This is a genomic window from Micromonospora sp. NPDC023633 (genome assembly GCF_040640035.1).
In the GTDB taxonomy this organism is placed as follows: domain Bacteria; phylum Actinomycetota; class Actinomycetes; order Mycobacteriales; family Micromonosporaceae; genus Micromonospora.
The window spans coordinates 1-41798 of the sequence record NZ_JBFABB010000059.1; the positions used below are offsets into that span (position 1 = coordinate 1).

The window sequence follows — 41798 nt, forward strand, 5'->3', positions numbered from 1 at the left end:
CTGCACCGAGGCCATCGGCGAGGTCGGCGGCTTCTCCTACTCGGTCAACGACAGTCAGCGGCTCTACCTGATCGAGACCGCCGAGAAGGGCATCGCGAGCCGCACCTCCATCTCGTTCTGCCGCGCCTGCGGCACCATCGCGGCGAGCTGGTCGCGTTCCTCGGTGGAGGGTTCCGCGTCGACCGGGGTCTCCTCGGCCAGCCGCAGCCGCTCCTCCAGCTCGGCCAGGGTGAGCAGGTCCCGCTCCCGGGCCGCCTCCGCGCGGGCCCGGGACTCGCCGAGCCGGTCGGTCTCCGCCTTCGCCGAGCGGGCCGCCGCGCCCAGCTCGGCCAGCCGGCGGGCGGCGGCGTTGCGGTGGCTCTCCGCCTCCCGCTTGGCGGCGGCGGCGTGCTGCACCGTCTCCTTGGCGGCGGCCACCTCGGCGCGGGCGTCGACGAGCTGCTCGCGCAGCTCCGCGCCGGTGCGCTCGGCGGCGAGCCGGTTCGACCGGGCCTCCTCGACGGCGGCCTGCACCTCGATGAAGCTGGGCGCCTTGGCCGACCCGCCGGCCGCCGCGTACGCGCCGACCACGTCCCCGTCCGGGGTGACCGCGCGCAGCTCCGGGTTGCCGGCGACCACCTCGGCCGCCGCGGCGAGGTCGTCGACCAGCACCACGTCACGCAGCGCCCGGTGCACCGCCGGACGGATCTGCGGGGAGCACTCCACCAGGTCGGGCGCCCAGCGGGCGCCGTCGGGCAGCTTCGGCCGCAGCGCGTCGACCGGGGCGTCCATGCCCGGCCCGGCGGGGCTACCGACCAGCAGGCCGGCGCGGCCCGCGTCGGAGATCTTCAGCAGCCGCATGGCCTCGACCGCCTCGTCGACGCCGCTGACCGCGACCGCGTCGGCGAGCCCGCCGAGCGCGGCGGCGAGTGCGGCCTCCTGCCCGGGGGCGACGGTGAGCAGCCCGGCCAGGCTGCCCAGCAGGCCGGGGACCTCGTCGGCGCGGGCCAGCAGCGCGCCTGCGCCGTCCTTGCGGCGCAGGCCGAGGGCGAGCGCCTCCTCCCGGGCCTTCCAGGTGGCGGCGTCCTTCTCCGCCGCGCGTTCGGCGTCCGTCAGCGACCGCACGGTGGCCTGCGCCCGCTCCTGGGCGGCGACCGCCTCGGCGTGCCGGGCGTCGAGGTCGGCGTTGTCCCGGTCCGCCTCGGTGGACTGCTCGGCGACCGCGTCGAGCTCGGCCTGGGCCTGGTCGGCCCGGGCCAGCGCGTCGGCGTGCGCGGTGGCGAGCCGTTCGATCTCCTCGCCGGCGCTGGTGGTCCGGGCGCGGGCGGAGTTGACCTGGCCGGTCAGCCGGGCCAGCCCCTCCCGCCGGTCGGCGATCGCCTTGGCCGCGGCGACCAGCTCGCGTTCGGCGGCGGCGAGCTGCCGTTCCAGCTCCTGGCGGTGCTCGACGGCCTCGGCCAGCCGGATCTGGTCGTCGGTGAGCGCCCCGCGCAGCTCCTCCTCCTGCTCGCGGATCCGCTCGGCCTCGGCCTCCAGCTGGTCGGGGTCGCGACCGGGGCGCTCGTCATCCGGAGTGGCGCTGAGGTGCCGCAGCCGTTCCCGGGCGAGCTGCTCGATGGAGCGGAACCGCTCGGAGAGGGCGGAGAGCTTGTACCAGGTGTCCTGGGCGGCGGCCAGCAGCGGCGCGTCCTCGGCGAGGGCCGCCTCCAGCTCGCCCAGCCGCGCCTGCACCTCGGTGTGCTCGGCCTCGACCTGCTCGCGCCGCTCCCGCACCGCGGTCTCGTCGGCGATCTCCCGGTCGAGGGTGGCCCGCAGGGTGGCCAGGTCGTCGGCGAGCAGCCGCAGCCGGGCGTCGCGCAGGTTGGCCTGGATGGCGGCGGCGCGGCGGGCCACCTCCGCCTGCCGGCCCAGCGGCTTGAGCTGGCGGCGCAGCTCGGCGGTGAGGTCGGTCAGCCGGTTGAGGTTGGTCTGCATCGCGTCGAGCTTCCGCAGCGCCTTCTCCTTGCGCTTGCGGTGCTTGAGGACGCCGGCCGCCTCCTCGATGAACGACCGCCGGTCCTCCGGCTTGGCGTGCAGCATCCCGTCGAGCCGCCCCTGGCCGACGATGATGTGCATCTCCCGGCCGATGCCGGAGTCCGACAGCAGCTCCTGGATGTCGAGCAGCCGGCAGGAGTCGCCGTTGATCTCGTACTCGCTCTCGCCGGAGCGGAACATCCGGCGGGTGATCGACACCTCGGTGTACTCGATCGGCAGCGCGCCGTCGGTGTTGTCGATCGTGAGTGTCACCTCGGCCCGGCCCAGCGGGGCCCGGCCGGCGGTGCCGGCGAAGATGACGTCCTCCATCTTGCCGCCGCGCAGCGCCTTGGCGCCCTGCTCGCCGAGCACCCAGGCGATGGCGTCGACGACGTTGGACTTGCCGGAGCCGTTCGGGCCGACCACGCAGGTGATCCCCGGCTCCAGCTTCAGCGTCGTCGCGGAGGCGAAGGACTTGAAGCCCTTCACCGTCAGGCTCTTGAGATGCACCGTCTCGATCCTCGTCCGGTGGTCGCCGTACCGTCGCCGGCTGCGCGGACCTGGGTTGACCCGCAGACTAACCCGGGACCGGGAACCGCCGGACACGCGACCCGCCTGGCGACCGCCCGGGGTGGCACGGGCCGCCCCACCCGCCGGCCCACCCCCGGGCCCCTCCGTCGGGGGAGCCGCCCGATACGCGTTCCGGCGGGCCGCACAAGATCAGGAATTGGCGCCGGCGAAAAGGGCGCGGACAGAGCTGCGCGCCGGCACGGAAAGTGTCGGCGCGCTCTTTTTGCGTGGTGCGATTCAGTTTTCCGATCCGGAGATCAGGTCAGCGCGGGCTCGGCCAGACGGAGCAGGTCATCTGCTTCCGCCGCAGCCGCCGCGAGCCGATCGTTCTCGGCACGCAACCGCGTGATCTCGAACTCCAGAGCCCGAACCGTGGCACGCAGTCGGGTGACCTCGTCGAGCAGACGCCGATCGGGCGCCGCACCTACGTGGCCGTACAGGGCCTTAGCCATGTTGACTCCTTGATATGCGCTGCCGGAAGGGCCGGCCAACGCGCGCCCAAATGTGTACGCGGCTGTCATCCCAGACGATTCTGGGCATGACCGGGCGCGACTGGCGACACCTACATATTGAGCCGACACCCCCTCCTTAGTCAAGTTCTCGCAGGCCGTAGATCATTTCCACGTCGACCTGTCCACTTGCCGGGGGCTGCCACAAGGCGCGGACACACTCTGTCCGGACACCTTGACTCTACGCCCCGGATCCCGGGAAGTCGCCACCCTGCCGTCCGGCTTCCCCTTAACTCTTCCTTAGCCACGTTGCCGCAGTTCACGACCGCCACGTAGCGTCACCCCGGCCCCCGCAAGCGACCCCTTGGAGGCAGAGGCGTGTACGGCTGGACCGACCCGAACGACCCGGACGGCGCGCCCCGACGTCACGAGCAGCCGCCGGGCGAGGAGCCGCCGGCCTGGCTGACCGACCGTCCGGAGCCGAGGTCGGCCTACCTGTTCGGGGACGACCCGGAGCAGCCCGCCGACGAGTGGCACCGCGATCAGCCGACCGCGCGCTGGCAGCCCGAGCCCGCCGGGCCGACCGGGACCTGGCAGCCGCAGTCCACCGACCCGACCGCGACCTGGCGACCCGAGCCGGACGACCGCTGGCAGGCCGAGGCGGGCGACCGCTGGCAGGCCGGACCCGGTGACCGCTGGCAGGCCGAGGCGGGCGACCGCTGGGGCGCCGGGGCCGACAGCCCGACGGACGGGCCGTACCGGGCGGAGCCTGCCCCCGCCGGGGACCGGACCGCCGGTGCCTGGCCGGTCGACGACCCGACCGCCCCCGTCGACCTCGCCGCGCTCCGTGCCGCCCCGACCGGGGCGACGCCGGCCACCGCCGAGGGCCGCCACCGCCCCCGCCGCCGGTTCTCCCGCCCGGTGCTGATCGGTGGCGTCGCCGCGGCCGCCACGCTGGTCGTGAGCCTCGGTGTCGGCGCGGTCACGCTGACCGGCGCCGGCACGGCGACCGATCGGGCCGCCGTCGACGACACGATCGCCGCCGCACCGGCGCTGCCGGGCACCGAATCGGCACCCGGCGACGCGCTGGCCCCGCCCACCCCGAGCGCCACGCCGAGCGCCGCGCCGACCACCGCCAGGCCCACCCCGTCGGCCACGAAGACCACCAGGCCGACGCCGGCGCCGTCGCGTACCACCGCGGCCTCGCGGCGCAGCGCCGAGCGGAGCACGGCGCCGGCCGGCGGCACGAAGGCCCCGGTCGGCAGCGGGACCAGCAGCCAGACCCGCCAGGTCGTCGACCTGGTCAACGCCGAGCGCGCCAAGGCCGGCTGCGGCGCGCTGGGCATCGACGACAAGCTGACGACGGCGGCCCAGCGGCACAGCCAGGACCAGGCCGACCACCGGAACATGTCGCACACGGGCAGTGACGGCAGCGATGCCGGGGACCGGCTGGACCGGGTCGGCTACGCCTGGCGCACCTACGGCGAGAACGTCGCCTGGAACCAGCAGACGCCGGCCGCGGTCATGGACGCCTGGATGAACAGCCCCGGCCACCGGGCCAACATCCTGAACTGTGCCTTCACCGAGATCGGCGTCGGCGTCGCCAGCAGCAACGGGCCGTACTGGACGCAGATCTTCGCCGCGCCGCGCTGAACGCGAGTCGTGGCCGGGTCCGTGCTCGTTTGACCGGGTGAGGTACGCCGACGCGGCGTACCCGCACCGGGCGGTGTGCGGCCGCCCGCGACCCGGGAGCTGCCGATGCGGATCCGGCCGCGTACGCGCGCCGTGGGGCGGGGCCTGCGCGGGGTCCTGCCGGCCTGCGTCGCGCTCGCGCTGCTGAGCGCGGTCGCCGCCTGCCGGATGGACCTCTCCGCGCCGGGCGCCCCGACCACCTGGCCGGTGGCGTCGGCGGGCCGGTGGCAGTGGCAGTGGCAGCTCAGCGGCGTGCTCGACCCGGCCGTCGACGCCGACGTCTTCCTCCTCGACCCGGTCGCCACCACCGCCGCGCAGACCGCCGAGCTGCGCTCCCGGGACCGCCGGCTGGTCTGCCAGGTGCACGTCGGCTCCGTCCGGGCGACCGACCCGGACACGGACCGGTTCCCGGCCGCCGTGCGGGGCGCCGTGTCCCGGCGGCCGCAGAGCCGCTGGCTCGACGTGCGGCAGTGGGACGCGCTGCGTCCGGTGCTGGCCGACCGGTTCCGGCTCTGTCGGGGCAAGGGCTTCGGGGCGGTCGCGCTGGCCGACGCCGACGGGTACGCACACCGCTCCGGCTTCCCGCTCGGCTTCGACGACCAACTGCGGTTCAACCGCCGGCTGGCGGAGCTGGCCCGCTCGCTGAGCCTCTCCCCCGGCCTGATCAACGACCTGGGGCAGGTGGCGGCCCTGGCCCCGGACTTCGACTTCGCGGTCAACGAGGAGTGCGTGCGGCTGGACCAGTGCGCCCGGCTGCTGCCGTTCGTCGAGGCGGGCAAGCCGGTGTTCCACGTGGAGTACGCCGGCTCGACGACGGACTTCTGCGTCACCACGGTGGGCTACGGCCTCTCCTCGATCCGCAAGGAGCGCGAGCTCGACGCGTGGCGGCTCCCCTGCCCGGTGTCCTGACGCCACCACCGGCCCCTCCCCGCGGGCGCGGGCCGGACCATCGGCAACCTTTCTGCGGGCGGGGCCGGACCGGCGGCACCCTCGGCACCTGCATGCAGGCGGGGGGGCCGGACCGCGCGTGCGGCCCGGCCCCCGCCCCGGGCGGGTCGTCAGCGGGAGCCGACCAGCTCCGGGGTGGCCGCCGGCGGCTCGGTGGGCGCCGGGGCCGGCCGGGCGCGCAGGAACCGGGGCGCCCACCAGTTCGCGTCCCCGAGCATCGTCATCAGCGCCGGCAGCACCACCGCGCGGATGATCGTGGCGTCCAGCAGGATCGCCGCCGCCAGGCCGACGCCGAGCTGCTTCATGTCGATCGTGCTCAGGGTGGCGAAGATCGAGAAGACGCCGACCATCACGATCGCCGCGCTGGTCACCACGCCGGCCGACGAGGTGATGCCGTACGCCACCGCGTCCCGGTTGGACATGCCGGCCCGGACGCCCTCGCGGATCCGGCTGACCACGAAGACGTGGTAGTCCATCGACAGCCCGAAGAGCACCACGAAGAGGAAGAGCGGCAGCCAGGTGACGATCGCGCCCATCGAGGTGAAGCCGAGCAGCCCCTCGGCCCAGTCGCCCTGGAAGACCAGCACCAGCAACCCGTACGCGGCGCCGGCGGAGAGCAGGTTGAGCGCGATGGAGCTGAGCGCGATCACCACCGAGCGGAACGTCAGGACCATCACCAGGAACGTCAGCAGCAGCACGAAGCCCACGACGATCGGCAGCTTGTCGCGGATGTGCCGGGAGTAGTCCTCGCTGTCGGCGATGTCGCCGCCCACCGCGTACTCGACGCCGGGGATCCCGCCCAGCGCGGCCGGGACCAGGTCGTCGCGCAGCCGGTCCAGCGAGCGGACCGCCTCGTCGGTGCGGCTGGTGTGCGGGGTGGCGACCTCCAGCACCGACACCCGCCGGTCGGCGGACACCTCGATCCTCGGGCCGGTCGCCTCGGTCGGCGCGAAGAGCGGGTCGGCCGACGCGCGGCCGGCCAGCGCGGTCAGCGCCGCCTCGACCCGGTCCGCCTCGCCGGCCGGCGCCCGGACCGCGACGGTGTGGCTGGTGCCGTTGCTCGGGAACGCCGCCGTGAGCCGGTCGTACGCCTGCATGGCTGGCGTGCTGCGGGGCAGGTCCTCCATGCCGGGGAACTTCATCTTCATGCCCAGCGCGGGCGTGGCCAGGGCGAGCAGCAGCCCGACCGAGATCACCAGGGTGGCCACCGGCGCCCGCAGCGCGGGCCTCAGCACGGCCGGCCAGAACCGGGGCGACGCCTGCCCGCCGTGCCGCCCGGTACGCGGGGCGGTGAGCCGCCACAGCAGCGGCACCCGGGGCCGGTCGACCCAGCGGCCGAGCTTGGCCAGCAGGGCGGGCAGCACGGTCAGCGAGCCGATCACCGCGACCGCGACCACCAGGATCGAGCCCACCGCGAGGGAGGAGAAGACGGCGTCGTCGGCGAGCAGCAGCCCGCCCATCGAGATCATCACGGCGAGGCCGGAGACCACAACGGCGTGCCCGGAGGTCTCCGCGGCGATCTCCACCGCGTCCAGGCCGGAGCGGCCCTTCGCCCGTTCCTCCCGCTCGCGCCGCACGTAGAACAGCGAGTAGTCGACCCCGACCGCCATGCCGATCAGCAGGATCACGCTGGCGGTGGTGTCGGTCGCCGGCACCAGGTGCGAGGCGAGGGTGGACAGCCCCATGGCCGCGGCGACCGAGGAGAGCGCCAGCAGCACCGGCACGCCGGCGGCGATCAGCGCCCCGAACGCGATGATCAGGATGGCCAGGGTCACCGGGAGGCTGAGCAGCTCGGCCCGCTTGAAGTCGTCGCCGAGCGTGTCGTCCAGCGCCTGGTTGATCGACGGCCCGCCGACCTGCTCGACCCGCAGCCGCGGGTGCCCGTCCTGCACCTCGGCGGTGGCGTCCCGCAGCGGCTGCACCCGGTCGGAGGCGGTCTGCGGGTCACCCGACATCGTGATCGGCAGCAGCAGCGCGGAGCCGTCGCGGGCCGTCACCGGCTCGCCGACCGAGGCCACCCCGGTCACCGCCCGCAGCCGGGCCGCCGCGTCGTCGGCGGCGGCCCTCGCGGCGGCGGGATCGAGCGCGCCCCCGCGCGAGGTGATCAGGACGTTCTCGACCGCCGGGTCGTCGAAGTTGCCGGCCGCCACGATCAGCCCCGCCCGGCCCGACTCGCCGACGGCCTGGTCGGCGCCGGTCGCCTCCTTGAGGCCCGCGGCGCTTCCCCCGACGAAGCAGACCGCCACGAACACCACCCAGAGCGCGATGGCCCGCCACGGATGCTCCGCGCTCCACCGTGCCAACCGCACCGTCACCGGTCCTGCCCCCATCGCGGGTCCCCTCGTCACGTCATCCCCTGCCGACGGGGTCGACGCTATGGACGCAACGGGCCCGGGAGCATCAGGGAACGGCCCTGGCCGGGCCCGGAACCCGTACGCGGGCCGAAGGCGCGCCCCCGGCCGGGCGAGGCGGGCCGGAACGGGCGGTTCAGGGGGAACCTTCCCGGAGGGGCCGGGCCGACGCGCCGTCGGTGACCCGGAAACCGCTCGGGGTCATCCCCGAAGGGACCCCCGGGGGCGGGGCTGACAGCGTGGGCAGGAGTACGACGAACGGTTCATGAACGCCTCGCGACGGATGGGCGCGCCGCACCGGTGGCACGGCAGCCCCTCCCGGCCGTAGACGTTCAGCGCCCGGTCGAAGTAGCCGCTCTCCCCGTTGACGTTGACGTAGAGGGCGTCGAAGCTGGTGCCGCCGGCCTTGATCGCCTCGCCGAGGACGTCCCGGACGTGACCCAGCAGCCGCAGCGCGGCCGGGCCGGTCAACGCGTCGGTGGGGCGGGTGCCGTGCAGCCTCGCCCGCCACAGCGCCTCGTCGGCGTAGATGTTGCCCACGCCGGAGATCAGCGTCTGGTCCAGCAACGCCCGCTTGACCTCGGTACGCCGCCGGCGCAGCGCGGCGCCGAACGCCGCGTCGGAGAACTGCGGGTCCATCGGGTCCCGCGCGATGTGCGCGATCTCCGCCGGCAGCTCGGCGCCCCCGGCGGAGACCGACAGGCCGCCGAACGTGCGCTGGTCGACGAAACGCAGCTCGGGACCCTCGTCGGTGAACCGGAACCGGACCCGCAGGTGCGTCTCGTCGGGGGCGTCGGTCGGCTGCACCAGCAGCTGGCCCGACATGCCCAGGTGCCCGATCACGGCGTCGCCGCTGTCCAGCGGCAGCCACAGGTACTTGCCGCGCCGGCGCACGTCCAGCACCGCCCGGCCGGCCAGCACGTCGGCGAAGTGCCCGCCGCCGGGCGTGTGCCGGCGTACCGCGCGGGGGTGGCGCACCTCGACGGAGGAGATCCGCCGGCCGGTGACCCACCGGGCCAGCCCCTGCCGGACCGTCTCGACCTCGGGCAGTTCAGGCACGGCCCAGGCCCGCCTCGGCGGCCTCGGCCGTCTCGTCCTCGGCCATTGGGTCGCCCGCGCCGGCCGGCTCCCGCTCCGCCTGCTCGGTCAGCGTCCGCCAGGCCGCCTCGGCGGCCCGCTGCTCGGCCTCCTTCTTGCTCCGCCCGTCGGCCCCGCCGTAGCGGTTGCCGGCGACGACCACCCAGGCGGTGAACGTCTTGAGGTGGTCCGGCCCGGTGCCCTCGATGCGGTACTCGGGGACGCCGAGCCCGAGCGCCGCCGTCAGTTCCTGGAGGCTGGTCTTCCAGTCCAGGGCCGCGCCCCGGCCGGCCGACTCGGCCATCAGCGGGTCGAACAGCCGGTGGATGACGATGGCCGCGGTGTCCAGCCCGTACTGGAGGTAGATCGCGCCGAGCAGCGCCTCCAGGGTGTCGGCGAGGATGCTCGCCTTGTCCCGGCCGCCGGTGGTCTCCTCCCCCTTGCCGAGCAGCAGGTAGGCGCCGAGCCCGTCGGGGCCGAGGCCCCGGGCCACGTCGGCGAGGGCGCGCATGTTGACCACGCTGGCCCGCAGCTTGGCCAGCTGCCCCTCGGGCAGGTCGGGGTGGTTGTGGAAGAGCGCGGTGGTGATCACCACGCCGAGCACCGAGTCGCCCAGGAACTCCAACCGCTCGTTGGTGGGCAGACCGCCGTTCTCGTACGCGTACGAGCGGTGGGTCAGCGCGCGCTCCAGCAGCTCCGGATCCAGGCTTACGCCGAACGCGGCTTCCAGGTGACCGACGGACGCCCGCCGCCGCTTGTCGTTGCTCATGATGTGGGTACCTCGGTGTCGGTGGTGCGATCGGTGCTTTCCTCGCGGACGCTCACATCGGCGCCGTCGAGCAACGCGCGGACCTGGTCGGTGGCGCGACGCCGCCAGAGATGGGCGGCCAGCGCGATGCCCGCGGCGACGTCCTCGGCCCGGGCGGCGCCGTGGCAGACGACCACCGTCCCGGCAACCCCGAGCAGGGCTGCCGCCCGGGGTGCGCCGCCGCCGGACGGGGGCCCGCCGGCCATCGCGTACGCGCCCTCGATCGCCTTGAGCAGCACGTTACCGGTGAACCCGTCGGTGACCACCACATCGGCGCGCGCGCCGAGGGCGACGTCGTACCCCTCGACGAGGCCGACGTAGCGGCCGTCGCAGGGCAGCGACGCGGCGGCGAGGACGGGATCGGCGACCCGGCGGGCGCGGTCGCCCTTGCCCGCCTCGGTGCCCACCGACAGCAGCCCCACCCGGGGCGCGGCGACGGCGTGCGCCACCGCCGCGTAGGCGGCGCCGAGCACGGCGTGGCGGGCCAGGGTGGCCGGGCGCGGCTCCAGCGAGCCGCCGACGTCCAGCAGGACCACCGGACCGGCGACGGCCGGCAGGGTGGCGACCAGCGCGGGACGGCGCACGTCCGGCCAGCGGCCGAGGCCGAGCGCGACGGCGGTGACGGTGGCGCCGGTCGACCCGGCGGAGACGAGCGCGTCGGCGACGCCGTCGCGGACGGCGTGCACGGCGGCGCGGACGGTGCTGTCGGCGCGGGCGGCCACGGGGTGGTCGGCCATGCTGACGGCGGCGCGGACCGGCCGTACGGTGACCCGGGCGCGCTGCGCCGGGTCGAGGGCGCGGATCACCTCGCCGGCGGCCTCGGCGGGGCCGACGAGCAGCAGGTGCAGGTCCGGGTCGGCGCGCACGGCTCGCAGAGCGCCGTCAACCACGACGGCGGGAGCGTCGTCCCCGCCGAGGAGGTCAACGGCGATCCGCGCGGTGCCCGGCTCCACCGGAACGCCGGCCGGAACAGGCCGGCCGGCGTCGGAGGGAGCCGGGGCACCGGGCGAGTGCCAGGGTGCGCGCGCCGCCCGACCAGGTGTCGGGGGCGTCACTCGGCGTCCAGGTCAGACCTCGAGAACCTGGCGGCCGTTGTAGGTGCCGCAGACGGAGCAGGCGGCGTGGGGCAGCTTCGCCGACTTGCACTGGGGGCAGGCCACGGTCGCGACCACGGTCGCCTTCCAGTTCGCCCGGCGGGCGCGGGTGTTGCTGCGCGACATCTTGCGCTTGGGGACGGCCACGGTTCCTACTCCTCTTTACGGTTCAGTTGCGACAGGCCCGCCCAACGCGGGTCGATCTGCTCGTGACTGTGGTCGGCCGGCAGATCGTCCCAGTGCACCCCGCATTCGGGGCACAGTCCTGGGCAGTCCTCCCGGCAGAGCGGGTTGGTCGGCAGCGTGAGTACCACCGCGTCCCGCAGCGCCGGCTCCAGGTCGATCAGATCGCCCTGCATCCGGCCCACCTCGTCCTCGTCGGTCGTGGTGTCCGTGGTGCTGTTCTCGTACGCGTACAGCTCCTGGATCCGCACGGCCAGCGAGTCGTCGATCTCGCGTAGGCAGCGACCGCACTCGCCCCGGACGGTACCGCTGACGGTCCCCGAGACGAGCACGCCCTCGGACACCGACTCCAACCTCAGGTCGAGGTCGAGGTCCGCGCCCTCCGGCACGGCGATCATCTCGCCGCCGAGGTCCGCCGGTGCCGGCACCACCCGCTTGACCGTACGCAACGCACCAGGTCGGCGCGGCAGCTCCCTCGTGTCGAGGACCAGCGGCGACCTGGGGTCGAGTGTCGATGGCGTGTGTTTGGGCATAGTCAGACTCCGGCCGGTGAGAGGCCGACAAAAAAGGTTACCTGGGCGACCGCCGGACCGTCGAACCGGGGGCGACGCCCGCCCCGTCTGCCGGCTGGTGAGGTGCCGCTCAGAAGGGTAGCGGGCGTTCCGCCTCCTCCCCACCGAAGGTGCCGATCTCGCGCAGCGCGTGCATCTTGTCCCGGCCGCGCTCTATCGAGGCCAGCGCCCGGGTGAGGAACTGCTCGAAGTTGGCCAGGGCGGTGTCGACGTAGTCGTCGACCTCCTCGCGCAGGCGCTGCGCCTCGGCGCGGGCCTCCGCGATGATCCGCGCGCCCTCGTGCTCGGCGGAGACCGTGATCTCGTTCACCGAGACCAGCCGGGCGTGTTCCGCCTCACCCTCGCTGATGATCCGGTCGGCCTCGCGCTTGCCGGCCTCCATGATCTTGTCCCGCTCCTCCAGCAGCGCGGCGGCCCGGCGCAGGTCGGCGGGGAGTTCGGCGCGCAGCTCGTCGAGGACCGCGATGAACTCGCCCCGGTCGACCATGCAGTTGTTGCGCGACATCGGGACGGAGCGGGCCTGCTCCACCATGGCGATCAGTTCGTCGATGCGATCGAGCGGGTCCACCGGTACCTCACTCCTGTCGTTCGTCGGGCCGATCTACATGATGCGGGCTACGGCCGGTTTCCCGCTGCACACATCATGTCGCGCCCCGACCACGCCGCGCCGCTCCCCCCGCCCCGGCGCGTCGCGGCACGGCGCGGTCCCCGCCGGGCACGGGACCGGCGGGGTGGGTGGAGCGGGTGGTCGGGGCGGTCAGTCGCGCGGCGGCGGGGCGAGGCGGGCGCTCAGCTCCTCGCGGACCCGGTCGGGCACGTGGGCGGAGATGTCGCCGCCCCACTTCGCCACGTCCTTGACCAGGCTGGAGGAGAGGAACGAGTAGAGCGGGTTGGTCGGCATGAACAGGGTCTCGACGCCGGCCAGGCCGATGTTCATCTGCGCCATCTGCAACTCGTAGTCGAAGTCGCTGACCGCCCGCAGGCCCTTGATCAGCACGCTCGCCTGCTGGGCCCGGCAGAAGTCGACCAGCAGGCCGCGGAACGACTCCACCCGGACGTTGTCGTAGGAGGCGGTCACCTCGCGGAGCATGTCGATCCGCTCCTCGACGGTGAACAGGCCGCTCTTCGACTGGTTGACCAGCACGCCCACGATCACCTCGTCGAACAGCCGGCTCGCCCGGCCGACGATGTCGAGGTGCCCGTTGGTGACCGGATCGAACGAGCCGGGACACACCGCACGTCTCATGATCGGCGACCGTACCAAAGGGTCGTCTCGCCGTACCTGCGACTGCGCTCGCCGGTGACGCCCTCCACCCACCCGACCGGGCCGGTGCGACTGGACCGCTCCACCACCACCAGTGCGTCCGGGGCCAGCCAGCCGCCGTCGACCAGCGCGGCGACCATCGCGGTGATCTCCGCGTCCGGCACCGCGTAGGGCGGGTCGGCGAAGACCACGTCGTACGGGTCGCCGTCCGGGCCGGCCGCCAGCACCGTGGCGACCCTGCCGGTGACCAGCCGGGCGGCCGGGGCGGCGCGCAGCGTCGCCACGTTCTCCCTGATCACCCGGGCCGCCCGGGGGTCGGACTCCACCAGCAGCACGTGCGCGGCGCCCCGGGAGAGGGCCTCCAGGCCGACCGCGCCGGACCCGGCGTAGAGGTCGGCGAAGCGGGCGCCGGCCAGGTCCACCTCGGCCTGCACGGCGCTGAACAGCGCCTCGCGGACCCGGTCCGACGTGGGCCGGGTGCCCGCCCCGGGCGGCGCGGCGATCCGGCGCCCGCCGAGGGTCCCGGCCACGATCCGGGTCACCGTCTCCTCCTGCTCATGCGCACGACGCTACGCGACGCGGAGGTGGCCGGCGTCGACACGGTGCGTGCCTCCCATCGACCCGGGCGACCACCCACCGTATATCGATGATCTCGCCGGCGCGGTCGCCCTGGACGCGGTGCTGTTCGTCGTCGCCCGCCGGCGTCGGGTGCGCTTCACCGCCTGAGCCGGACCGAGCTGACCCGTGAGGGGCGCGCCGACCATGTCGTCGGCGCGCCCTCACCCGTTGCGGGGCCAGCGGGCCGACGCCCGGCCGGAGAGCCACCCGCTCACGACCCTTGTGGACCGCGGCCGGGCGTCGGCGCGGGCACCTCGGACGCCCGGCCGGCGTCAGCCCTTCTCCAGGTATTCCGCGCGTTCCTCGTCGACCAGGGCGGCCACCGAAGCGGCCAGCGCCGGATGCCGGGCCAGCTCCGGGTCCTCATCGACCAGGGCGATCGCCTCGGCCCGGGCGTCGCGGATCAGGTCGGCGTCGCGCAGCAGCGAGAGCAGCCGCAGGTGCGAACGGCGTCCCGACTGGGTGGCGCCCAGCACGTCGCCCTCCCGGCGCTGCTCCAGGTCCAGCTCGGCGAGCTTGAACCCGTCGGTCGTGGAGGCCACCGCGTCGAGCCGCTCCCGCGCGGGCGTCCCCTCCAGCGCCTCGGTCACCAGCAGGCAGAGCCCCGGGGCCGAACCCCGCCCGACCCGGCCACGCAGCTGGTGCAGCTGGGAGACGCCGAACCGGTCGGCGTCGAGCACGATCATCACCGTCGCGTTCGGCACGTTGACGCCGACCTCGACCACGGTCGTGGCGACCAGCACGTCGAGGTCGCCGGCGGCGAAGGACCGCATCACCGCGTCCTTCTCGTCGGCCGGCAGCCGGCCGTGCAGCACGCCGATGCGCAGGCCGTGCAGTGGCCCCTCGGCGAGCAGCGGCGCCACCTCGGTGACCGCCATCGGCGGGCGCCGCCCGTTGTCGTCCTCCGGCGGCGGCTCCTCCTCGCTCGCCGGGCCCTCGCCGATCCGTGGGCAGACGACGTACGCCTGGTGCCCGGCAGCCACCTCCTCGCGCACCCGGCGCCAGGCCCGGTCCAGGAAGGCCGGCTTCTCGGCGGCCGGGACCACGTGCGAGGCGATCGGCGATCGGCCCTGCGGCAGCTGGGAGAGGGTGGAGGTCTCCAGGTCGCCGTAGACGGTCATCGCCACCGTGCGCGGGATCGGGGTGGCCGTCATCACCAGCACGTGCGGCGGCTGCTCGGCCTTGGCACGCAGCGCGTCCCGCTGCTCGACGCCGAAGCGGTGCTGCTCGTCGACCACCACCAGGCCGAGGTCGGCGAAATCGACGCCCTCGTACAGCAGGGCGTGGGTGCCGAGCACGATGCCGGCGGCGCCGCTGGCGACCTCGGCCAGCGCGCGCCGGCGGGCCGCCGCGCCCAGCGAGCCGGTGACCAGCTCGACCCTGGTGGCGTCGTCGGCCGCGCCCAGCTCACCGGCCCGCCCGAGCGGACCGAGCAGGTCGAGGATGCCCCGGTGGTGCTGCGCGGCCAGCACCTCGGTCGGGGCCAGCAGCGCGGCCTGCCCGCCCGCGTCGACCACCTGGAGCATCGCGCGCAGCGCGACCACCGTCTTGCCGGAGCCGACCTCGCCCTGCAGCAGCCGGTGCATCGGGTGGGCCGTGGCGAGGTCCGCCGCGATCTCCACCCCCACGTCGCGCTGGCCGGGCGTCAGCTCGTAGGGCAGCCGGGCGTCGAAGGCGTCGAGCAGGCCGCCGGGCTTCGCCGGGCGGGGCCGGGCCGGCCACGCGGCGGCCCGGTGCTTGCGCTGCACCAGGGTGAGCTGCACGGCGAACGCCTCGTCCCACTTGAGCCGCCGTCGGGCCCGGTAGAGCGCCTCCTTGCTGGACGGCCGGTGGATCTCGCGCAGCGCCGTGCCGATGCCGCCCAGGTTGCGGCTCGCGCGCAGGGCGGCGGGCAGCGGGTCCTCCGGCGCGGTGAAGGTGTCCAGCACCACCCGGACGCAGCGGGCGATCACCCAGGTGGGCACCGCGGCGGCGGCCGGGTAGACCGGGATCAGCGCGCCCGCGAACTCCTCGATCTCCTCGCTGGCCGCCGCCTCGCCGTCGCCGCCCTCGCCGAGCAGGACGTACTCCGGGCCGTTGAGCTGCCGCTTGCCCCGGAACTCGGTGACCTTGCCGGCGAACAGGCCCCACCGGCCGGGGCGCAGCTCCCGCTCCCGCCAGGCCTGGTTGCCGAAGAAGGTCAGCGTCAGGGTGCCGCCCGAGCCGTCGCCGACGGTGACCTCCAGCAGGTTGCCCCGGCGCTGGCGCATCGGGCGCACGGCGGTGCGCTGCACCTGGGCCAGCACGGTGACCTGCTCGCCGACGTCGAGCGAGCGGATGTCGGTGTGCTCGCCGCGCTCGTCGTAGCGACGCGGGAAGTGGTAGATCAGATCGCCGGCCGTGTGCAGGTCGAGGTGACCGGCGAGGGCCTTCGCGGTCTTCTCACCGACCAGCTTCTTCAGCGGCGTGTCCAGCGTGGACGGCTCGGACGTCATTCGACCCCCACCAGGAGCGGATAGTGCGGCTGCCCGCCCGGGTACGCCTGCACCTCGACGAACGGCCAGCGCCGCCCGACGTGCGCACGGACCGCGTCGGTCAGCCCGTCGGGGGCGTCCGCCCCCGAGAGCAACGTCACCAGCTCGCCGCCGCCGCCGAGCATCCGGTCGACCACGGCGGCGCAGGTGTCGGTCAGGTCGGACCCGATCAGGTGCACCTCCCCCTCGACCAGCGCCAGCACGTCGCCCGGGCGGCAGGGGCCGGCGACGGTCAACGCGTCGCGGCGGGCGTAGCAGACCTCGGCGTAGCGGCAGGCGCCGGCCGCCTCGGCCATCGCGATCACGTCGTCCTCGAAGCGCCGGGCGGGGTCGCGCACCGCGAGGGCGGCCAGCGCCTGCACCGGCGAGCGGGTCGGCACCACGCTGACCTTGACGCCGAGCGCGTGCGCCTCCCGGGCGGCGGCGCTCGCCACCGCCTGCGTGTCGGGGTCGTTGGGCAGCACCACCACGCGGGCCGCCCCGGTGGCGCGGATCGCGTCCACCAGCTCGCCGATCGACGGGTTGCCCGGCACCACCGTCGCGCCCTCGCCGGCGAACAGCCCGGCGATGCCCGCGCCGGCGGCCACCACCACGGCGGCCCGCCCGTCGGCCGCCGCGGCGGGCGGCACCGGGGCGGCCTGGTCGGCGAAGCGGGTCACCGAGATGCGGTGCGGCCGGCCGGCCACCACGCCCGCCTCGATCGCCGCGCCCACGTCGTTGACGTGCACGTGCACGTTCCAGGTGCCCGTACCGGCACTGCCGTCGCCGACGACCACCAGCGAGTCGCCCAGGGCGGCCAGCTCGACCCGCAGCCGGGCCACCGCCTCCGGCCCGGCGTCGAGCAGGAACTGCACCTCGTACGCGTACTCCTCGGAACCGGTCTCGCGGACGGCGGTAGCCGGCGGGCGGACCGGGCGCGGCGCGGGCGCGGGCCGTTGCGGGCTCTCGCCGGTCACGACCTCGACCAGGGCGTCGAGCAGCAGGCACAGGCCCCGGCCGCCGGCGTCCACCACGCCGGCCCGCGCCAGCGCCGGGAGCTGCTCGGGGGTGCGCGCCAACGCGTGCGCCGCCCCGCCCGCCGCCGCCCGGGCCACCGCACGCAGGTCGTCGCTGTCGGCCCGCTCGGCGGCGTGCGCCGCCGCGGCGACGACGCTGAGCAGCGTGCCCTCGACCGGGCGGGCGACCGCGGCGTAGGCGGCGGCGGTGCCGTCGCGCAGGGCGGCGGCCAGCTCGCGCCCCCGCACGACGGGCACGGCGGCGACGGCGTCGGCGAAGCCGCGCAGGATCTGCGACAGGATCACCCCCGAGTTGCCCCGCGCGCCCAGCAGCGCGCCCCGGGCCATCAGCCGCAACGCGTGCGCGTGCGCGGTGGGCCCGTCCTCCGGGAGAGTGCCGAGGTCCATCGCGAGCGCCTGCTGGGCGGAGGTGAGGGTGAGCACCATGTTGGTGCCGGTGTCGCCGTCGGGCACCGGGTAGACGTTGAGGTCGTCGATCTCGCCCTGGTGGCGCTTCAGCGCGACCAGCCCACCCGCGCACCAGCGGCGGACCGCGGCGGCGTCGAGGGTGTCCAGCACGGCGAGAAGCCTACTGGCGCGCACCGACACGCGCCGGGGTCGACGGGACTCCCACGGCGTGTCCGGCACCCGCGCGCACCGACTATCCTCGTGGCGTGTCCCTCCGCGCGGCGACGACGCGGGGACGATGCGGACCGCGGGCGAGCGTGCCCGCGGCGCGCGGCGCCGGCCCCCACCCGGGCCGGCCTCCGGGGCCGGTTGGTCGGGTCCCCGGGTCATCGGGTAACCTGGCCAGGTTGCCCGGGCAGCGCCTGGCGGCGACCTCATGAACGTTTCAATCCCAGGAGTATCCCGTGGCTAGCGTGTGCGACGTCTGTGGCAAGGGACCGGGCTTCGGCCACAACGTGTCCCACTCGCACCGGCGGACCAACCGCCGCTGGAACCCGAACATCCAGTCGGTGCGTACCCCGGCCGGTGGCGGCAACACCAAGAAGATGCAGGTCTGCACCTCCTGCATCAAGGCTGGCAAGGTCACCCGCGCCTGACGCGGTAGGCCCCACCCCTCACACTCGCCATTGCCGGCGGGCCGACACGGTCCGCCGGCTCTGTCGTGTCCGGGCGACGCCGTCCGCGTCTCGCTCCCGTGGTCGGCGACCGGCCCGAGCACCGAGGTGAGCGGCCGTCGTCCCGGCGGTGGGCCGCCCGACGCCCGTCCGCACGCGGCGCGAGCGGGGTGGGCCGCGCCGGGAGCCCGGACGGGCCCCCGGCGCGGGACGGATCAGAGCGTGCGGCCGAAGGAGATGCAGCCCGGGGCGTCCCGGTAGTAGCCGAAGTTCGGGATCCGGTCGTAGCCGGCCGCCGTGTACAAGGCGATCGCCTCGGGCTGCTTGTCGCCGCACTCCAGGACGATCCGCTTGCGCCCGTGCTCCCGGGCCGAGCGCTCCACCGCCGCCAGCACCGCCCGGGCCACGCCCCGGCCCCGGGCCTCCGGCGCGGTGTACATCCGCTTCAGCTCGGCGGTGTCACCCGCGTCACCGTGGCTGCGCCAACCGCCGCAGCCCACCGGCTCGCCACCGAGGAGGGCGACGAGGAAGGCCCCGGCGGGCGGCTCGAACTCGCCCGGGTCGACCGGGGTCTCGTCGCCGCTGCCGCCGTACCGGGCGCCGAGGTCGGCCAGTGCGGCGCGGATCAGCCGCTGCGCCACCGGCGAGTCGAAACGCTCGGCCCGAATCTCGATCTCACTCACGGAGTAAAGGGTACGACGCTGATCGGCCCTTACCGGAAGTGGTCCCAGCCAGCGGGTCCGTCGTACGGCTGCCCGTCGACCGTGACGCCCGAGCCCTCCGTGACCCGCCCGATCGGCCGCCAGTCGGGTGGCAGCGCCACCGCCGACGGGAAGGTCGCGGCCAGCGCGTGGTCGTCGCCCCCGGCGAGGAGCCAGGAGTACGGGTCGACGCCGAGCGCCTGGGCGGCGTCCCGCATCTGCCGGGGCACCTCGAAGGCGTCCCGGCGCACGTCCACGGCGACCCCGCTGGCCTTCGCCACGTGCCCGAGGTCGGCGAGCAGCCCGTCCGACACGTCGATCATGGCGGTGGCGCCGAGCCGGGCGGCGTGCGGCCCCGCCGGATAGGGCACCTCGGGCCGCCGGTACGCCTCCACCAGCAGCCGGGGCGTGCGGAAGCCCCGGGAGAGCACGGTCAGTCCGGCCGCCGCGTACCCGGTGCGGCCGGCCAGGGCCAGCACGTCCCCGGGCCGCGCGCCGGAGCGCGTCACCGGCGGCCGGCCGCCGAGATCGCCGAGGGCGGTGACCGCGATCGTCAGCGTCGGGCTGGCCGACATGTCCCCGCCCACCACGCTCGCGCCTACCTTCGCCGCCTCGGCGGCCAGCCCGTCGGCGAGTTCCTCGGCCCACCCGGGCTCCAGCTCCGGCGGCATGCAGAGCGCGACCAGCAGTGCGGTCGGCTGCGCCCCCATCGCGGCGATGTCGGCCAGGTTCGCCGCCGCCGCCCGGTGGCCGACGTCACGCGCGCCGGACCAGTCCCGCCGGAAGTGCCGCCCCTCCACCAGCACGTCGGTCGAGGCCACGACCCGGGCGTCCGGGGCGGCCACCACCGCCGCGTCGTCCCCGGGACCGAGCAGAACGGTCGATCCGTACGACAACCGGGCGGTCACCCGATCGATCAGGCCGAACTCGCCGACCCCCGCGACACTCATGCCGGCCCTCCGCCGTGCTCGCTCACCGCTTCTCCTTGACCACCGATAGGGATCAGACCTGGTCCGTAAGGTACTTTCTCCCTTCGGGCCGCTCCGCAGGCGGCGACGGACGGAGGTCGAGTCGTGGTACAGGCGTACATCCTCATCCAGACCGAGGTCGGCCGGGCGCGTGACGTGGCCGGTCTCATCTCGGAGCTTGCCGGCGTGGTACGCGTCGACGCCGTCACCGGGCCGTACGACGTGGTCGTGCTCACCGAGGCGAACACCGTCGACGAGCTCGGCAAACTCATTGTCAGCAAGGTGCAGATGGTGCCCGGCATCACCCGCACCCTCACGTGTTCGGTGGTGCGCCTGTAAGTGGACAAGATCACTGACTCTCCCGTGACCGATTCCGCCCAGCCGGACGAGGCCGCCCCCGACCGGCCGGCCGCCGACCGGACGACCCGTGGCGCCGCGCTGATCGCGACGCTGGTCGCGCTGCCGGTCACCCTGCTGGTGGGCGGCCTCGCGTTCGCCCAACTCTCCCCCGACGAGCGGGCCGAGCCGGCCGCCACGCCGAGCGCGACCGCCACCACCGCCGGCCCGCAGTCCACCGCCCCGGTCGAGATGGCCGCGCCGGCGCTGGCCGAGCGGCCCGCCACGGTCTGCCGGGCCCTGCTCTCCCAGCTGCCGCCCACGGTCAACGACCTCCCGCAGCGCCCGGTCACGGCCGGCCCGGAGCAGAACGCCGCGTACGGCGACCCGGCGCTCACCGTCGCCTGCGGCGGCGCGGAGCCGGCCGTCGGCGAGACGGAGGACGTCTGGACGGTCAACCGGGTCTGCTGGTACGCCACCGAGCAGGCCGACGCCACCGTGCTCACCACGCTGGACCGGGAGACCGCCGTCACGGTCCGCGTGCCCCGCTCCTACGGGCAGGCGTTGCAGTGGGTCGCTCCCGTCTCGGACACCATCGTGGCCTCGGTGCCCTCCGGCGGCGACGCCCCCAGCGGCTGCCGGAACTGACCGACGCTCCCCCGGCCCCGCCGGGCGTGAGCGGCAGAAGGGCCCTTCCGCACGGCGGAGGGGCCCTTCCTCGACTCGTCAGTGCAGGCCGACGCCGCGGTGCAGGGCGGTGCGGATGAGGCGGTGGACCAGCTTCGGGTACTCCAGCCCGGAGGCCGCCCACATCCGCGGGAACATCGACGTCGGGGTGAAGCCCGGCATCGTGTTGATCTCGTTGAGGTAGACGTCCAGCTCCGGGGTGACGAAGAAGTCGACCCGGGCCAGCCCGGCGCAGTCGAGCGCGGTGAAGGCGCGGACGGCGTACTCCTGGACCTGGCGGGTCACCCGCTCCGGCAGGCCGGCGGGGATGTCGTACTCGCAGGCGGACTCGGAGTCGATGTACTTCGCCTCGAAGTCGTAGAAGTCGTAGTCCCCGACCACCCGGACCTCGGCGAGCACCGACGCCTCCGGCACGCCGCCGGCCTCGCCCTCCAGCACGCCACACTCGATCTCGCGGCCGACGATCGCGCCCTCGACGAGCACCTTCGGGTCGATCTGGCGGGCGGTGGCGACCGCCGCGTCCAGGGCCGCCCAGTCGTCGACCTTGCTGATGCCGAACGACGAACCGGCCCGGGACGGCTTCACGAACACCGGCAGGCCGAGGCGCTCCTTGTCCGCCTCGCTCAACGTCATCCCGTTGCGCAGCACCGCGTACGGGCCCACCGGGATGCCCTCGACGGCGCAGAGCTTCTTGGTGAACTCCTTGTCCATGGCGGCGGCGGAGGCGAAGACGTTCGCCCCGACGTACGGGATGCCGGCCATCTCCAGCATGCCCTGGATGGTGCCGTCCTCGCCGTAGGCGCCGTGCAGCACGGGGAAGACCACGTCGACGTCGGCGAGCGCCCGGGGACCCTCGGTGGGGTCGAGCACCATGAGCCCGTTGCCGGTCGGGTCGGCGCGCAGCACGATGTCGGTGCCGGACTCGGCGGTGATCTCCGGCAGCCGGCGCGCGTCGATCGCCAACCGGCCGGGGTCGCCGTCGGTCAGCACCCACTGGCCGGCCCGGGTGATGCCCACCGGCACCACCTCGAACTCGTCCGGGTCGAGGGCGCCGAGCACGCTGCCGGCGCTGACGCAGGAGATGCCGTGCTCCGGGCTGCGGCCGCCGAAGACGATCGCCACGCGGGTCCTGCCTGGGGTGGTCACTGCGTCACCTCTTCGTACGCGACTGCTCCGGTCGTGGCGCTCACGCGGTTGACCTTACTGTGCGTGGCGGGGGCGGGATGCCGATACCCGGGGAGAGCCGAGCGACGGCAGCAATCGGTCACAAAGGATATACGTTGCGTAACCACCCGTACGGCCGCGATGACCGTCGGTCGATGCGGTGACCGCCGCGCCGGGCCGGCCACCGCGGCCCGGCCGGCCCGATCCCGTGCGCAGCAGGAATCCGGGGCGGTGACGGCACCGGGCGCCCACTACGCTGCACGTCCTATGAGCGCTGATCCCCTCATCGAGTCCCTGTCGGCGGCCCTGGACGCCCGCCCCGACGACCTGCCGCTGCGGCTGCACCTCGCCGCGCTGCTGCTCGACGCCGGCCGGGCCGGGGAGGCGATCGCGCAGGTCGGGCAGGCGCTCGCCCGGGATCCGGGAAACGCCCAGGCGCAGGCGTTGATGCAGCGGGCGCTCGGTGGCTCCGTACCGCCGCCGCCCCCGGCGGGTCCGCGACCGCCGGCGCAGCGGCCCGCGCCGGCCGGGCCCGACGGTCCCGCCGCGACCGCCGACCAGGACCCCCTCGCGGCCTACGAGCGGGAACTGGCCGACGTCGTGCCGCCGCGGTTCGCCCGCGCCGACGACGAGCCGGAGCCGGTGGCCGGCCACTCCGACCGGGTGTACGACGTGGAGACCTCCGGCATCCGGCTGGCCGACGTGGGCGGCATGTCGGCGGTCAAGGAACGGTTGGAACTGGCCTTCCTCGGCCCGCTGCGCAACCCGGAACTGCGCAAGATGTACGGCAAGAGCCTGCGTGGCGGCCTGATGCTCTACGGCCCGCCCGGCTGCGGCAAGACGTTCCTGGCCCGGGCGGTCGCCGGGGAGATGGGCGCGAAGTTCATCTCGCTCTCCATCGTGGACGTGCTGGACATGTGGATGGGCAACTCGGAGCGGAACCTGCACGAGCTGTTCCAGGCGGCCCGCCGCAACGCGCCCTGCGTGCTCTTCCTCGACGAGGTCGACGCGCTGGGGCACAAGCGCTCGCAGGTCGGCTCCAGCTCGATGCGGACGCTGGGCAACCAGCTGCTGGCGGAGCTGGACGGGATGGAGGGCAGCAACGAGGGGGTCTTCGTGCTGGCCGCCACCAACACCCCGTGGGACGTCGACCCGGCGCTGCGCCGGCCCGGGCGGCTGGACCGGGTGGTGCTGGTGCTGCCGCCGGACGCCGAGGCGCGCCGGTCCATCCTGGAGTACCACCTGCGGGAGCGGCCGATCGCGGGGATCGACCTACGGAAGATCGTGGCGGCCACCGAGGACTACTCGGGCGCCGACCTGGCCCACCTCTGCGAGACGGCCGCCGAGTTCGCGATGGCCGACTCGGTGCGCAGCGGCGAGGTGCGGATGATCGAGCACCGGGACCTGGAGCGGGCCGTCAAGGAGGTCCGGCCGTCGACGAAGCCGTGGATGGCCACCGCCCGCAACGTGGCGATGTTCGCCAACGAGGGCGGCGTCTACGACGACCTGGTCGCCTACCTGAAGCGGCGCAGGATGCTGTGACGCCGGACGGCCCGGCGGGGCGCCGGGCCGCGCCTCCCGCCGGGCCGGGCCGCCTGCCGGGTGGGTCTTCCGCCCGGCGGGGCCGCCTCCGGTGACCCGCACCGCCCTCGGCGGCGTCAGCCGCGCGCGTGCCGCCGGCCGATGGCGATCACCTTGACCCGCTGCCGGCCGGCCCGCACCATGCCGAGCGCCATGAACGCGCCCGCGATCCGGTCCGCCGCCTCCCGGCTGCTCGCCCCGACCACCTGGCGGCGCCGCTCGGGGCAGTTGCGTTCGTCGCGGCCGGCACCCTCGGCCGGGCGGACGTCGGTGAGCACCACCAGGAACCGCGTCATCGGTGCCTGCCGGAGTGGTCGGCGCGGGCCTGTCGAGCAGTACGCACGTCGCATCCCTTCCGGCAGGCGGGCCACGGGTGTGGCACGCGGCGATCGGGTACGGGGGAGAAACCCGATCGCCGCGCGCCCCATCCCCTCCGGTCACTCACCGCCACCGTCGCCACGACAACCGGCGGTGAGGACGCGATGACAGATTGACATGTCCACAGCCATGAATGCAACTCTCATCGACGTTCTCTCATCTACACCTTCCCGTGAAGATGTGCGACGATCGATGCATGGCTCCCAAGACCGCTCGTGCCCGCCGACTGGGCATCGCGCTGCGCACCCACCGGGAAGCCGCCGGCCTGACGCTCGAGGCGGCGGCGGACGAGATCAGCAGCACCCGCAGCACCCTGTCCCGCTACGAGAACGCGCAGACGCTGGTCAGCCCAGCCACCGTGCGCGCCCTGCTCACCCTCTACGGGGTCGGCCCCGACGAGGTCGCCGCCGCCGTGCAGCTGGCCAAGGACGCGCGCAAGCCCGGCTGGTGGGTGTCGTACTCGTACCTGCTGGACCGGCGCACCATCGACTTCATCGCGCTCGAGGCCGAGGCGACGGGGATCGCCAACTTCGAGCCGTCGGTGGTGCCGGGGCTGCTGCAGACCGCCGACTACATCCGGGGCGTGATGCGGGGCGGCCCGCACACCCTCGGCGACGACGAGGTGGAGCAGCGGGTCCAGTTCCGGCTGGACCGGCAGCAGCGGCTCGTCGGTGACCAGCCACCGATCCTCGACGCCATCATCGACGAGGGCGCGCTGCTGCGGCCCGTCGGCGACCGGTCGGTGATGGAGGCGCAGCTGCACCACCTGGTCAAGATGGGCGAGCTGCCAAACATCACGGTCCAGGTGATCCCGCTCGCCGCCGGCTACCACCGGGGCACCCGGGGCTCCCTGCACATCCTGGAGTTCCCGGACCCGGAGGACCCGATCATCGCCTCGGTGGAGACGGTGGCCGGGCAGATGGTCCTCGACCGACCGGGCGACCTGCGCACCTGCACCAAGATCATGGAGCACCTGCGGACCGTCGCGCTCAGCCCGGCGGACAGCCGCGACCAGCTCCTCCAACTCCTGAAGGGACGGTAGGACCATGACACCGACGAGCAACGCGGCGCTGGCCGTGGCGCGGTGGCGCAAGAGCAGCCGCAGCGGCGACGAGGGGGCGTGCGTGGAGATGGCGGTGCTCCCGGGGACGGTCGCCGTCCGCGACTCCAAGGACCCGTCCGGTCCCGCGCTGCTCTTCCCGCCGGCCGCCTGGGCCGCCTTCGTCGGGGCCCCGCCCGGACACTGACCCCCCCTCCGGGGGCGCCGGCGCGCCCGCTGACCACGTCGCGCCGGCGCCCCGCCGGCGGCGGTCCCACCGTTGGGAGCCGGTGGGGCCGTCGCCCGGCGGGGTCAGCCCGCGACCACGGGGCGGGGCGCGGGGCCCGCGCGCAGCGCCGACCCACGGGGCACCCCGGTCAACGCCAGCACCCCGTCGAACGCGCGGGCCAGCGCCTCGATCGCCGCCGTCGGACCGGCGCGCACCTCGCTCGGGTTCTCCACCAGCCCGTCCACCAGGAACCGGCCGTCCACGGTGAGCACCGTGGCGTTGTTGCTGGTGCCGCCGTTGTCCAGCCCGACGACCACCGGCACGTCCGTACCGCCCACGACAACCGCCTCCCGCCGCCACGCCTGACGTGAGGCTAGTTCCCCCTCCCTGCCCCCGCCAGGTCGCGCCCGCCGCCGGACCGGCAGGGCGGGGGTCAGGCCGGGCGGCGGGCCGTGACGGCGGTGGCGTCCCGGTCGTCGTCGCGGGTCACCGTGGGGTGCAGGCCCACGGCGGTCAGCACCGCGCGGAGCGCGTCCAGCTGCGTCTCCCCCGCCTCCACCACCAGGTGCCCGCCCGGTGCCAGCCAGCGCGCCGCGCCCTCGGCGACGCGGCGCAGCACCGCCAGCCCGTCCGGTCCGCCGTCGAGGGCCACCGGCGCCTCGTGCAGCCGGGCCTCCGGCGGCATCAGCGCCACCGCCGCCGTCGGCACGTACGGGGCGTTGGCCAGCACCAGGTCCAGCCGGCCCCGCCAGCGCACCGGCAGCGGGTCGTACAGGTCGCCCTGGAAGACCGGGACGGCCAGCGGACCCAGGTTGCGCCGGGCGCAGGCCACGGCGGCGGGGTCCACGTCGGCGGCGGCCAGCCAGCGCGGCGCGAGCCGGCGGGCCAGCGCCACCGTGGTGGCGCCCGAACCGCAGCACAGGTCCACCACGGCCGCCGCCGGCCCGGTCACCGCGACGGCGACGTCGACCAGCAGGGCGGTACGCGCGCGCGGCACGAACACGCCGGGGTCGACGGCGATCCGCTCGCCGCAGAACTCGGCCCAGCCGAGCACGTGCTCCAGCGGCAGCCCGGCGGCCCGGCGCTCGACCAGGCCGGCCAGCGCCTCGGCCGAGTCGGCGGCGGCGATCAGCAGCTCCGCCTCGTCCTCGGCGTAGACGCAGCCGGCGGCGCGCAGCCGGTGCACGAGGGCGGGCCGGTCGGGGCGGAAGGGGAAGACGGTCATGGGAGAACCTCCGGGAACGCTCGTCGACGCTCCCGGCCCGCCGGAGTCAGCCGGCGTGGCGTCGGAGGGGAGCGTCGGTCCTGCCTGTCGGGTGGATCGGACTCACCTCCTCCGGTCGGGCCCGGCGCGGGCCACGGACGGCCCGGCGCGGACCACCGTCACGATAGCCCGACGGCCGGCGTCGGGCGCTCAGCGGCTGGCGTCCAGCGCGGCGGCCACGTCGGCGACCAGGTCGACGGCGTCCTCGACCCCGCAGGAGAGCCGGACGAAGCCGGGCGGGGTGTCGTCGCCCCACTGGGCCCGCCGGTCGGCGGTGGTGTGCAGGCCGCCGAAGGAGGTGGCCGCGGCGACCAGCCGGGCCGCGTCGAGGAACCGCGCCACCCGCCCGGCGTCGCCGAGGTCGAAGGAGAGCACCCCCGGGATCCGTCGCATCTGGATCGACGCCACCGCGTGGGCCGGGTCGCCGGGCAGCCCCGGCCAGCGCAGCCCGGTCACGTCGTCGCGCCCCGCGAGCAGCTCGGCGAGGGCCCGCGCGTTCGCGGTCTGCCGGGCCAGCCGCAGGTCCAGGGTGGCCAGCGACCGGTGCGCGAGCCAGGCGTCGAACGCGCCCGGCACCGCCCCGGTGGCGTTCCGCCAGGCGGTGACCGCGTCCCGCAGCTCGGCCGAGCGGGTCGCGACGTAGCCGAGCAGCAGGTCGGAGTGCCCCGTCAGGGCCTTGGTCCCGGAGGCCACCACGACGTCGGCGCCCAGGTCGAGCGGACGCTGCCCGAGCGGCGTGGCCGTGGTGTTGTCGACCGCGACCAGGGCGCCGGCGGCGTGCGCCCGGGCGGACAGCGCCGCCACGTCGGCGACGTCCAGGCCGGGGTTGGCCGGGGTCTCCAGCAGCACCAGGCGTACGCCGTCGAAGGCCGGGTGCGGGCCGGCGGTCGGGGCGAGGAGCACCCGCACCCCGACGCCCTCCAGCGTGTCGGCGGCGAAGGCCCGGACGGGGAAGTATCCGTCCGACGGGAGCACCACGGTGTCCCCCGGCCTCAGCACCGCCAGCAGCAGCCCCGTGATCGCGGCCTGCCCGCTGGCGAAGACCCGGCACTCGCCCCCCTCCAGCTCCCCCACCGCGGCCTCCAGCAGCCGCCGGGTGGGGTTGTCGGGCCGGCCGTAGCCGTCGGGCGCCGCCGCCGGTCCCGCCCACGGGTCCAGGTGGTACGGCGCGGCGAACACCGGCCCGGGCAGGAACGGCTGGCCGGGAGCCGGCTCAGGCAGGCCGGCGCGTACGCAGCGGGTGCCGTCCTGGTGCTCGGTCACGTCGCTCACTCCGGCTTCGTCGTCCGGCTCATCAGGGCCTCGACGGCGAGCCGCGGGTCCATGCCCTCGTGGCAGACCAGCTCGACCTGCTCGGTGATCGGCATCTCCACCGCGTGCGCCCGGGCCAGGTCGCGCAGGGCCAGCGCGCTCTTGACGCCCTCGGCGGTCTGCCGGGTGGCGACGCGGGCCTCCTCCAGGGTCGCGCCCCGGCCCAGGTGCTCGCCGAAGGTGCGGTTGCGGGCCAGCGGCGACGAGCAGGAGGCGACGAGGTCACCCATCCCGGCCAGGCCGGCGAAGGTGAGCGGGTCGGCGCCCAGGGCCACCCCGAGCCGGGCCGTCTCGGCCAGTCCCCGGGTCACGAGCATGGCCCGGGTGTTGTCGCCGAAGCCCATCGCCACGGCGATGCCGTACGCCAAGGCGATCACGTTCTTGACCGCGCCGCCCAGCTCGCAGCCGATCACGTCGTCGTTCGTGTACGGGCGGAAGTAGGGCGTGGTGATCGAGCGCTGCACCAGCGTCGCCCGGTCGGCGTCGGTGCAGGCGACCACGGTGGCGGCGGGCTGCTCGGCGGCGATCTCCGGGGCCAGGTTGGGGCCGGAGACCACCACCACCCGGTCCGCGGCCACCCCGGCGGTCTCCACGATCACCTCGCTCATCCGTTTGGTGGTGCCGAGCTCGATGCCCTTCATCAGCGACACCAGGGTGGCGTCCGGGTGCAGGTGCGCGCTCCACTCGGCCAGGTTGCCGCGCAGCGTCTGCGACGGCACGGCCAGCACCACCAGCTCCGCCCCGGTGATCGCCTCGACGGCGTCCCCGGTCGCCGTGACCCGGGACGGCAGCAGCACGTCCGGCAGGTACTCCGAGTTGCGCCGCTCGGCGCGGATCGTGTCGGCGACCGCCTGCCGGCGGGCCCAGACGGTGACGTCCCGACCGGCGTCGGCGAGGATCTTGGCGAACGCGGTGCCCCACGAGCCGGCACCCAGGACCGCGACGTGCCCGCTCACGCCGCCGCCTCCGGTCGCCGCCGCTCGCCGGCCGGGCGGGCCGTCCGTTCCCACAGGGGTGGCGGGGTGCCGCCCCGGATCTCGCCGAGCATGTCACGAAGGCGCAGCATGATGGTGTCGGTCATCTCCTCGAGGACGGCCTTCGTCGGGGTCGACCCGGCCCACCGGCTCAGGTCGACGGGCGGCCCGGCGACCACGGTCACCGGGATCCGGGGGCGCGGGTTCAGTCGGGCCCGGCGCGGGTCGAAGATCCGCTCCGGCCCCCACATGACGACCGGGACCACCGGCGCCCCGGTGGCGAGCGCGAGCCGGGCGGCGCCGGTCTTGCCCTTCATCGGCCACAGGTCCGGGTCGCGGGTGATGGTGCCCTCCGGGTAGATCACCACCGCGCCGCCCTGGTCGAGCGCGGCGACGAGGTGCTCCAGCGACCGCACCGCGTCCACCGTGTTCCGCTCGACCGGGATCTGCCGGCAGCGGTGCAGGATCCAGCCGATCACCGGGACCCGGAACACGCTGGCCTTGCCGAGGAACTGCGGCCAGCGGCCGGCGTCGTAGATGAAGTGCGCCGCGACGAGCGGGTCGGCGTGCGAGACGTGGTTCGGCACGATGATCACGCCGCCGTCGCGGCGCAGGTGCTCCATGCCGCGCCAGGTGCGCCGCGTCCAGACGGTCATCACGGGCTTGACCAGCACCACGGCGAACCATTGCCAGAACCCCAGCCTCCGCCGTGTCACCGCGCCTCCTCGTGCCGCCCCGACCCGCACCGGATCCGCACCCGGTGACGCCCGCAGCGGAAATCATGCCTGCTCGACCCCGGTCCGGCCAGAGAGGGTACCGCCGTGCGGCTGGCAGGATGGCGGTGTGAGTCAGCCGAGGTGGACCGTGGTGGTGCCGGTGAAGCGCCTCGCCGCCGCGAAGAGCCGACTGCGGGGGGCGCTGCCGGCCGTACCGCACGAGGAGCTGGCGCTGGCCCTGGCCGCCGACACGGTCGCCGCGGTGCGGGCCTGCCCGGCGGTGGCCGGGGTGCTGGTCGTCACCGACGACGCCCGCGTGACCGAGGCCGCCCGCCGCGCGGGCGCCCGGACGCTGCCCGACACCCCCGCCGCCGGGCTGAACGCCGCCTTCCGGCACGGCGCGTCGGCTGCGGGCGGTGGCTGGGTGGCCGGGCTCACCGCCGACCTGCCCGCGCTGCGCCCGGCCGAGCTGGCGGCGGCCCTGCGCGCGGCGCGGGCCGCGCCCACGGGCGTACGCGGGTACGTGGCCGACGCCCCCGGCCAGGGCACCGTGCTGCTGGCCGCGCCGCCGGGCGTGCCCCTGGACCCCCGCTTCGGGCTCGGCTCGGCCGCCGCGCACGCCGCGAGCGGGGCGCTCGCGCTCACCGGGGACTGGCCGAGCCTGCGCCGGGACGTGGACACCGCCGACGACCTGGCCGCGGCGGCCCGACTCGGGCTGGGGCCCCGCACGGCCGTGCTGGCCGCCGCCGGCTGCCCGGCCTGAGGGCGTGTAGCGTGCGGGGCATGCAGGGCACGGTGGCCACCTACGACGCGGCGACCCGCAGCGGGACGCTGCTCCTCGACGACGGCACCGAGCTGGCCTTCCCGGCTCGGGCGTTCGACGCCTCCGGCCTGCGGCTGCTCCGCCTCGGCCAGCGGTTGCGCGTCGAGACCGACGCCGCCGGCGAGGTCGTCCGGGTGACATTGCCGACGATGGCCTGAGCGGCTGGTCGAAGTTCATTTTGCGTTAACCGCAGCCGGGTGATTATGGGCGGGTGAGCACCCCTCGCAAGCACCCCGCCAACCGACCGCACACCGATCCGGCCGCACCCCGCAACGGCGCCCGGTCCCGGGGCGCCGACGGCCGCTTCCACGCCGACGGATCCGCCGGAGTCCCCGGGACGGAGGCCGCCGGGACCGACGCGGCGAGCGCCTCCGCCGGTCTGGAGGAGGTGCTGGACCCGGTGCCCGGCCCGCCCGCCGAGGCGGCGTCGCCGCAGCCGGCGCCGGACCTCGGGGACGAGCCGCCCGCGGCGGAGCCGCTGCCGGAGGACCGCTTCCTCAACCGGGAGCTCTCCTGGCTCGACTTCAACGCCCGGGTGCTGGCGCTCGCCGAGGACCCGCGCACGCCGCTGCTGGAGCGGGCCAAGTTCCTGGCCATCTTCGCCAGCAACCTCGACGAGTTCTACATGGTGCGGGTCGCCGGGCTGAAGCGCCGGCTCCAGGCCGGCCTGCCGGTACGCGGCGGGGACCGGATGCCGCTGCGCACCCAGCTGGAGCTGGTCGCCGGGAAGGCCGCGACGCTGGTGGCCCGGCACTCGGCCTGCTTCACCGACGAGGTGCTGCCGAAGCTGGCCGCCGAGGACATCCGGATCCTGCGCTGGGCCGACCTGGACCACCCCGAGCGGGAACGGCTGCGCGCGTACTTCCGGGAGCAGATCTTCCCGGTGCTGACCCCGCTGGCGGTGGACCCGGCGCACCCCTTCCCGTACATCTCCGGGCGGTCGCTCAACCTCGCCGTGGCCGTCCGCGACCCGGACGGCGGCTCCGAGTACTTCGCCCGGGTGAAGGTGCCGAACAACGTGCCCCGCTTCGTCCGGGTGCACCGCGACCTGCCGGGCGTGCGGATGCTGCCGGTGGAGGACCTGATCTCGGTGCACCTGGGGCAGCTCTTCTCCGGCATGCGGGTGGTCGAGTGCCACCTGTTCCGGGTCACCCGCAACGCCGAGGTGGAGGTCGACGAGGACCGCGACGAGGACCTGCTCCAGGCCCTGGAGCGGGAGCTGGCCCGGCGCCGGTTCGGCCCGCCCGTCCGGCTGGAGGTTGCCGCCTCGATCTCCGAGCACGTGCTGGAGCTGCTCGTCCGCGAGCTGGACATGCACGACCAGGAGGTGCTGCGGGTGCCCGGCCTGCTCGACCTCTCCGCGCTCTGGCAGCTCTACAACGAGGCCGACCGGCCGGACCTGAAGGATCCGCCGTTCGTGCCGGCCACCCACCCCCGGCTCACGGAGGGCGAGGTGCCGCGCAGCGTCTTCGCGACCCTGCGCGACGGCGACATCCTGGTCCACCACCCGTACCACTCGTTCGCCACCAGCGTGCAGCGCTTCATCGAGCAGGCCGCCGCGGACCCCGACGTGCTGGCCATCAAGCAGACGCTCTACCGCACCAGCGGCGACTCCCCGATCGTGGACGCGCTCGTCGACGCGGCGGCCGCCGGCAAGCAGGTGGTGGTGCTGGTCGAGCTGAAGGCGCGCTTCGACGAGGTCGCCAACATCGGCTGGGCGCGCACACTGGAGCGCGCCGGCTGCCACGTCGTCTACGGCCTGGTCGGGCTCAAGACGCACTGCAAGACGGCCCTGGTGGTACGCCAGGAGGGCAACCAGATCCGCCGCTACTGCCACATCGGCACCGGCAACTACCACCCGAAGACCGCCCGGCTCTACGAGGACTTCGGCATGCTCACCGCCGACCCGGAGATCGGGGCCGACCTGACCGACCTGTTCAACGTGCTCACCGGCTACAGCCGGCAGACCGCGTACCGCCGGCTGCTGGTGGCGCCGCAGGGCATCCGCAGCGGACTGATCGAGCGGATCGAGCGGGAGATCGCGCACGTTCGGCTGGGCATGCCCGGGCTCGTGCAGATCAAGGTGAACTCGCTGGTCGACGAGGAGATCACGGACGCGCTCTACCGGGCCTCCCGGGCCGGCGTCCACGTGGACCTGGTGATCCGAGGCATGTGCACGCTGCGACCGGGGGTGCCCGGCCTGTCGGAGAACATCCGGGTCCGCTCGATCCTGGGCCGGTTCCTGGAGCACTCCCGGATCTTCCGGTTCGGCAACGACGGCGACGCCGAGTTCTGGATGGGCTCGGCCGACCTGATGCACCGCAACCTGGACCGCCGGGTCGAGGCGCTGGTGCGGGTGAGCGACCCGGTCGCCCGGGCCGAACTGGACCACGTGATGACCGCCGCGATGAGCCCCGACGTGGACGCGTTCGAGCTGGCGCCGGACGGGACCTGGAGCCGGCGTACCGGCACGGCCGGGGAGCCGCCGGTCCACCTCCAGGACTTGCTGCTGCGTCGCGTCGGTGGCACGGCGGGCTGACCGGTACCCGCATAGGCTGACCTGATGCTGGATGAGCGGGACGCGGCGGGCCCCGGTCGGGGCTGGCCGACCGGGGTCCCCGACACGACGCCGCCGATCCGGGCGGCGGGCGGTGTCGTGTGGCGGCCCGCCGACGACCCCGGGCCGACCGCGGGGTCGCCCCCCGGGGGCGTGGACGCCGCCCGTGCGCCGCGCGGCGGGGTGCTGGTCTGCCTGGTGCACCGGCCCCGCTACGGCGACTGGTCGCTGCCCAAGGGCAAGCTGGAGCGGGGCGAGCATCCGCTGCTCGCCGCCGTCCGGGAGGTGGCCGAGGAGGCCGACGCCCGGGCGGTGCCGCAGGTGCGGCTGCCCACCGTGCGCTACCGCAGCGAGGGCCGTCCGAAGGTGGTCGACTACTGGTCGATGCGGGCGGTGGCCACCGGCGGCTTCCAACCGGCCACCGAGGTCGACGATGTGCGCTGGCTCGGCGTGGACGAGGCGATCCGGCTGGTCAGCTACCCGCACGACGCCGAGGTGCTGGCCGCGTTCGCGGCCCTGCCGACGGTCACCGGGACGGTGGCGGTCGTCCGGCACGCCCACGCCGGCAAGCGGGCCACCTGGTCCGGCCCGGACACCGGCCGGCCGCTCGACGCCCGGGGCTGGGCGCAGGCCCACGCGCTCGCCCCGCTGGTGGCCCTGGTCCGCCCGGTACGCCTGCTGTCGGCCTCGGCCCGCCGCTGCGTGCAGACCCTCGACCCGGCGGCGGCCCTGCTCGACCTGCCGATCGAGGTCGACGGCGACCTGGACGAGCCGCGGCCGGGCCAGCAGCCCGACGAGTGCGCGCTGGCCGCCGCCGCCCGCCTGGCCGCGCTGGCGGCCACCGGCGAGGCGGCGGGGGTGTGCAGCCAGGGCAAGGTGATCCCGGGCGCCCTGGCCCGGCTCAGCGGGCGGCCGGACGACTTCACCACCCCGAAGGGCGGCGGCTGGCTGCTCGCCTTCACCGGCGACCGCCTGCTCGCCGTCGACCGCCTCTGACGGTGCGGGCCCGGGGGCGGATCGCCGCCGAGCGACCCGGGCGGGCGGCGGGTCAGGCCGGCGGCAGGGTCAGGGTCACCGCGACCGGCAGGTGGTCGCTGGCCGTCCCGGGTGGGGCCGCCGCGTCGCCGGCCGCCAGGTCGGGCGTGACGAGGACGTGGTCGATCTGCTGGCGCGGGGCGTCCGCCGGGCTGGTCGGCAGGGGCCGGGCGGCGGCCAGCGCGTCGACCAGGCCGACCCGGGTGAACTCGGCGAACGCCGGGTCGCCCGGCTGGGTGTTCAGGTCGCCGGCGAGCACCAGGGGCCGGCCGGCCGCGTACCGGACGGCGAAGTCGGCGACCGCGCGGGCCTGGACCACCGGGTCCTCGCCGGGCGGCGGTTGCAGGTGGGTGGCGACCACCGCGAGGCGGACGTCCTCGCTGAAGTCGATCGTGATGCCGAGGGCCTGCGCCCCGGTGGGCGCGCCGACCGCCGGCAGCGGCCGGGTCCGCGCCGCGTCCAGGGGCCACCGGCTCAGCACGGCGTCGCCCCAGAGCGGGTCGGCGGCCGGCGCGAAGACGTACGGCATGTCCAGCCGCTCCGCCAGCAGGTCGAGCGTGTCGTGGCCGCCGTTGAGCAGCCAGCCCCGGTCCACCTCGCTGAGTGCCACGACGTCGGCCCCGGCGACGGCCCGCGCCAGCGCGTCCGGGTCGAAGCGGCCGTCGATCCCGAACCCCATCCGGACGTTGTACGCCGCCACCCGCACCGTCTCCGGCGGCCCGTCCCGGTTGGTGGCGGACAGCAGCTCGTCGCTCGCGATCGCGGCCACCAGCGTCAGCACGGCGGCCGAGGCGGCCGTCCACACCGGCGGCAGCGGCGAGCGGAGCGGGCCCGGGGTGGGTCGGGTCGCCAGGGCGACGGCCGCGACCAGCACCGCCACCGCCACCGGCACCCCGGCGTTGGGGTGACCGAGGTCGTAGGCGGCGTAGTACGCCACCGCCGCGACGGCGAAGACAAGCATCCCGGCGACGGCCGCGTACCCGCGTCGCCCGGCCGCCCGTGCCGCGTCCTGCCCGGCGCGCCCGCCGCCGTCCACGGCCGGGGCTGCGGCGTCGTCGGCGACCCGGCCGTCCGCCGCGCCGGCCGACGCCAGGCACGCGCCGAGACCGACGGCGGTGAGCAGGACGGCCGGCAGCAGCAGTTCCCCGCGTTCGAGGGCGACGAGGACCGCTCCGCCGACCAGGGCCGCCGGCCCCAGCCACCGCCAGGCCCCCCGGCGGGGCGACGCCAGCGCGGCGAGCAGGAAGCCACCGACCGCCACGGCGAGCGGGGCGGGGCCGAACAGCGGCACCGTGGCCACCCCCACCTCGTCGGCGGGGTCCGAGCGCAGCAGACCGAACTGGTACGACGTCGCCGTCCGGGCGACCGCCGGGGAGAGCGCCACCATGCCGGCGAGCAGCAGTGCCGGCCCGACCAGCAGCCAGCTCCGTACGCCGCCCGTCCCCGCCGGCGGCGCGGGCCGCGCCTGCCCCGCCAGGAAGAGGCCCGCGACCACGACGGCCAGCAGCCACGCCGGCCAGTCGCCGAGGAACGCCGAGCGGTACGTGTCGAGCGCCGTGTGCAGGAGGGCGCCGACCGCCAGCCCGAGCGCCAGCCCGGGCACGGGGCGGTCGGTGCCGGCGGCGGCACCGGCGAGCCATACCAACCCGGCCAGCAGCCCGGCCGTGGCGAGCCAGAGCTGGAGCCGCCCGCCCGGCTGGCCGTTGACGGCGAGCCGCGCCACGACCAGCAGCACCGCGGCGACGAGCGTGACGGGGCGGGCGCCGACCCGGCGGACCAGCGCGGGCGCGGCCAGGGCGAGCAGGAACCAGCCGAACGCGAACGCCCCCAGCAGCTCGGCGGGGGTCGAGGCGGCCTGCCCGAAGATGGTGATGACCGCCGGCAGGAAGACGCGCAGCACGTCGACCAGGAGCACGACGCCCAGGGCGAGGGTGACAGTGGGGAAATGGCGGTAGCGCACCGGGGCTGCCTTTCGCCGACCGGAAGGGGTGCGGCGATTCTGCGGGGGCGACACAGTCCCGGTCAACGGTCGGGGCGGACACGGCGAAGGGCGCCCACCGGCCGGTGGACGCCCTCTTCGTACCGCTCGGCTCAGCGCTTGGCCGCGGCCTTCTTGGCCGGCGCCTTCTTCGCCGCCGCGCTCTTGCTCGCCGCCGCGGCGGTCTTCTTCGCCGCCGTGGCCTTCGTCGCCGCGGTGGTCTTCTTCGCCGGGGCGGCCTTGGTGGTCGCGGTCTTCTTCGCCGCGGTGGTCTTGGTCGCCTTCGCCGCGGGGGCCTTCTTGGCCGCCGTGGTCGCCTTGGCCCCGGCCGCCTTCGCGCCCGCCGCCTTGGCTCCGGTGGCCTTGGCTCCGGTGGCCTTGGCTCCGGTGGCCTTGGCCCCGGTCGCCTTGGCTCCGGTGGCCTTGGCTCCGGTGGCCTTGGCCCCGGTGGCCTTGGCCCCGGCCGCCTTCGCTCCGGTGGCCTTGGCACCCGTCGTCTTGGCCGCCGCGGTGGTCTTGGCGGCGGCCGTGGTCTTGGCGGCGGCCGCCGTGGTCTTCTTCGCCGCCGCCGTGGCCTTCGGCACCTTGCCGCTGGCCACCATCTCCTTGAATCCGGCGCCGGGACGGAAGGTCGGGACGGATGTCTTCTTGACCTTCACCGCCTCGCCGGTCCGCGGGTTGCGCGCTGTTCGGGCGCCCCGGACGCGCTTTTCGAACGCTCCGAATCCGGTGATCGCCACCTTCTCGCCCTTGGTGACCGCCGCCTGGACCTCAGCGAGGACCGCGTCGAGCGCGGCCGTCGCCGTCTTCCGGTCCCCCAGGCGAACGGCGAGCGCCTCGATGAGCTCGGCCTTGTTCACGACTTCCTCCCGATTGTGCAACTGACTCGACGCGAGCCATTCTGCGCGCACGGTATGCCCTGTGCTGCCGGGACACAAACATTCGGTCGAAAAAAGCCCTTGTGTCGTAACGGATTCGCCCCCGCCGGTGAGACCGGCGGGGGCGGAAACCGCTGTGGGATCGGGCGTACGGCTAAGCGACCGAGGGCAGGAACGGCGGCCGGGTGGCCTCGAAGGCGCTGATCTCCGTCTCGTGGCGGAGGGTGAGTCCAATGTCGTCCAAGCCCTCCAGCAGCCGCCAGCGGCTGAAGTCGTCCAACGGGAACGACCAGGTGGCCTCTCCGACCCGCACCTCGCGGGCGGTCAGGTCGACGGTGACCGGGGTGGTCGGGTCGGCCTCCACCAGATCCCAGATCTCCTCGACCGCTTTCAATTCCAGCTCGACCGGGAGCAGACCCTCCTTGAGCGCGTTGCCCCGGAAGATGTCGCCGAAGCGGGGTGAGATCACGGCCCGGAAGCCCCAGTCGCGCAGCGCCCAGACCGCGTGCTCCCGGGAGGAGCCGGTGCCGAACTCGGGACCGGTCACAAGAATCGACGCACCGGAATGGGCGCGATCGTTGAGCACGAATTCCGGGTCCTCGCGCCAGGCGCTGAACAAGCCGTCCGCGAAACCGGTCCGGGTCACCCGCTTGAGGTACACGGCGGGGATGATCTGATCGGTGTCCACATTGGACCGCCGCAGCGGCACGGCGGTGCCCGTGTGGGTGGTGAACCTCTCCATCTGGGTGCCCTTCTACAGGTCGGCGGGAGCGGCCAGCCGGCCCGCCACGGCGGTGGCGGCGGCGACCGGCGGGGAGACCAGGTGGGTGCGTCCGCCCCGGCCCTGGCGGCCCTCGAAGTTGCGGTTGGAGGTCGAGGCGGAGCGCTGGCCCGGCGAGAGCGTGTCCGGGTTCATGCCCAGACACATGGAGCAGCCGGCGAAGCGCCACTCGGCACCGGCGTCGGTGAAGACCTTGTCCAGCCCCTCCGCCTGGGCCGCCTCGCGCACGGCGGCGGAACCGGGCACCACCAGCATCCGCACCCCGTCGGCCACCCGGTGCCCTCGCAGCACGTCGGCGGCGGCCCGCAGGTCCTCCAGCCGGCCGTTGGTGCAGGAGCCGACGAAGACCACGTCGACCGCGAGGTCCCGCAGCGGGGTGCCGGGGCGCAGGTCCATGTACTCCAGCGCGCGCCGGGCGGCGGTCCGCTCGGCCTCGGTGACGAACTCCTCGGGGGCGGGCACCACCGCGCCCAGCGGCGCGCCCTGACCCGGGTTGGTGCCCCAGGTGACGAACGGGGTGACCGCGCCGGCGTCCAGGGTCACCTCGGCGTCGAAGGTGGCGCCCTCGTCCGTGGGCAGGGTCCGCCACCAGTCGACCGCCGCGTCCCAGTCCGCGCCCTTCGGGGCGTTCGGCCGCCCCTTCAGGTACGCGAAGGTGGTCTCGTCCGGCGCGATCATGCCGGCCTTGGCGCCCCACTCGATGGACATGTTGGCGATGGTCATCCGCCCCTCCATGGACAGCGACCGGATCGCCTCGCCGCGGTACTCGACGATGTGCCCGCGACCGCCGCCCGTGCCGACCTGGGCGATCAGCGCGAGCACCAGGTCCTTGGCGGTGACCCCCGGGGCGAGCTGCCCGGTCACGTTCACCGCCATCGTCTTCGGCCGGCTCTGCGGCAGCGTCTGGGTGGCCAGCACGTGCTCGACCTCACTCGTGCCGATGCCGAACGCGAGCGCGCCGAACGCGCCGTGGGTGGCGGTGTGCGAGTCGCCGCAGACGATGGTCATGCCGGGCTGGGTGACGCCGAGCTGCGGGCCGATGACGTGCACGATGCCCTGGTTCTCGTCGCCCAGCGGGTGCAGCCGGACGCCGAACTCGGCGCAGTTGCGGCGCAGCGTCTCGATCTGGGTGCGCGAGGTGGGGTCGGCGATGGTGAGCAGGTCGCCGCGCCGCAGCTGGAACGACGGGTCGGCGTACCCCGTCGGGGTGTTGTGGTCCTCCGTCGCGAGCGTGAGGTCGGCGCGACGCACCCGGCGCCCGGCGAGGCGCAGCCCGTCGAAGGCCTGCGGGCTCGTCACCTCGTGCAGCAGGTGCAGGTCGATGAAGAGCAGATCGGGCTCGCCCTCGGCGGACCGTACGACGTGCGCGTCCCAGACCTTCTCGGCCAGGGTCCTCGGCTCGGTAGTAGTGACTCCCACCATCTGGACATCCTAAATTCTGGGAGGTAAGTTTCGGCTTGTGGGACACAGTATGAGCGGTGTCGGCGTTCTCGACAAGGCGGTGGTCATCCTGGCCGCCTGCGTCGACGGCGCCAGCCTGGCCGAACTCGTTGAACGCACCAAGCTGCCCCGGGCCACCGCGCACCGGCTGGCGCAGGCGCTGGAGATCCACCGGATGCTGGTCCGGGACACCCAGGGGCGCTGGCGTCCCGGCCCGCGCCTGGGTGAGCTCGCCAACGCCGCGCCGGACGTGCTCCTGACGGCGGCGGAGCCGCTGCTGGCGGCACTGCGGGACGCCACCGGCGAAAGCGCCCAGCTCTACCTGCGCCGCGCCGACGAGCGCATCTGCGTGGCCGCCGCCGAGCGGGCCAGCGGCCTGCGGGACACCGTGCCGGTCGGCTCGGTGCTGCCGATGACGGCGGGCTCCGCGGCGCAGATCCTGCTCGCCTGGGAGCCGCCCGAGGCCGTGATGCCGCTGCTGCCCCGGTCGAAGTTCACCGGCCGCACCCTGGCCGAGGTACGCCGCCGGGGCTGGGCGCAGAGCGTCGCCGAGCGCGAGGCCGGTGTGGCGAGCGTCTCGGCCCCGATCCGCGACCGCACCGGTCGGGTCATCGCCGCGATCAGCATCTCCGGCCCGATCGAGCGCCTGGGCCGCCGCCCCGGCGAACGCCACGCGATGGCCGTGGTCCGAGCCGGCCAACGCCTCTCCGGCCTCTGACCCCCCGCCCCACCCCACCCCACCCCGCCTCGCCTCGCCTCGCCTCGCCTCGCCTCGTCCCGGTGATCATGAGGTTGGCGGCGGAGATGATCTCCCGCACTCCCGCCAACCTCATGATCACCGGCGCTTGAGCGTCAGGGCCGGGGGGTGCGGGGGCACGGAGGGCCGGGGGTGGAATGCGGAACGGCCCGTCCCACCGGGGTGGGACGGGCCGTTCCTTCTGTAGCCCCGACCGGATTCGAACCGGCGCTACCGCCTTGAGAGGGCGGCGTCCTGGGCCGCTAGACGACGGGGCCAAGACTTCACTGCTTCCACCGCCCTTCCGAGCGGTGCCGCTGTAGTCTAGCGGCGTCCCCTCCGGGGCGGAAATCGGGGCGACCGACACCGGGCGGCACGCGACCGGGACACCCACTGGGGCACCGGGACCGGGCGACCGACCGGTCGGGCCGCCCGCAAGGGCGACGGCGCGGGCGCCGGACATGCGAAACGGCCCGCCCCACCGGAGTGGAACGGGCCGTTCGAGTGTCGTAGCCCCGACCGGATTCGAACCGGCGCTACCGCCTTGAGAGGGCGGCGTCCTGGGCCGCTAGACGACGGGGCCAGAACTTGCTTGCGGCACCGCTCTGCCGAGCGGCGCCGCTGGACTCTATCAGAGAGAACCCCGATCCCCTGACGGGAACCGGAGTCGTCTCCTACGAGATCCAGCGCCCGAGGCTCTCGCGAACCTCGGCTGCGCTGGGGTACCAGGACTCGAACCTAGACTAACTGAACCAGAATCAGTCGGGCTGCCAATTACCCCATACCCCATTGGCCCCTTGCGGTGCCGGGAGCAAACTTTACCCTCCCGGCGCCGGCAGGCCAAATCGAGCCCCCCAAACCGCCCCTGAACTGCGGAAACGGGGCCTCGACGCGGATCAGGCGACGGGCACCACCGGATTGGCCAGCTCCCCGATCCCCTCGATCCGCACGGTGACCGTATCCCCGTCCACCAGCGGGCTAACCCCCGCCGGCGTGCCGGTGAGCACCACGTCGCCGGGCAGCAGCGTCATCACGTGCGAGACGTACGACACCAGGGCCGGCACGTCGAAGACCATGTCGCTGGTCCGGCCGAGCTGGCGGACCTCCATCTCCTCCGGGTTGCGACCCACCTCACAGCGGATCTCCAGGTCGCGGACGTCGAGCCCGGTGGTGATCCACGGCCCGATCGGGCAGAACGAGTCGAAGCCCTTGGCGCGGGTCCACTGGCCGTCGGAGCGCTGGAGGTCCCGGGCGGTGACGTCGTTGGCGCAGGCGTAGCCGAAGATGGCCCGCTCCGCGGCGGCCCGGTCGGCCCGGCGGGCGCCCGGCGCGCCGATCACCACGGCGAGCTCGGCCTCGTGCTCGACCTGCTTGGAGAAGATCGGCAGCCGGATCGCGTCGCGGGGCCCGATCACGGAGGTGGACGGCTTGAGGAAGAGCAGCGGCTCCTTCGGTACCTCGCTGCCGTGCTCGGCGGCGTGCTCGGCGTAGTTGCGGCCGACGCAGACGACCTTGCTGGGCAGGATCGGCGAGAGCAGGCGGACGTCCGACAGCGCCCAACGGGCACCGCTGAAGGTGATCTGGCCGAACGGGTGGCCCTCGATCTCGGCGACGGTCAGGCCCTGCGGGCCCGCCTCCGGCTCGCCCTCGACGACCCCGAACGACATTCCCTTGGCATGAGCAAAACGAGCGATACGCACCAGGCCAATCTAGCCCCGGCGACCCGCGCCCCGGCCGAGGCGGGAAGGTGGCGCACCGGACGGCCGGCGGTGCACCCGGAACCCGGGGAGGGCGCGCACCCTACGCCACCGGCCGTTCGCGGGGGCGGAGTTCGCGACTTCGTACCCGCCCGGCGTCGCCGCGCCCCTAACGTCGGCTCCGGAGGTTCGTTCGTATGCCTGCATCGACACGACACCACAGGGCCCTCGCAGTGTTCGTACACTGCCTCGGCACCGGCCCGCCCAGCACCGCCCAGCCGGAGGCGTCGTCGACCGCTTCGGCCTCCTCGGCCTGC

Annotated in this window: 38 protein-coding genes, 3 tRNA genes and 2 pseudogenes; 13 read left to right on the plus strand and 30 right to left on the minus strand. The window is 74.9% G+C overall.

What is annotated here, in order from left to right; genetic code table 11:
• Positions 1 to 90: 90 nt before the first annotated feature.
• Positions 91 to 2502 (minus strand): annotated as a pseudogene (smc, locus tag AB0G13_RS19395) (chromosome segregation protein SMC); the annotation flags it as partial.
• A 317-nt stretch (positions 2503 to 2819) separates the two neighbouring features.
• Entirely contained in the window at positions 2820 to 3014 is a 195-nt protein-coding gene (locus tag AB0G13_RS19400; protein ID WP_091096806.1) for a hypothetical protein, read from the minus strand.
• Positions 3015 to 3389: 375 nt separating this feature from the next.
• Between AB0G13_RS19400 and AB0G13_RS19405 the strand changes: the two genes are divergently transcribed.
• Both AB0G13_RS19405 and AB0G13_RS19410 read left to right on the plus strand, forming a co-directional pair.
• Positions 3390 to 4664, plus strand: coding sequence for a CAP domain-containing protein (locus AB0G13_RS19405; RefSeq protein WP_357875991.1), 1275 nt, complete (start codon positions 3390 to 3392; stop codon positions 4662 to 4664).
• Positions 4665 to 4769: 105 nt separating this feature from the next.
• The gene (locus AB0G13_RS19410) at positions 4770 to 5612 is read left to right on the plus strand and encodes an endo alpha-1,4 polygalactosaminidase (protein ID WP_357875993.1); all 843 of its coding nucleotides are present in this window, start codon (positions 4770 to 4772) and stop codon (positions 5610 to 5612) included.
• 149 nt (positions 5613 to 5761) lie between these two features.
• Here AB0G13_RS19410 and AB0G13_RS19415 read toward each other — a convergent pair whose 3' ends face one another.
• The 11 genes from AB0G13_RS19415 to AB0G13_RS19465 form a co-directional block, all read right to left on the minus strand.
• A complete protein-coding gene (locus AB0G13_RS19415; RefSeq protein WP_357875995.1) occupies positions 5762 to 7981 on the minus strand; it encodes an MMPL family transporter in 2220 nt (739 codons plus the stop codon).
• Between the two features lie 222 nt (positions 7982 to 8203).
• Positions 8204 to 9061, minus strand: coding sequence for a bifunctional DNA-formamidopyrimidine glycosylase/DNA-(apurinic or apyrimidinic site) lyase (gene mutM / locus AB0G13_RS19420; RefSeq protein ID WP_357875997.1), 858 nt, complete (start codon positions 9059 to 9061; stop codon positions 8204 to 8206).
• Positions 9054 to 9848 carry a ribonuclease III gene (gene rnc, locus AB0G13_RS19425; RefSeq protein ID WP_357875999.1) on the minus strand — a complete coding sequence of 265 codons (795 nt, stop codon included), beginning with the start codon at positions 9846 to 9848 and terminating at the stop codon, positions 9054 to 9056. The genes mutM and rnc overlap by 8 nt, the downstream gene beginning before the upstream one ends.
• Positions 9845 to 10840, minus strand: coding sequence for a phosphate acyltransferase PlsX (locus AB0G13_RS19430; RefSeq protein WP_357876001.1), 996 nt, complete (start codon positions 10838 to 10840; stop codon positions 9845 to 9847). Before AB0G13_RS19430 ends, rnc begins: the two co-directional genes overlap by 4 nt.
• Positions 10841 to 10954: 114 nt before the next feature.
• Positions 10955 to 11128, minus strand: coding sequence for a 50S ribosomal protein L32 (gene rpmF, locus AB0G13_RS19435; protein WP_018786309.1), 174 nt, complete (start codon positions 11126 to 11128; stop codon positions 10955 to 10957).
• 5 nt (positions 11129 to 11133) lie between these two features.
• Entirely contained in the window at positions 11134 to 11697 is a 564-nt protein-coding gene (locus AB0G13_RS19440) for a YceD family protein (RefSeq protein ID WP_357876003.1), read from the minus strand.
• A 109-nt stretch (positions 11698 to 11806) separates the two neighbouring features.
• Positions 11807 to 12304, minus strand: a complete 498-nt coding sequence (locus AB0G13_RS19445; protein WP_357876005.1) for a hypothetical protein — start codon at positions 12302 to 12304, stop codon at positions 11807 to 11809.
• A 189-nt stretch (positions 12305 to 12493) separates the two neighbouring features.
• Positions 12494 to 12982 carry a pantetheine-phosphate adenylyltransferase gene (gene coaD, locus AB0G13_RS19450; protein ID WP_357876007.1) on the minus strand — a complete coding sequence of 163 codons (489 nt, stop codon included), beginning with the start codon at positions 12980 to 12982 and terminating at the stop codon, positions 12494 to 12496.
• Entirely contained in the window at positions 12979 to 13542 is a 564-nt protein-coding gene (gene rsmD, locus AB0G13_RS19455; protein WP_357876009.1) for a 16S rRNA (guanine(966)-N(2))-methyltransferase RsmD, read from the minus strand. Before rsmD ends, coaD begins: the two co-directional genes overlap by 4 nt.
• A 348-nt stretch (positions 13543 to 13890) precedes the next feature.
• Entirely contained in the window at positions 13891 to 16092 is a 2202-nt protein-coding gene (gene recG, locus AB0G13_RS19460; protein ID WP_357876011.1) for an ATP-dependent DNA helicase RecG, read from the minus strand.
• Complete coding sequence (locus tag AB0G13_RS19465; protein ID WP_357876013.1) at positions 16089 to 17705, minus strand: DAK2 domain-containing protein; 1617 nt, start codon at positions 17703 to 17705, stop codon at positions 16089 to 16091. The genes recG and AB0G13_RS19465 overlap by 4 nt, the downstream gene beginning before the upstream one ends.
• Positions 17706 to 17998: 293 nt before the next feature.
• On the opposite strand from AB0G13_RS19465, the gene rpmB reads away from it, so the two are divergent.
• Positions 17999 to 18190 carry a 50S ribosomal protein L28 gene (gene rpmB, locus AB0G13_RS19470; RefSeq protein ID WP_088963534.1) on the plus strand — a complete coding sequence of 64 codons (192 nt, stop codon included), beginning with the start codon at positions 17999 to 18001 and terminating at the stop codon, positions 18188 to 18190.
• A 233-nt stretch (positions 18191 to 18423) separates the two neighbouring features.
• On the opposite strand, the gene AB0G13_RS19475 is transcribed toward rpmB, so the two are convergent.
• Complete coding sequence (locus AB0G13_RS19475) at positions 18424 to 18891, minus strand: GNAT family N-acetyltransferase (protein WP_357876015.1); 468 nt, start codon at positions 18889 to 18891, stop codon at positions 18424 to 18426.
• Positions 18892 to 18920: 29 nt separating this feature from the next.
• Positions 18921 to 19859 carry a thiamine-phosphate kinase gene (locus AB0G13_RS19480; protein WP_357876017.1) on the minus strand — a complete coding sequence of 313 codons (939 nt, stop codon included), beginning with the start codon at positions 19857 to 19859 and terminating at the stop codon, positions 18921 to 18923.
• Between the two features lie 123 nt (positions 19860 to 19982).
• On the opposite strand from AB0G13_RS19480, the gene AB0G13_RS19485 reads away from it, so the two are divergent.
• The gene (locus tag AB0G13_RS19485) at positions 19983 to 20216 is read left to right on the plus strand and encodes an Lrp/AsnC ligand binding domain-containing protein (protein ID WP_101414554.1); all 234 of its coding nucleotides are present in this window, start codon (positions 19983 to 19985) and stop codon (positions 20214 to 20216) included.
• Entirely contained in the window at positions 20217 to 20861 is a 645-nt protein-coding gene (locus AB0G13_RS19490; protein WP_357876020.1) for a DUF3515 family protein, read from the plus strand.
• Positions 20862 to 20939: 78 nt separating this feature from the next.
• On the opposite strand, the gene AB0G13_RS19495 is transcribed toward AB0G13_RS19490, so the two are convergent.
• Positions 20940 to 22046, minus strand: coding sequence for a D-alanine--D-alanine ligase family protein (locus AB0G13_RS19495; RefSeq protein WP_357876022.1), 1107 nt, complete (start codon positions 22044 to 22046; stop codon positions 20940 to 20942).
• A 285-nt stretch (positions 22047 to 22331) separates the two neighbouring features.
• On the opposite strand from AB0G13_RS19495, the gene AB0G13_RS19500 reads away from it, so the two are divergent.
• A complete protein-coding gene (locus tag AB0G13_RS19500) occupies positions 22332 to 23606 on the plus strand; it encodes an ATP-binding protein (protein ID WP_357876024.1) in 1275 nt (424 codons plus the stop codon).
• Positions 23607 to 23722: 116 nt separating this feature from the next.
• Here AB0G13_RS19500 and AB0G13_RS19505 read toward each other — a convergent pair whose 3' ends face one another.
• Entirely contained in the window at positions 23723 to 23941 is a 219-nt protein-coding gene (locus AB0G13_RS19505; RefSeq protein WP_121396133.1) for a hypothetical protein, read from the minus strand.
• Positions 23942 to 24219: 278 nt separating this feature from the next.
• Between AB0G13_RS19505 and AB0G13_RS19510 the strand changes: the two genes are divergently transcribed.
• Complete coding sequence (locus AB0G13_RS19510) at positions 24220 to 25065, plus strand: helix-turn-helix transcriptional regulator (protein WP_357876027.1); 846 nt, start codon at positions 24220 to 24222, stop codon at positions 25063 to 25065.
• 4 nt (positions 25066 to 25069) lie between these two features.
• Positions 25070 to 25270: a DUF397 domain-containing protein gene (locus AB0G13_RS19515; protein WP_357876029.1), complete on the plus strand. Its 201-nt coding sequence runs from the start codon at positions 25070 to 25072 to the stop codon at positions 25268 to 25270.
• Positions 25271 to 25443: 173 nt separating this feature from the next.
• Here AB0G13_RS19515 and AB0G13_RS19520 read toward each other — a convergent pair.
• The 5 genes and pseudogenes from AB0G13_RS19520 to AB0G13_RS19540 all read right to left on the minus strand — a co-directional run.
• Positions 25444 to 25629 (minus strand): annotated as a pseudogene (locus tag AB0G13_RS19520) (ROK family protein); the annotation flags it as partial.
• Positions 25630 to 25724: 95 nt separating this feature from the next.
• Positions 25725 to 26516, minus strand: a complete 792-nt coding sequence (locus AB0G13_RS19525) for a putative protein N(5)-glutamine methyltransferase (protein ID WP_357876031.1) — start codon at positions 26514 to 26516, stop codon at positions 25725 to 25727.
• Positions 26517 to 26705: 189 nt separating this feature from the next.
• Positions 26706 to 27827, minus strand: coding sequence for a cystathionine gamma-lyase (locus AB0G13_RS19530; RefSeq protein WP_357876033.1), 1122 nt, complete (start codon positions 27825 to 27827; stop codon positions 26706 to 26708).
• A complete protein-coding gene (locus AB0G13_RS19535) occupies positions 27824 to 28822 on the minus strand; it encodes an NAD(P)H-dependent glycerol-3-phosphate dehydrogenase (RefSeq protein WP_357876035.1) in 999 nt (332 codons plus the stop codon). The genes AB0G13_RS19530 and AB0G13_RS19535 overlap by 4 nt, the downstream gene beginning before the upstream one ends.
• Positions 28819 to 29556, minus strand: coding sequence for a lysophospholipid acyltransferase family protein (locus tag AB0G13_RS19540; protein WP_357876037.1), 738 nt, complete (start codon positions 29554 to 29556; stop codon positions 28819 to 28821). The genes AB0G13_RS19535 and AB0G13_RS19540 overlap by 4 nt, the downstream gene beginning before the upstream one ends.
• Positions 29557 to 29683: 127 nt before the next feature.
• Between AB0G13_RS19540 and cofC the strand changes: the two genes are divergently transcribed.
• From cofC to AB0G13_RS19560, 4 genes are read left to right on the plus strand one after another with little or no spacing between them, the layout of a single operon-like run.
• A complete protein-coding gene (gene cofC, locus AB0G13_RS19545; RefSeq protein ID WP_357876039.1) occupies positions 29684 to 30319 on the plus strand; it encodes a 2-phospho-L-lactate guanylyltransferase in 636 nt (211 codons plus the stop codon).
• 20 nt (positions 30320 to 30339) lie between these two features.
• Positions 30340 to 30537, plus strand: coding sequence for a cold-shock protein (locus AB0G13_RS19550; RefSeq protein ID WP_199184673.1), 198 nt, complete (start codon positions 30340 to 30342; stop codon positions 30535 to 30537).
• 53 nt (positions 30538 to 30590) lie between these two features.
• Positions 30591 to 32918, plus strand: coding sequence for an RNA degradosome polyphosphate kinase (locus AB0G13_RS19555; RefSeq protein ID WP_357876041.1), 2328 nt, complete (start codon positions 30591 to 30593; stop codon positions 32916 to 32918).
• A gap of 24 nt (positions 32919 to 32942) precedes the next feature.
• Positions 32943 to 33932 carry an NUDIX hydrolase gene (locus tag AB0G13_RS19560; RefSeq protein ID WP_357876043.1) on the plus strand — a complete coding sequence of 330 codons (990 nt, stop codon included), beginning with the start codon at positions 32943 to 32945 and terminating at the stop codon, positions 33930 to 33932.
• A gap of 52 nt (positions 33933 to 33984) precedes the next feature.
• Here AB0G13_RS19560 and AB0G13_RS19565 read toward each other — a convergent pair whose 3' ends face one another.
• The 4 genes from AB0G13_RS19565 to leuC form a co-directional block, all read right to left on the minus strand.
• Entirely contained in the window at positions 33985 to 35931 is a 1947-nt protein-coding gene (locus tag AB0G13_RS19565; protein ID WP_357876045.1) for an endonuclease/exonuclease/phosphatase family protein, read from the minus strand.
• A 131-nt stretch (positions 35932 to 36062) separates the two neighbouring features.
• Positions 36063 to 36809 (minus strand): HU family DNA-binding protein, encoded by a 747-nt coding sequence (locus tag AB0G13_RS19570; RefSeq protein ID WP_357876047.1) that lies wholly within the window; start codon positions 36807 to 36809, stop codon positions 36063 to 36065.
• Positions 36810 to 36981: 172 nt separating this feature from the next.
• Entirely contained in the window at positions 36982 to 37569 is a 588-nt protein-coding gene (leuD, locus tag AB0G13_RS19575; RefSeq protein WP_357876049.1) for a 3-isopropylmalate dehydratase small subunit, read from the minus strand.
• Between the two features lie 12 nt (positions 37570 to 37581).
• On the minus strand, positions 37582 to 39030 hold the full coding sequence (gene leuC, locus AB0G13_RS19580; protein WP_357876051.1) for a 3-isopropylmalate dehydratase large subunit: 1449 nt from the start codon (positions 39028 to 39030) through the stop codon (positions 37582 to 37584).
• A gap of 49 nt (positions 39031 to 39079) precedes the next feature.
• On the opposite strand from leuC, the gene AB0G13_RS19585 reads away from it, so the two are divergent.
• On the plus strand, positions 39080 to 39766 hold the full coding sequence (locus AB0G13_RS19585; RefSeq protein WP_013284529.1) for an IclR family transcriptional regulator: 687 nt from the start codon (positions 39080 to 39082) through the stop codon (positions 39764 to 39766).
• Between the two features lie 223 nt (positions 39767 to 39989).
• On the opposite strand, the gene AB0G13_RS19590 is transcribed toward AB0G13_RS19585, so the two are convergent.
• From AB0G13_RS19590 to AB0G13_RS19605, 4 genes are all read right to left on the minus strand, one after another.
• Positions 39990 to 40062, minus strand: a tRNA-Glu gene (locus tag AB0G13_RS19590).
• A 232-nt stretch (positions 40063 to 40294) separates the two neighbouring features.
• Positions 40295 to 40367 (minus strand) — tRNA-Glu (locus AB0G13_RS19595).
• A 134-nt stretch (positions 40368 to 40501) separates the two neighbouring features.
• A tRNA-Gln gene (locus tag AB0G13_RS19600) sits at positions 40502 to 40573 on the minus strand.
• A 107-nt stretch (positions 40574 to 40680) separates the two neighbouring features.
• Positions 40681 to 41484, minus strand: a complete 804-nt coding sequence (locus AB0G13_RS19605) for a fumarylacetoacetate hydrolase family protein (protein ID WP_357876053.1) — start codon at positions 41482 to 41484, stop codon at positions 40681 to 40683.
• Between the last annotated feature and the right edge of the window lie 314 nt (positions 41485 to 41798).

Excerpts from the sequence above, each read along its gene's own strand:
- AB0G13_RS19440 (WP_357876003.1), bottom strand. The coding sequence starts at position 11,697 with ATGCCCAAACACACGCCATCGACACTCGACCCCAGGTCGCCGCTGGTC.
- leuD (WP_357876049.1), bottom strand. The coding sequence starts at position 37,569 with ATGGAGAGGTTCACCACCCACACGGGCACCGCCGTGCCGCTGCGGCGG.
- AB0G13_RS19410 (WP_357875993.1), top strand. The coding sequence starts at position 4,770 with ATGCGGATCCGGCCGCGTACGCGCGCCGTGGGGCGGGGCCTGCGCGGG.
- AB0G13_RS19510 (WP_357876027.1), top strand. The coding sequence starts at position 24,220 with ATGGCTCCCAAGACCGCTCGTGCCCGCCGACTGGGCATCGCGCTGCGC.
- AB0G13_RS19400 (WP_091096806.1), bottom strand. The coding sequence starts at position 3,014 with ATGGCTAAGGCCCTGTACGGCCACGTAGGTGCGGCGCCCGATCGGCGT.
- AB0G13_RS19550 (WP_199184673.1), top strand. The coding sequence starts at position 30,340 with ATGCAGGGCACGGTGGCCACCTACGACGCGGCGACCCGCAGCGGGACG.
- AB0G13_RS19505 (WP_121396133.1), bottom strand. The coding sequence starts at position 23,941 with ATGACGCGGTTCCTGGTGGTGCTCACCGACGTCCGCCCGGCCGAGGGT.
- recG (WP_357876011.1), bottom strand. The coding sequence starts at position 16,092 with ATGACGTCCGAGCCGTCCACGCTGGACACGCCGCTGAAGAAGCTGGTC.
- coaD (WP_357876007.1), bottom strand. The coding sequence starts at position 12,982 with ATGAGACGTGCGGTGTGTCCCGGCTCGTTCGATCCGGTCACCAACGGG.
- AB0G13_RS19415 (WP_357875995.1), bottom strand. The coding sequence starts at position 7,981 with ATGGGGGCAGGACCGGTGACGGTGCGGTTGGCACGGTGGAGCGCGGAG.
- rnc (WP_357875999.1), bottom strand. The coding sequence starts at position 9,848 with ATGAGCAACGACAAGCGGCGGCGGGCGTCCGTCGGTCACCTGGAAGCC.
- AB0G13_RS19585 (WP_013284529.1), top strand. The coding sequence starts at position 39,080 with ATGAGCGGTGTCGGCGTTCTCGACAAGGCGGTGGTCATCCTGGCCGCC.
- AB0G13_RS19480 (WP_357876017.1), bottom strand. The coding sequence starts at position 19,859 with ATGAGTGTCGCGGGGGTCGGCGAGTTCGGCCTGATCGATCGGGTGACC.
- AB0G13_RS19500 (WP_357876024.1), top strand. The coding sequence starts at position 22,332 with ATGAGCGCTGATCCCCTCATCGAGTCCCTGTCGGCGGCCCTGGACGCC.
- leuC (WP_357876051.1), bottom strand. The coding sequence starts at position 39,030 with ATGGTGGGAGTCACTACTACCGAGCCGAGGACCCTGGCCGAGAAGGTC.
- AB0G13_RS19515 (WP_357876029.1), top strand. The coding sequence starts at position 25,070 with ATGACACCGACGAGCAACGCGGCGCTGGCCGTGGCGCGGTGGCGCAAG.
- AB0G13_RS19525 (WP_357876031.1), bottom strand. The coding sequence starts at position 26,516 with ATGACCGTCTTCCCCTTCCGCCCCGACCGGCCCGCCCTCGTGCACCGG.
- AB0G13_RS19560 (WP_357876043.1), top strand. The coding sequence starts at position 32,943 with ATGCTGGATGAGCGGGACGCGGCGGGCCCCGGTCGGGGCTGGCCGACC.